General features: G+C 62.4%; 39 protein-coding genes and 1 pseudogene (1 of these 40 cut by a window edge). 20 read left to right on the top strand and 20 right to left on the bottom strand.

The features are described 5' to 3' along the window. Positions 1-2055 precede the first annotated feature (2055 nt). The gene (locus D3227_RS41770; RefSeq protein WP_167480845.1) at positions 2056-2220 is read left to right on the top strand and encodes a hypothetical protein; all 165 of its coding nucleotides are present in this window, start codon (positions 2056-2058) and stop codon (positions 2218-2220) included. An 82-nt stretch (positions 2221-2302) separates the two neighbouring features. Here the strand turns inward: D3227_RS41770 and D3227_RS43840 are convergent, their stop codons facing one another. The 4 genes from D3227_RS43840 to D3227_RS26100 all read right to left on the bottom strand — a co-directional run bounded on the left by D3227_RS43840 (position 2303) and on the right by D3227_RS26100 (position 4473). Next, entirely contained in the window at positions 2303-2425 is a 123-nt protein-coding gene (locus D3227_RS43840) for a hypothetical protein (protein ID WP_281034954.1), read from the bottom strand. A 217-nt stretch (positions 2426-2642) separates the two neighbouring features. Continuing rightward, the gene (locus D3227_RS44795) at positions 2643-2819 is read right to left on the bottom strand and encodes a hypothetical protein (RefSeq protein WP_245451884.1); all 177 of its coding nucleotides are present in this window, start codon (positions 2817-2819) and stop codon (positions 2643-2645) included. A gap of 136 nt (positions 2820-2955) precedes the next feature. After that, the gene (locus tag D3227_RS44790; protein WP_245451887.1) at positions 2956-3372 is read right to left on the bottom strand and encodes an ATP-dependent DNA ligase; all 417 of its coding nucleotides are present in this window, start codon (positions 3370-3372) and stop codon (positions 2956-2958) included. A gap of 120 nt (positions 3373-3492) precedes the next feature. Further along, a complete protein-coding gene (locus D3227_RS26100) occupies positions 3493-4473 on the bottom strand; it encodes a recombinase family protein (protein WP_245451883.1) in 981 nt (326 codons plus the stop codon). A gap of 397 nt (positions 4474-4870) precedes the next feature. Between D3227_RS26100 and D3227_RS26095 the strand changes: the two genes are divergently transcribed. The 3 genes from D3227_RS26095 to D3227_RS26085 all read left to right on the top strand — a co-directional run bounded on the left by D3227_RS26095 (position 4871) and on the right by D3227_RS26085 (position 6004). Beyond that, entirely contained in the window at positions 4871-5170 is a 300-nt protein-coding gene (locus D3227_RS26095) for a hypothetical protein (RefSeq protein ID WP_120017150.1), read from the top strand. Continuing rightward, positions 5170-5601 carry a type II toxin-antitoxin system VapC family toxin gene (locus tag D3227_RS26090; RefSeq protein WP_208646432.1) on the top strand — a complete coding sequence of 144 codons (432 nt, stop codon included), beginning with the start codon at positions 5170-5172 and terminating at the stop codon, positions 5599-5601. The genes D3227_RS26095 and D3227_RS26090 overlap by 1 nt, the downstream gene beginning before the upstream one ends. Before the next feature lie 115 nt (positions 5602-5716). Further along, the gene (locus tag D3227_RS26085) at positions 5717-6004 is read left to right on the top strand and encodes a CBS domain-containing protein (RefSeq protein ID WP_120017148.1); all 288 of its coding nucleotides are present in this window, start codon (positions 5717-5719) and stop codon (positions 6002-6004) included. Positions 6005-6415: 411 nt separating this feature from the next. Here D3227_RS26085 and metH read toward each other — a convergent pair whose 3' ends face one another. Further along, a complete protein-coding gene (metH, locus tag D3227_RS26080; protein ID WP_120017147.1) occupies positions 6416-10225 on the bottom strand; it encodes a methionine synthase in 3810 nt (1269 codons plus the stop codon). 273 nt (positions 10226-10498) lie between these two features. Between metH and D3227_RS26075 the strand changes: the two genes are divergently transcribed. After that, positions 10499-10687, top strand: coding sequence for a hypothetical protein (locus tag D3227_RS26075; protein ID WP_120017146.1), 189 nt, complete (start codon positions 10499-10501; stop codon positions 10685-10687). 40 nt (positions 10688-10727) lie between these two features. Here D3227_RS26075 and D3227_RS26070 read toward each other — a convergent pair whose 3' ends face one another. The 5 genes from D3227_RS26070 to D3227_RS26050 form a co-directional block, all read right to left on the bottom strand. Beyond that, positions 10728-12035 (bottom strand): MFS transporter, encoded by a 1308-nt coding sequence (locus D3227_RS26070; RefSeq protein ID WP_245451882.1) that lies wholly within the window; start codon positions 12033-12035, stop codon positions 10728-10730. A 141-nt stretch (positions 12036-12176) separates the two neighbouring features. Beyond that, complete coding sequence (locus D3227_RS26065; protein ID WP_120017145.1) at positions 12177-13505, bottom strand: cation diffusion facilitator family transporter; 1329 nt, start codon at positions 13503-13505, stop codon at positions 12177-12179. A gap of 10 nt (positions 13506-13515) precedes the next feature. Next, on the bottom strand, positions 13516-13797 hold the full coding sequence (locus D3227_RS26060) for a metal-sensing transcriptional repressor (RefSeq protein ID WP_120017144.1): 282 nt from the start codon (positions 13795-13797) through the stop codon (positions 13516-13518). 317 nt (positions 13798-14114) lie between these two features. Beyond that, positions 14115-17450: an AAA family ATPase gene (locus tag D3227_RS26055; protein WP_120017143.1), complete on the bottom strand. Its 3336-nt coding sequence runs from the start codon at positions 17448-17450 to the stop codon at positions 14115-14117. Positions 17451-17877: 427 nt separating this feature from the next. After that, entirely contained in the window at positions 17878-18108 is a 231-nt protein-coding gene (locus tag D3227_RS26050) for a type IV toxin-antitoxin system AbiEi family antitoxin domain-containing protein (RefSeq protein ID WP_120017142.1), read from the bottom strand. A gap of 250 nt (positions 18109-18358) precedes the next feature. Between D3227_RS26050 and D3227_RS26045 the strand changes: the two genes are divergently transcribed. Together D3227_RS26045 and D3227_RS26040 are read left to right on the top strand one after the other, a co-directional pair. Beyond that, positions 18359-18889 (top strand): hypothetical protein, encoded by a 531-nt coding sequence (locus D3227_RS26045; RefSeq protein ID WP_245451881.1) that lies wholly within the window; start codon positions 18359-18361, stop codon positions 18887-18889. Between the two features lie 421 nt (positions 18890-19310). After that, on the top strand, positions 19311-19742 hold the full coding sequence (locus D3227_RS26040; RefSeq protein ID WP_120017141.1) for a cupin domain-containing protein: 432 nt from the start codon (positions 19311-19313) through the stop codon (positions 19740-19742). Between the two features lie 106 nt (positions 19743-19848). Here D3227_RS26040 and D3227_RS26035 read toward each other — a convergent pair whose 3' ends face one another. Beyond that, on the bottom strand, positions 19849-20304 hold the full coding sequence (locus tag D3227_RS26035; RefSeq protein WP_120017140.1) for a carboxymuconolactone decarboxylase family protein: 456 nt from the start codon (positions 20302-20304) through the stop codon (positions 19849-19851). Positions 20305-20531: 227 nt separating this feature from the next. Here D3227_RS26035 and D3227_RS26030 point away from each other — a divergent pair, with 227 nt between their 5' ends. The 3 genes from D3227_RS26030 (at position 20532) to D3227_RS26020 (ending at position 22353) form a co-directional block, all read left to right on the top strand. Next, a complete protein-coding gene (locus D3227_RS26030; protein WP_120017139.1) occupies positions 20532-21290 on the top strand; it encodes a copper homeostasis protein CutC in 759 nt (252 codons plus the stop codon). Between the two features lie 2 nt (positions 21291-21292). After that, complete coding sequence (locus D3227_RS26025; RefSeq protein WP_120017138.1) at positions 21293-21787, top strand: GNAT family N-acetyltransferase; 495 nt, start codon at positions 21293-21295, stop codon at positions 21785-21787. Between the two features lie 77 nt (positions 21788-21864). Further along, the gene (locus D3227_RS26020; protein ID WP_120017137.1) at positions 21865-22353 is read left to right on the top strand and encodes an SRPBCC family protein; all 489 of its coding nucleotides are present in this window, start codon (positions 21865-21867) and stop codon (positions 22351-22353) included. Between the two features lie 52 nt (positions 22354-22405). On the opposite strand, the gene D3227_RS26015 is transcribed toward D3227_RS26020, so the two are convergent. The 3 genes from D3227_RS26015 to D3227_RS26005 form a co-directional block, all read right to left on the bottom strand. Further along, positions 22406-23203 carry an FAD binding domain-containing protein gene (locus D3227_RS26015; RefSeq protein WP_120017136.1) on the bottom strand — a complete coding sequence of 266 codons (798 nt, stop codon included), beginning with the start codon at positions 23201-23203 and terminating at the stop codon, positions 22406-22408. A gap of 12 nt (positions 23204-23215) precedes the next feature. After that, positions 23216-25567: a xanthine dehydrogenase family protein molybdopterin-binding subunit gene (locus D3227_RS26010; RefSeq protein WP_120017135.1), complete on the bottom strand. Its 2352-nt coding sequence runs from the start codon at positions 25565-25567 to the stop codon at positions 23216-23218. 107 nt (positions 25568-25674) lie between these two features. Next, positions 25675-26175: a (2Fe-2S)-binding protein gene (locus D3227_RS26005; RefSeq protein ID WP_120017134.1), complete on the bottom strand. Its 501-nt coding sequence runs from the start codon at positions 26173-26175 to the stop codon at positions 25675-25677. Here D3227_RS26005 and D3227_RS26000 point away from each other — a divergent pair. The 3 genes from D3227_RS26000 (at position 26174) to D3227_RS25990 (ending at position 29444) form a co-directional block, all read left to right on the top strand. Further along, entirely contained in the window at positions 26174-27631 is a 1458-nt protein-coding gene (locus D3227_RS26000) for an FIST N-terminal domain-containing protein (protein ID WP_342634013.1), read from the top strand. The genes D3227_RS26005 and D3227_RS26000 overlap by 2 nt on opposite strands. A gap of 12 nt (positions 27632-27643) precedes the next feature. Continuing rightward, positions 27644-28987, top strand: a complete 1344-nt coding sequence (locus tag D3227_RS25995) for an ATP-binding response regulator (RefSeq protein ID WP_120017133.1) — start codon at positions 27644-27646, stop codon at positions 28985-28987. Between the two features lie 169 nt (positions 28988-29156). After that, the gene (locus tag D3227_RS25990) at positions 29157-29444 is read left to right on the top strand and encodes a DUF4279 domain-containing protein (RefSeq protein ID WP_120017132.1); all 288 of its coding nucleotides are present in this window, start codon (positions 29157-29159) and stop codon (positions 29442-29444) included. Between the two features lie 633 nt (positions 29445-30077). On the opposite strand, the gene D3227_RS25985 is transcribed toward D3227_RS25990, so the two are convergent. Then, complete coding sequence (locus D3227_RS25985) at positions 30078-30761, bottom strand: response regulator (RefSeq protein ID WP_120017131.1); 684 nt, start codon at positions 30759-30761, stop codon at positions 30078-30080. A gap of 158 nt (positions 30762-30919) precedes the next feature. Between D3227_RS25985 and D3227_RS25980 the strand changes: the two are divergent. From D3227_RS25980 to D3227_RS25965, 4 genes and pseudogenes are all read left to right on the top strand, one after another. Then, positions 30920-31619 (top strand): annotated as a pseudogene (locus tag D3227_RS25980) (fumarylacetoacetate hydrolase family protein). 4 nt (positions 31620-31623) lie between these two features. Further along, positions 31624-32274 carry a maleylacetoacetate isomerase gene (gene maiA, locus D3227_RS25975; protein ID WP_120017130.1) on the top strand — a complete coding sequence of 217 codons (651 nt, stop codon included), beginning with the start codon at positions 31624-31626 and terminating at the stop codon, positions 32272-32274. Further along, positions 32264-32740, top strand: coding sequence for a DUF4262 domain-containing protein (locus tag D3227_RS25970; RefSeq protein ID WP_120017129.1), 477 nt, complete (start codon positions 32264-32266; stop codon positions 32738-32740). The genes maiA and D3227_RS25970 overlap by 11 nt, the downstream gene beginning before the upstream one ends. 32 nt (positions 32741-32772) lie before the next feature. Next, positions 32773-33813 carry a zinc-dependent alcohol dehydrogenase family protein gene (locus tag D3227_RS25965; RefSeq protein WP_120017128.1) on the top strand — a complete coding sequence of 347 codons (1041 nt, stop codon included), beginning with the start codon at positions 32773-32775 and terminating at the stop codon, positions 33811-33813. 15 nt (positions 33814-33828) lie between these two features. On the opposite strand, the gene D3227_RS25960 is transcribed toward D3227_RS25965, so the two are convergent. Beyond that, positions 33829-34722, bottom strand: a complete 894-nt coding sequence (locus D3227_RS25960; protein WP_120017156.1) for a DMT family transporter — start codon at positions 34720-34722, stop codon at positions 33829-33831. Positions 34723-34824: 102 nt separating this feature from the next. Between D3227_RS25960 and D3227_RS25955 the strand changes: the two genes are divergently transcribed. After that, the gene (locus D3227_RS25955; protein WP_120017127.1) at positions 34825-36228 is read left to right on the top strand and encodes an aminotransferase-like domain-containing protein; all 1404 of its coding nucleotides are present in this window, start codon (positions 34825-34827) and stop codon (positions 36226-36228) included. Between the two features lie 15 nt (positions 36229-36243). On the opposite strand, the gene D3227_RS25950 is transcribed toward D3227_RS25955, so the two are convergent. Then, complete coding sequence (locus D3227_RS25950) at positions 36244-37137, bottom strand: LysR family transcriptional regulator (RefSeq protein WP_120017126.1); 894 nt, start codon at positions 37135-37137, stop codon at positions 36244-36246. Positions 37138-37268: 131 nt separating this feature from the next. On the opposite strand from D3227_RS25950, the gene D3227_RS25945 reads away from it, so the two are divergent. Next, positions 37269-38711, top strand: coding sequence for an MFS transporter (locus tag D3227_RS25945; RefSeq protein ID WP_120017125.1), 1443 nt, complete (start codon positions 37269-37271; stop codon positions 38709-38711). Positions 38712-38714: 3 nt separating this feature from the next. On the opposite strand, the gene D3227_RS25940 is transcribed toward D3227_RS25945, so the two are convergent. The 3 genes from D3227_RS25940 to D3227_RS25930 form a co-directional block, all read right to left on the bottom strand. Then, the gene (locus tag D3227_RS25940) at positions 38715-39212 is read right to left on the bottom strand and encodes a MaoC family dehydratase (protein ID WP_120017124.1); all 498 of its coding nucleotides are present in this window, start codon (positions 39210-39212) and stop codon (positions 38715-38717) included. Positions 39213-39445: 233 nt separating this feature from the next. After that, entirely contained in the window at positions 39446-39871 is a 426-nt protein-coding gene (locus tag D3227_RS25935; RefSeq protein WP_120017123.1) for a phasin family protein, read from the bottom strand. 68 nt (positions 39872-39939) lie between these two features. Next, entirely contained in the window at positions 39940-41244 is a 1305-nt protein-coding gene (locus D3227_RS25930) for a DUF445 domain-containing protein (protein ID WP_120017122.1), read from the bottom strand. A 203-nt stretch (positions 41245-41447) separates the two neighbouring features. On the opposite strand from D3227_RS25930, the gene rirA reads away from it, so the two are divergent. Further along, a protein-coding gene (rirA, locus tag D3227_RS25925) for an iron-responsive transcriptional regulator RirA (RefSeq protein ID WP_120017121.1) crosses the window boundary here: on the top strand, positions 41448-41728 show its 5' portion. Its footprint extends 181 nt past the window's final position; the window shows 281 of its 462 coding nt (coding positions 1-281); the start codon lies at positions 41448-41450; the stop codon falls past the right edge of the window.

Below are 41728 nucleotides of genomic sequence, written 5' to 3'. Positions count from 1 at the left end.
ATAGAAATCTCTGAGCGGGGGATCGGATACCCAGCCCGCGCGAAGCCCCCCGTACCCCCCACGGTTCCACCACACCCCAGTCTCAGGAAATCCAGAGAGCTTCGCCTAATCCGGCGGCCTTTGGGTTGCCGTTCCGGCCAGCTACCACCTCGGCTCGGGCTGATAGGCCATTTGTGAGACCACTTTCGTCGCGTCGCCGCGCCGTCCGTACTTCCCAATCAAGGCTTTCTCGTCGTCCTCCGAGACCGAACTAACCGGTAGAGGTTCCACATTTTGTCCTTCGTTGGCGAAAGGCGGTATGTCCTGCCATTGGCCCGGCAAAACCAATGAGGAGATTTCTGGAGCTGGGTCCACGTGCAGTCAGCGCCTGACAGGAGCCGCTGTTCGCGAGCCATCCGGTCCTCTTCACGCGATCTCTTATACCGTTCCTCCTGCTCAACCCGAAGCCGCTCCTCCTCCCGCACCACGTGGTCCCTGAGCAAGCCGATGATGGCCGGAAGCTCGGTACCGTCGGCTCTTTCCTTCTCGTAAAGCGCGAGGCACCCAGGGCGAAGCTCCTCTTTTGGGTACGAGAAGTCTTCCTCGTCCTCGAACGCTCTCAGGCGCTGGGGCAAATGGGCTTTGTTATTATTGTCTTAGGTGTGCTGGAGATGCTGGCGGGCTTTGTAACACTTGGTGTAGCCAAGACCGTAATTCACGAGATCCTTTCCGTCTGTGCGTTCGGGTTCGGCTCAATCACACTCGCTCTTGGGGTGATAATCAGACAGCTAGGCTCTCGCGCGTTGTGACGCGGCTTTGGCAGTAGCTCTCTACGTCGCCATCATCGCCGCCACGATGCTTGCCGGCGCCGTCTGGCGCTACAGGCAGCGGGACATGATCGGAATGGCCGCTTGCCTGCTTGCTTATGGCCGGCCTGGGCGCCTACGTCCTGATTCGCTAGCGCTTCTCGAAAGTCGGTAGCGCCCGACCAGATCCGACTCCGGCTCATCCGATTTGAGAGGCAGAGGAGCCATCCCTTTGGTTTTACTAAATTAGAAAAGGCGTTATATTCGGCTATGCCGACAAAATCCCCTCTCATGTCGGCTAGGCCCGGCGGCCGAAACACCGCACCCACCGCCCTCGACCGCCGGACCGCTGGGTGTGCCTTTTTAGCACTCCCTAACGTAAGAACGTCTCTTGTACGGTTCGGGAACGGAAGCAGGCCCGGCCAGCCGGCACCCCCTATTCGCTCAACGAAAAACCCGCCACGGGAGGGACCACGCGGCGGGCTCAATCGGAGCGGCTACATTCCTGAGAAATCGACCGCTACTGCCATAAATGCACGATGGACGGGACGATTCCAGACAACTTTAACGATGGGTTTGTTATATTAGTGATCTCTTGATTAAGCGGTCGGCCGCGCGCGTCAACAACCTTTGAAAAGGCCGGTGCAGCGCCCTAGCCAAGCCCCAACTGCACCGGCCCTGCGAGACTAGCAACACTCGCTCTGAAACGCATGTTATCGCATATTAGCAATCTCTCAATTGAGACTGAGGGCCCAAGATCACTGGGCACAAAGACGCAAGGCGAGCCAGACTACCCAGCCGTAGGGACGAAACTAAAAGGCCCCGGCGCTTGGATCTGCGCCGGGGCCTTTGGCACACCAGCATGTCCGCTTATAAACGTGCGCTAACATGGTGAAGGAAAGGTGAAGCGCCTCTTCGGCAGCCGCGCCCGCGCCCTCAAAGGCTAGCGGGGCGCGGGCCGATTGGGTCACCCCCAACATGCAGCACCGGTTAGAGGCGATGCTGCTATGTGAACAGTTGTTGATCCGCGCAATAAGTTCAACCGAGCCTGGGCTCATCCGATTTGAGGCGAACCGAACACCTCCGTTTTGCCAAGTTGGCATCGACGCAAGCCGGGCCTATAACCTCGCCGGCCGGCGAACCTACCCCGTTTTCCGGCTAGGCCCGGTGGCCGAACCCCAGCCCCCCGCCCGGCCGCCGGGCCGCTGAGTAAGAGCCAACGGAACCATTGTCTCTGGCACCCGTTCGGTCACGGAAGGACATCCCACAAATGGTTGACGAGCAAGGAAGGCCATCGGCGACGGACGGCCTTGTTCGTCGTTTGGTTAACGAGGCCGGCATTACCGAAGAGCAAGCTCGCGAACTCATTACCTTCTTGGGATACGACTGGGCATCGCTCATCCGCGAAGCCCGTTTTCTAGTTGGAAAACTCTAGACATCCGGCCAGCGTGGCTACTGCCGCACAATCCAGTCCAGCAGGTCGGGATCAACCGCCTTTGCGCCGGTGAAATCGCGGATCATTGCACCGCGTGGTCCCGCCATCGATCTTCAGGGATTTCATCTTCGATGACCGATTTTCTGAAGGCGCTGCGCAGGATATCGCAGTCGATAGCCGATACCGAAACACCCAGCTTATCCATGGTGCAACCTCCCATCCAAGGGCCGGAAACAGAATGGTGACGAGGGGATTCTTAATGCGTCCGATGGCGTGTTCAATAAAAAATGACGGTACGTTTTTTACCAAACGGGGCGGGTGCGTTGTCCGCGTTTTAGGGAGCGCTAATGTTTAAGTTTGCCGGGGGGAGCGACCGACGCGGCAAATGTTCTAAATCCGGTAGCCGCGTCGGAAGCCCCGCGCTACTCCTTCTCATCCCGAAAATCCTGTAGCGACGCATGCCGCAAGTCTTCCTCGCCGCGCAGATGCTTCACACGCCCGATAAGCCCCGGCTTGACCCATTGCGTCGCCGGCCGCTTCATGCCCTTCGGCGCCGTGCCAGCGTGCTCCTGGACGCGCTCCCAGAGGCGTTCGCGCATCTCCCGGTTCAAGGTGATGAAAGCTGAGCCGACATAGCGCCGGTGCCTCGGTCGGCCATCAGCGCGAAAGCGGGTTTGCCGGCCTCGCGCTTGACGCCGAGCAGTTCATATTCGTCGATCGTGAAAGCCTTCGTCTTTAGCCAAGCCGTCGAGTTGCCGCTTCGGTATTGCTATCTTTGCGCTTCGACACCATGCCCTCGAGCCCGGCCTGGTCGACGAGATGGAAGATCGCCTTTGCATCGCCCGGGAGCGCCTGGCTGAACTGGATTCGTCCGCCTTCCGGGATCATCTCGGCCAGGATCTCGCGTCGGTCTTCTAAGGGCATGTCCCGCAAGTCGTGGCCGTTTAGGTGGAGAAGGTCGAAGGCGACGAAGTAGAGGTCGTGCTGACGCCGGGTGATTGCCTTGCGCAACTCGCCGAAGTCGGACAGGCCGGCATCGTTCAGCACGATAATCTCGCCGTCGATGATGGCACTTTCGACCTCGAGCAAGGCGGCAGCCTTGGCAAGGTCACGATATTTCGACGTCCAATCGAGCCCGCGGCGGGTGAAGATGCGTACCCGAGGTACGCAGGGTCATCGCCCTACCACAGTCGGCGCAGAAGCAGACGCCACCTAGCAACGTGCCCCCGCTCACGAATCGGGGCGCTTTCAACTGCGGACTTCGGGACCGCATCATTGGACCTCGGCAAACTCCTCCGGGTCGACGATCGGCTCGACGATCACTTCAACCACCTGGTCGTCTGGGTTCTGTTGTTTCTTGCGCCAACTGGAGACGTTGAAGCGGTGGCGCCCAATGTACGTCTCGCGCGTGAAAATCTGATGCACCGCGCCAACACCCCACCGTCCACCGGTCTGGGTCCGAATGCCGCGAATGTTCAAGAAGTCAGCGATCTGCCGCGCCCCCATGGGGCCATTGTCCGCCCCGACGCGCGCAAGGCGGAACATCAGTCGGACAGTATCGACTCGCGCGGGATCTGGCTCGATCTTCTTCTTCGTCCGCGAGCCGCGCTGCCCGGCAGCGACGATCCTGTAGCCAAAGGGCGCCCGGGATCCGTTCCAATAGCCCTGCCGGGCATTCTCTGGCATCGCTCGGAGCGTGTGTTTGGCGTTTTCTTTCGACTGATATTCGTCGAAGAGCGCCATAATCTGGCGCATCATCACACTCATCGGATCGTCGCCGAGATCCTGCGTGGTGGATGTAAGCCGAATGCCGTTCTTGGCCAGCCGACGCACGTAGAACTCAAGCTGAAATTGGTCGCGGAAGAAGCGCGAGAACGAATGGACGATAATAAACTTGAACGGCGCGGGCTTCTGCGCCCCAGCGTCCATCATGCGTTGAAACTCGGGCCGGCGGTCGTCTGTTGCCGATGCGCCTGCCTCAACGAACTCCGCAACAACGGAAATCCCCTTCGCATCGCTGAGCAGTTCGTCCAACAACGGCCCGAAATGAACCTCGAACACATCGAGTTCGGCATCAGAGACGGGAATGCGGTCCGGCCAGTCATCGGAGATGCTGAGGTCCCAAGCGCGGTCGATTGCCGTTCGCGCGAGGACCTGCGACGTGGCATGGCGAGGAGCACGCGGCTTGCGGACGTAGTCAAAGAGATCGACTTCGTCCTGGGGTGCAGAAAATGGGGAGCTATTGTCCGGCATCCCGCCATTGTGGCCAAAATCCAAACAAAATTGAACTGTGCCAGTTGGTTACCGATAGATTTTAAAGCGCAGTACCGGACACTCTCGGCCGGATCCAACAATTTTGGCGAGCTGCGTCGTGCCACGGCGTAGCGGAAAAACCAGCAAACGGCGCGCCGACGCGGCACATGACTGGATCTACCCACCGATGGCTTCCTTTCAGTGTCTGATGAGCCTAACACCGCCATCTGGAAATATTACCGGTAACAACTGAGGGGTCAATCGCCATATGCCGATTGTTCAAACAACATGCGGGCGACATCCATCCAAAAGGCCGGAACGACGCCGCAGTCCGATGGCTGCGTCTTGCTGAAACAGGTTTTTCCGGCTATATTTCCGGGCATAGTCGGAGGTTTCAGTGGGCATCTCGCAAAAACGCGCCATCCAAAATTATCGATCTCGCCTTAGTGAGCGTGGCCTGACGCGCTTTGAGGTGCTTGGTCGTGACGTTGATCGCGACCTTATCCGATCATTGGCTCGCCGACTGGCAGAAGAAGGCCCCGATGCCTCGCGCCTTCGCGCGGCTGTCAGCCAGACCATCGCCGGTGAGCCGCCGAAGAAAGGTGGCATCCTTGCCGCGCTGCGCCGATCCCCGCTCGTTGGGGCCGATCTCGACCTTAGCCGTTCTCGCGAAGAAGGACGCAAGGTGGAGATTTGATGCGATATCTGCTTGATACGAACATCATCAGCAACATCACCAAACCAACCCCGTCCGCGCCTCTGCTCGCGTGGATGGCCGACCAAAAGGACGATGATCTGTTCATCGCCTCGCTCACAGTTGCCGAAATTCGCCGCGGTGTGCTTGAGAAGCCATCGGGCAAACGGCGTGACGAGCTCGAAAAATGGTTCGCGGGGCCGGACGGTCCGCAGATGCTTTTTGCAGGCCGGGTCCTATCGTTCGACGAGAAAGCCGGGCTGATTTGGGCGCGGTTGATGGCCGATGGTAGAGCCAAGGGCGGCCCTCGAAGCGCACTCGATACAATCATTGCCGCCGTTGCTGAAGCCAACAACTGCGTCGTCGTGACAGACAACGAAAAAGACTTCTTCGATATCAAGATCGTCAACCCGATCAGGGACGGCGGCGCCTAGCGGGAAATAACTGCCGACACGACGTCGGGTAGATTGTCGACCAACGCTGAGGCATGCGAAGCCGCTACGCCCGGAGCATTCCAGCACACGCCATGAGAACGACCGACTGATCGGAATGGTGACCGACCGCGACATTGTCTGCAAAGGACTGGCGGACGATGGTTTCGACAGCCGCACCGCGACGGCGCGCGATGTCATGACGACCGGCATTCACTGCTGCCGCGAAGACGATGATCTGGCCAAGGCCATGCGGCACATGGAGGAACTGAAAATCCGCAGGTTGCCGGTGATCAACAAGAGCATGCGGATGGTCGGCATCCTCAGCGTCGGCGACGTCGGTCAGTCGGCGCCGAGGGAACTTGTGTCCGAATACGTCAAGAGCGTTTCCGCCCATCACCACTGAAGGGCGGCTCGCCCGGCGGATAGTCGATATCCGTCGGGCTTCGCCCACGCGCTCGATCGAAGGCTCAACCGGGCTTGCGCGAAGCTGGTGAAAAACGCTCTCGGCCTTGCCGGGCCGCTCAAGTCGACGATTTGACTGTCAGCCGGCCGATCGACCATACGCAACCACCCAATTGGATAACTGTGGCGGCGAGCGGTCCCGATCACATAGGGTCGGAATTCGCGGACTTAATCCTGGCGATGGCCGCCTTAGCGGCGTCCGTAATGATGGCGCAGACAGCAGCGAAGGGCCTCGGCCGCCGAGCATCCGAAACATGGCGCAACTGGCGGTCGCCTAGATTCACCGATGCCTGGCTGCCGTTCACAGGAAAGCGACGCTGCCCGAAGCAAAAGACGACAGTGTTTCTCGACTCTATTCCGCCGCCTCGGCATAGAGCGCGGGAACATAGTTGAGGATCGGTCCAAGCCAGCGCTCCACCTCAGCCAATGGCATGTCCTTGCGGCGCGCATAATCCTCGACCTGGTCGCGCTCGACCTTGGCGACGCCGAAATAGTAGCTCTCGGGATGCGATAGATAGATGCCCGACACGGAGGAGCCCGGCCACATCGCATAGCTTTCGGTCAGGCTCACACCCGCATTGCCTTCGCCGTCGAGCAGCCGAAACAACGTCGCCTTCTCGGTATGGTCGGGCTGCGCGGGATAACCGGGCGCCGGGCGGATGCCGCGATAGGGCTCGCCGATCAGCTCGTCCGGTGCAAGAGCTTCGTCAGGGGCATAACCCCAGAACTCCTTGCGCACCTTCTCGTGCATGCGCTCGGCGAAGGCTTCGGCGAAGCGATCAGCCAGCGCCTTGACCATGATCGAGGAATAATCGTCGTTGGCCCGCTCGAAACGCTCGGCGATCGCCACCTCCTCAATGCCGGCGGTGACGATGAAGCCGCCGATATAATCGGGCTTGCCGCTATTCGACGGGGCGACGAAATCCGACAGCGCGACATTGGCTTTGCCATCGCGCTTGGTCAGCTGCTGGCGCAAGGTGAAGAACGTCGCCAATTCGCTGGATCGCGTATCATCCGTGAACAGTTTGATGTCGTCGCCGACGGCATTGGCCGGCCAGAAGCCGATGACGCCGCGCGGCGCGAACCATTTTTCGGCAATTATCTTCTCCAACATCGCCTGCGCGTCCTCGAACAACTGGCGCGCCGCCGGTCCCTGCGCCTCATCCTCGAGGATCCTGGGATAACGGCCCTTTAACTCCCAGGTCTGGAAGAACGGCGACCAGTCGATATAGCGCGCCAGCTCGGCAAGGTCCCAGTTTTCAAAGACCTTGACGCCCGCGAAGGAGGGCTTCGTCGGCTCATAGGCAGACCAGTCGATCCGATGTGCATTGGCCCTCGCCTTCGAGAGCGGCAGCCGCTGCTTGTCGGCCTCGGAGCGGGCATGCGCATCGGCGACCTTCTTGTATTCGGCGCGCACGGTGTCGACATAGCCGCCCCTGGTCTCGTTCGACAGCAGGGACGACACGACGCCGACCGCCCGGCTGGCGTCGGTGACATAGACGGTCTGGCCCCTGGTATAGCGTGGATGGATCTTGACCGCCGTATGCACGCGACTGGTCGTCGCCCCGCCGATCAACAGCGGGATGTCGAAGCCTTCACGCTCCATCTCGGCAGCCATGTGCGCCATCTCGTCGAGCGACGGCGTGATCAGGCCGGACAGACCGATGATGTCGACTTGTCTCTCGCGCGCCGTCTGCAGGATCTTTGCCGCCGGCACCATGACGCCGAGGTCGATGATCTCGTAATTGTTGCAGGCGAGAACCACGCCGACGATGTTTTTGCCGATGTCGTGGACATCGCCCTTCACCGTCGCCATCAGGATCTTGCCGGCCGTCTGGCGCTCGCCATTGTCGATGCCGTTGGCGGCGTTCGCCAGCTTCTCGGCCTCCATGTGCGGCAACAGTCCTGCGACGGCCTGTTTCATCACCCGCGCGGACTTCACCACTTGCGGTAAAAACATCTTGCCGGCGCCGAACAGGTCGCCGACGACATTCATGCCGGCCATCAGCGGGCCTTCGATGACATGCAGCGGGCGCTCGGCCGCCAGCCGCGCCTCCTCAGTGTCGGCGTCGATGAATTCGGTGATGCCATTGACCAGCGCATGGCTGATCCTTTGTTCGACCGGCAGTTCGCGCCAGGCGAGATCGCGCTCCCTGCCCTCCTTGCCGGCCGTGCCCTTGAAGCGTTCGGCGATCTCCAGCATGCGTTCGGTGGCGGTGCCGCTGGTCCTGGGCACGCGGTTGAGCACGACATCCTCGCAGGCCTCGCGCAGCTCCGGCTCGATCGTATCGTAGACGGCAAGCTGGCCGGCATTGACGATGCCCATGTCCATGCCGCGCTGGATGGCATGGTAGAGGAACACGGCGTGCATGGCCTCGCGCACAGGCTCGTTGCCGCGGAACGAGAAGGACAGGTTCGACACACCGCCGGAAATGTGGACATGCGGCAGCGTCGCGGTGACCTCGCCCGTGGCCTCGATGAAGTCGACGCCGTAATTGTCGTGCTCCTCGATGCCGGTGGCGATCGCGAAGACATTGGGATCGAAGACAATGTCTTCGGGCGGAAAGCCGGCCTGTTCCGTCAGAAGCTTGTAGGCGCGGGTGCAGATTTCGACCTTGCGCGCCCTAGTGTCGGCCTGGCCATCTTCGTCAAAGGCCATGACGACCACGGCCGCGCCATAGGCGCGCACGAGTTTCGCGTGGTGCAGGAACGCCTCCTCGCCTTCCTTCATCGAGATGGAGTTGACCAGCGGCTTGCCCTGCACGCATTTCAGCCCGGCCTCGATGATCTCCCATTTCGAACTGTCGACCATCACCGGAACACGCGCGATGTCCGGCTCGGCGGCGATCAGGTTGAGATACTCGACCATCGCCTTCTTCGAATCGATCAGCCCCTCGTCCATGTTGATGTCGATGATCTGGGCGCCGTTGGCGACCTGGTCGCGGGCCACGTCGAGCGCAGCGACATAGTCGCCCGCCGTAATCAGTTTCCGAAACTTGGCCGATCCCGTGACATTGGTCCGCTCGCCGACGTTGACGAAGGGAATCTCGTCGGTCAGCGTGAACGGCTCCAGCCCGGACAAGCGCATCTTCGGCTCGATGTCCGGAATGGCGCGCGGCGGATATTTCCGCATCGCCTCGGCAATGGCGCGGATGTGATCGGGCGTCGAGCCGCAGCAGCCGCCGACGACGTTGACCAGTCCCTCGCGCGCGAAATCCTCAATCTGCGCGGCCATGAATTCCGGGCTCTCGTCATACTGACCGAATTCATTGGGCAGGCCAGCGTTGGGATAGGCGCAGACAAACGTATTGGCGACACCGGAAATCTCCGCCAGATGCTCGCGCATGGCGTTGGCGCCGAGCGCGCAGTTGAGGCCGATGGTGAATGGGCTGGCATGGCGCACCGAGTGCCAGAAGGCCGTCGGCGTCTGCCCGGACAGCGTGCGGCCGGACAGGTCGGTGATGGTGCCGGAGATCATCACCGGCAGGTGCACGCCCTTCTCGATGAAAATCTCGTTGCAGGCGAAGATCGCCGCCTTGGCGTTCAGCGTGTCGAAGATGGTCTCGATCAGGATGATGTCGGCACCGCCGTCGATCAGGCCGCGCAGTTGCTCGCCATAGGCGTGCCGCAGATCGTCGAACGTCACGGCGCGATAGCCGGGATTGTTGACATCCGGCGACATGGAGGCGGTGCGGTTGGTCGGCCCGAGTGCACCGGCGACGAAGCGGCGCTTGCCGTCCGCCTGCAGCGCCCTCTCCGCCGCTCGCCGCACCAGCCGCGCGCCATCGCGGTTCAGCGCGTAGACGGCATCCTCCATGCTGTAATCGGCCTGAGCGATCGAGGTCGAGGAGAAGGTATTGGTCTCGAGAATGTCCGCGCCGGCGATGGCGTAGCGATAGTGGATCTCCTCGATCGCTTTCGGCTGGGTCAGGATCAGCAGATCGTTGTTGCCTTGCTGATGGCAGGCGCAGCCGGCGAACGCTTCGCCGCGGAACTGGCTTTCATCGAACCCCAAACCCTGGATCTGCGTGCCCATGGCGCCGTCGAGGATGAGGATGCGTTCGCGCGCCGCCACGGTCAGCGCCGCAAGCACTTCCGAACCGTCGGGCGTTGCCGCAACGGGGCCGAACAGGTCATCCAGCGATGAGGAGCTTTGCGACATTTTTCATCCTCAAGACGACAGTCGCGCCTAATTACATAAAGACATCTTTATGTCAACATACGCCCACTCGACCTCAGAGTCACGCCGGTTTTCGCCGCATTCACGCTTGCCCTGTCACGGTCGTCTCGCGGGCGAAGCCGCGTCGAATGCGCCTGACACCTGAACTGGTTTCGCGGGTTGTGCGTCATGTCGATGACCCCGGTCCTGTGCCCGGCCGAGTTTACGCTACCGACGCCGACTACGAGGCGACGATACGAACGGATCCGGCGCGCCGTGCGAACCGAACTCGCTGGCAAGCGGACCAGCAAGGCCGGCGTGCCCACCGAATTCTCAGTCCAGTTCAAATCAGGAGCATTTCTTGCCGTACTTGCCTGGTGGATCGCCGAGAGCGCCAGCCTTTTGCCGGCGCAGGTCGACGACTTATTCCAGCAAATGGCCGCCATCGGCATCGGCTCGGTCTGAAGCATCGCGGCGCCGATTCCGACGGAGTTGGCGAACTGTGCTAGCGTTCCTCCGGCGGCCGAATCTTGCGGAACGTCACAAGTAGAAGAATGTCATAGACGATCTTCAGGGCTCCAGCGATGAGCAGTGGCCAGCCGAAGCCGGACACGGAAAGCAGCGAGCCGGCGAGCATTGGACTCGCCGCCGATGCGAGGCTGCGCGGGACGGCGGTGACGCTCGCTGCTGCGGCACGCTCGCCAGGCGCAACCACCGCCATCACGTAAGAGGTGCGGGTCGGGACGTCCATCTGCGACAGTGCGCTCCGGATCAGCAGAAGGACGATCACCGAAGCGAGGCTGTGCATGAACGGAATGAGCAGCAGACAAAGGCTCGACGGCAGGTGGGTGAACACCATCGTATTCACCAGCCCAATCCGCTTGGAAATCTGAACCGCCACCAGGTATGATACGGCCGAAAGCACGCCCGTGCAGAAGAAGATTGCGCCCGCGGTAGCGAGGGACAGGCCAAAGGTTTGATAAAGCCACAATGCCAGGAGGGACTGAACCACGAGCCCGCCCGCAAATGCGTCCAGGCTGAAGAGGGCGGCCAGCGTGAGGACAATGGTTCGAGACTTGCGCAAGGGCTCCGCTGGCGGCGCACTCGGGTCGATCGATTCATCCGGCAACCGCCGATACAGGATTAGCGATCCGACCCCAAGGAAAGCATAGAGTAGGAAGGCGAACTGAAGAGCCTGTTTGATCTCCATACCGACAAGCTGCCGCAGGAGGTCTGGGGTGCCGGCCGCCAAAGCACCAACAGCCCCAATGAGGGCACCGACCAGGCTGTAGCGCGCAAACAGCGCGGTACGGTCGCGATCGGTGACGCTGTGCGCTAGTTCCGCATGTTCGAGCGGCAGAAACACGCTCACGTCGCCGGAGGATGGATTCAAGGTTCCGACGAACGCGACCAGAAGCAGCGGCCAGAAGTCGTGGACGAGCGCGAAGGCAAATCCTGTGAGAATCATCAGAATGGCGGCGGCGACGAGCAGCGAGCGGCGCGAGAAACGGTGCGCGATGGCCCCGACGCCTAGCGTGAGCGCGGCCGATCCCGAAAGCGTTGCCGTGGCAAATATCCCGATCTCGAGAGCATTGAAGCCGAGCGCCGCCAGGTAGGCCGGGAGCAAAAGACTGACAAGTCCGTCGCCAAACGCCCGCAATCCCCTTGATGCGAGCAAATAAGAAGCCGTCGAGCCGGCACCGGAAGGCAGCAGCGCAAATCTCCGCTTCGGCTTGCGGATATCGGTCGATTTCTGGGCAGCAAAGTATGACAACATGGCGTCCACCTCAACAGAGAGCCTGGACGCGAACATTGGGCTGACGCCTCACGGGGTCGTCGCGATTGAACCCCTGCCTGATGCTTGTATTTCCAGCCGCACTTGTCAACAAGCGCCCTTGCCGGCCTCCCGGGATCTTCGCAGTCCGGCTTGTGATGCCGCGCGAGGCGTCCATCGTCAATGATGGTGGCCTTCCGGCTCGACCATCTTGAACTTCAGGACCTGTTCCCTGCCCTTCGCGGTCAGGATCAGCTTTGCCTCGAACTCGTGCGGCTCGGCCGGGGCGACGCTGCTCTTGAGCCGGTGGTGATCGCCGGCGACGGGTCCGAGAGGCAGCGTCTCGGGGCCTTCGGCCCGGTCGATGATCACGGTCGCCCCGAGATCGTCGGCATGGCTGTCGATGGTGAGGCGCATGCGCTCGCCAGCGGGCGTATCGACGATTTCGAGCGTTCCGGTTGCCAGATCACAGGCGACTTTGAACGGGTCGGGCGCGTGATGGGCGTGGCCGGAACTTCCCGCCTCGGGCCTGCCCTCGCCTTCCAGGCGGATGTTCGCCTCCGAGAGCGCCGGCAGGTGATCGAACAACTCTCCCCTCAGGGCATCGGTGAGGCCGACCACGTCCCTGGCGCACGCGGTGTCGGCCACCTTGATGGCGATATCGGCATGCAGGCGATGGCCGATCCAGCGCGCCTGGACTTGGGCGACCCGCTCGATACCCCGAATATGCTCGGCCGCATGGTGGATCTCATCGACGATGCCCGGCTCGACACCGTCGAGCATGCGCGTCAGCACCGCCTTCGACGACTGCCAGACGATGGCGAAGATCGCCACCGTGATGAAAAGGCCGATGATCGGATCGGTGAGCGGAAAGCCGAGCCAGACGCCGATGGCGCCAAGCACCACCGCCAGGCTGGTGAAGCCGTCGGTGCGGGCGTGATAGCCGTCCGCGATCAGCGCGGCGCTGTTGATCTCGCGCCCGACGCGGATCCGGAACACGGCGACCGCCTCGTTGCCGAGGAAGCCGATCAGGCCGGCGGCGGCCACCCAGCCGAGGAAGGTAATGGGTTTTGGGTTGATAAGCCTGTCGATCGCCTCGTAGCCGGCGACGAGGGCGCTGAACAGGATGATCAGCACGATGACGATGCCGGCCAAGTCCTCGACGCGGCCAAGGCCGTAGGTGAAGGTCTTGCTCGGCTTGCGCCTTGCCAGCATGAAGGCGATCCACAGCGGTATGGCGGTGACTGCGTCGCCGACATTGTGGATGGTGTCGGCGAGCAGCGCCACGCTGCCCGAGAGGAACACGATGACCAGCTGAAGCAATGACGTTATGGCCAGCACCACGAACGACCATTTGATTGCCCAGATGCCGCGTGTCGTCGTCGCAATGGTCGGGTCGACCACACCGTGCGTGTGACCGTGGCCGCCCTCGCCATGGTCATGGCCATGCCCGGCAAAGCCTTGGGCTGCCGGGCCGAAGCCGAACCAGTCGCGAACGCTGTCCATCATAACGCGTGTCTCACAGGTATTTGGTGATGTCCTTGAACTCGTCGATCGAGCGGCGCTGCTCGCGCGCAAGCGGTCCGACGACGTCCTCCAGGCAATGGTTGAGGTGATCCTGGATCAGCGTCTTCTTGGCCTGGGAGATGGCCTTCTCGACCGCATGCAGTTGCTGGGCGATGTCGAGACACGGCCGGCCGGCTTCGATCATCTCGATGATGCCGCGCAGATGGCCGTCGGCGCGCTTCAGCCGCTTGATGATGTCGGGATGGGTTTCGTGAATGTGGGAACGTTCGCTCATGCCTTATGCTATCCCCCTGGAGAGGATAGTGTCAATGTCGGACAGCCTCCGCCCCGGCCAGCCTGACCGGATATCCGCAAAACTCAACTAACCCCTTGCACCGCGGGAGCCATCCACAGAAGACATCGCAGCTGACCATGCTCAAGGTCGCGCTCGCGCCGTGTTCGGACCTACGCGGGGACAAGCGTGAACGTCTCATCTCAACCATTCCGTTACATTCCAGTCCAAACGAACGCGCGTCTCGGGTGCGCAATGCGCCAAGCTTGCATCAAATCGACGCAAACTACGTTGTCGGAACCGACGCAGATGGTGCGACCTCAACGGCTCAGGGCGTCCAGCGCCCGTTGTGCCGCGATGAGGTCGACGATTGGATACCTAGTGTTAAATGTGTGGACCACCGCTTGCAGACGCGTCGCGGCCTCATGGACACGACCTTGACGTGCCAGAACTGGTGCTAGTTGCGTTGCGGCGCGAAGCTCGAAGAGTCTCGCTTGCTGCCGACGGGCAGTGGCAATTGCTGTTTCGAATAGGTGCGCTGCACCCGTCAGGTCACTTCGGCCAGCGGCGATTTGGCCACGAAAGCGAATACATTCTGCTAGGTAGCTCGCCTCGTCCGTATCGAAAACGAGGGTATCGACATCATCAAGCATTTGCGATGCGTCTTCGATGCGACCGGCCCGCAGGAGAAGATCACAAAGTTCGCATGCTTTCTCAGGGGTATGAAATACGACGCCCTGCCCACGCCAAAGAACCATACTCTCCCGGACGTCATCGATGCCGGCATCCAGTTCACCTAAATGCGAGCGGGCATGGCCACGCCACCTAATGGCGCTACTTCGACGCGCCGTGTAGCCATGCCGTTCGCAAATCTCGACGATCTTCGTAGCGTTCTCAAGGAGTTCCTCGTATTGACCGACTAGCGCACACAAATCGCACTGAGCGAGAAGACGCCAGGCGAAGTCGAAGGGCTTGTCGAATTGGTCAACATTTCGAACCAAGCGCTCGTTCTCTTCGACTGCAGCATCGATGAAGCCCAAAATGATCAGCGAACCGCTAAGATAGTCCTGGGTAGAGACACGTTGATCCGCACCGGCGAACAAAATACGGCGACTTGGGTCAACACGATCAATCAGATCTAAGGCATTCCGCAAAGCCTCCGCTGCCTGCGGTTGTTCTCCCCGGTTGAAATGAGCAATCCCCTTGGTTGCCCAAAGACCACTCAGATAGGCCGTTGGAAGGAGATCGGCACAGTTTGCGAGCTGCTCTTCGGCCAGGGTCAGGTAATCGTGATTGCGCCCAGTGGCATAAAAAAATGGGGCGAGTGAAAGCGCAACGTCACATTGCAATTCGACCAATGCAGTGTTCGCGGCGGCAAGACGTGCATCTTCAAGCGTCTTCCCAAGGCGCTCAGAACGATACCCTTCAGCCTGCATCAAGGCATTGGCCATCGCAAGGTGGAGACGTGTCATCCGTTCGGCGCCGCCGGACACATCGCCAAGTCTCCTGCTGCAGTCAATAGCACTGGCAAAGTGCGACACGGCTTCCCGAGTGGCAGCTCTGGCCACGGCGGCCCTTCCCGCCTTTTGCCAGTGATCGAGCGCGCCCGCCCAATCCCCAGCTTCCTGAAGGTGGTGCGCGAGGAGCTCGGGTTGCGCTTCAGTGATTTCGATACACTTTTCCTCCAACACATCTGCGACACGCTTATGTAGCTCCTGGCGCTTAGCGCGCAGCAGCGTGCCATACGCTGCGTCCTGAACGAGCGCATGCTTGAAGAGGTAAGTGGCCAGTGGCCACGTCCCGCGGCAGAACACCAGACCGGCGCCGACGAGTTGATCCAGTGCGCCATTTAGCTCAGCGGCATTTCGCTGTGCGACCGCTGCCAGCAATTCGTAGGAGAACTCCCGACCAAGAACCGCGCCGACCTGTGCGACCTCCTTAACGGTTGAGCCGAGGCGATCGAGCCGCGCCATCAAAGAGGCATGCAGCGTGGCGGGGACGCTCAACGCCGTCGCAGCAGCTCTTGAGAGCACTGTCCTGGCGTTGCCGCCCTCCAACACCGCCTTGGTCAGCTCCTCGACGAACAGTGGCACCCCATCCGTGCGCTCGATGATCTCCGCGACAACGTCGCTCGGCAGCTCTCCGGTGCCGACGACCCGCTGGACCAGCGCGGCGCCTTCACGACGGTCGAGCCGATTGAGGACAAGTACCGTGACGTGCGCCTGCCCGGTCCATGGCGGTTGAAACTCGGGGCGGAACGTGAGGAAAAGCAGCACTGGCAGGCGCGGCACCCGCTCGACTACAAGGTCGAGCAGCTCGCGCGAGCTGGGGTCGATCCAGTGCACATCCTCGAAGAGCATCAGCACCGGACCTTGTCGCGCCAGGTCTTCGAGCTGCCGGAGCAACGCATCGAAGGTCTTCTCTTTCTTCCGCTGGGGCGTCAGTTGGAGAGGCGGGAAGCGACCTTCGGTCGGCAACGACAGCAGCTCGGCCAGCAGCGCCACGTCCTCCGGCGAGGCCGGGGCAAGCAGAGCCGCAAGCTTATCCAGCTTCCTCTCAGGTGGGTCGTCGCGCTCCAACCCGGCGGCACGTTCTAGCTGCGCAATGGTCGGGTGGAGCGCGCTGTCTTGACGGTGCGGCGAACAGAAATAGCGCAAGCGGGTGTGTGGCTCATTCTGGATCCGCTCCTGCAAGGTGACGGTGAGGCGCGACTTTCCGATCCCGGGCTCGCCTGAGAGCAGCACCACACGACCTTCACCACTTTTCGCGCGATGCCAGTGGCGTTGCAGCAGGTCAACCTCCTCCCCACGCCCGACCAGCGGCGTCGGCGTCGTCCCATGCAGCGCCTCGAACCGGCTTTCGACAGCGCTCTCACGAAACACTTGATAGGGATGGATCGGCTCCAGAAAGCCTTTCACCTCGACGGCGCCAAGATCGCGATATTCGAAAAGATCGCCGACCAGCTGCCGCGTTTGCGGCCCGATCACGACCGCGTCGGGTTCGGCAAGAGCTTGCAGGCGGGCGGCGAGGTTCGGCGTCTCGCCCACGACGCCGCGCTCTTGCCCTTCGCCGGCGGTGATCAGATCGCCAACGACGACCTGTCCGGTGCCGATGCCGATACGAACCCGCAATGGCTCGGGCTCTGGGAGTCGCCTAACGGCATTGACGAGAGCAAGGCCAGCGCGCACCGCCTGCTCGGCGGCGTTCTCGTGCGCCTGCGGGTAGCCGAAATACACCAAAACTCCGTCGCCCATATACTTGGCGACAAAGCCGCCGAAGTGGGCGACCGTATCGGCGACACAGCGGTGATACGCTCCGATGGTCTCACGCAGGTCCTCGGGATCCAGACGCGTTGCCAGCGCCGTCGAGCCGACGAGATCCACGAACATGACGGTCAGCTGTCGACGCTCCGCGCTTAGCTCCCGGGTGCGGCTCTGAGCCACGATGTCATCGGTGCTCGCGTCGGGATGGCTTGACGACGGCCCCAGCCCCACTACCGCTTTGCGGAATCGCTTGCGATGACCGAGGAGCATACCGAGCTTCTCAAGGTCGGCATCGGTCAGCTCCGGCAGGACTTCCGCGTCGATCGCGTTGTCGCGAAATGCCTGCTCGTATTGCTGGAGGCCGAGGCCTCGCAACCAAGCGGCAACATCCACATAGCTCTCCCAAGGCTGAATTCGGGTCCCTCAGCCGCAATATTAACTCAGATGCCAGGGAAATGCTCTAGACCCGGATTTCTGTCGAAGCTGGAGGTCCCTCTCGAAGAATTGGGGGCTTGGAGTCCGACATGGTTACCGCGGCGGTGAAAGCTTTTGGCAAAGCGGACGATACGCTCCTAGTGATCAAGCGTCCGCATCGGGTCAGGTGAGTACAGAGCCTGCGCCGAGCTGCCAGCCAGCTTTCGGCCCAAACGCGACGGGTCAAGCGGCCTTCGGAAGGACAGCACGATAGCGGCCGTAACCCGCCTTCACGAGCAGTCCTCGCCTCGGCGGCCTGCGTCCGATCGACGCCCTCCGCGAAGGCCGGATTGGCGGGGTCATCGAAGTGGCGCGATCCTATGGCGCACTCGGCACGGCCTGAAGGTCAGGCCGCCTTCAACGCACCGGCTCGATACCACCCATAGCCGACCTTCACGAGCAGCCCTTCCTCGCACATCCGGGAGAGATAGCGCCGTGGGATGCCGATGTCGGTGAGATCGCGGGTCCGCACCTCGCCGCGCTCTTGCGCCAGAGCAACGGCGCGATCCCGGAGCGATGGCGGCCGCCCACCTGCAAGGCGTAGTGCTTCTGCGCGGTCACGATCACGTTTTCGCATTTGATGCGGCTGTGGCGCGTCTCGGCGTAGCGCTATGGCGAATTCGTATTTCGCCGCTTCGTCGATCCCTTGGAGCCAACAATTTCAAAGACTTAAGAGGCTTGACTAACCGATGACCATTCGGTCGCGTACGGCATATGCACGATAGTGCCTTTGCCTGGCCGGACATAAGCAATCCTTGATTCCTGGCGGTTTCCTGCAACTATTGCCCGAAATCCATGTCAAATGGATGCAATGGGGGCATTGGACCATGGCGAGGAATCGGTTTGCAGGGCACGCCCTGGCTCTCTTGGCTGCTCACGCCTTCATCTCCGATGGTCGCGCCAGTGACGCGACGAAGCCGGTCGAGGCAGGCGCGCCGGTGTCTCACCTGCTTGACCGATCCGACATGGCACGAGCCTATTCAGGCGAATCGGATCTTGTGACCGCCTACACCACGGGAATGGCGCGCAACCGTCTCAATCTCACGGCGCGTGGCGGCGAAACCAACCTTGCGGTGCCTCTCGAGCCGAGGCTCCTGCGCGCGGAATTCCGTGCGCGAACGTGGCGCGCGGCGGACGGCAGCCTGTTGCAGGGTTTTGTCGGTACGGGCGGCTTCCGGCTGACGACTGGAAATTGCCTTGCCCGCATCTGCGCCGCCAGCGAATGCAGCGATGACGGTTGGCCGGTCTACAAATGCAGCGACGGCCGCAAACGCAAGATGTCGGTCACCGACTTCGTGACGGCAGTCTTCGACGGCGTCCCCTACCGGCGATTGAGTGCCCCTCCTCCCAAGGAGTAGCGCTGCAAATTCAAGGGCGACAATGCCGGGCGCGGGCGAAGGGGTCGAGGCCTGATGCGCCGCGCACACAAAAACGAGCAATGGATTTGAGCGACACACCATCGCGCTGCGCAAGGGCCGAAGGGCCGGCTTACGCGATCGCGCAATAATCAATCCGGCGGACTTTGCTATGCTTGGCTCAGCGGCGGACTTGACGCCGCGTGGCCGGCGCCATCAGGCAACCCCAATCTCCCCGCCCCCTGCGGCGCCGGCCATCCTCGAAAAGCGGCGATCAATCGATCGGACCGATTTCAGATTCCGTATCCGCCATTGCGCCCGACGGTGGGTTTGCGACCCAAATCCTGTTCGGTTCTGCCTGCGAGAGACGCTTGCACGCGCATGCCCGCCGGGCGATGGTGCAACAGTGTCTTTGGGAGGAACCATGCGAAACATCCTGGCATCGGCGCTGCTGCTTTGCGCCGCGCTTTTTGCAAATACGGCCGAGGCGCTGGACAGCAGTGGAACGCCAGTTGTCGTGACACCGCTTGCCGATCGCACGCAGACGGCCTCGGGCCAGCCGATCACGCTGCCGCAGAAAAACGTCCAGGTCCTGGTTTCGACCTTTGACATTGCGGTGGGCGCGACCTTGCCGGTCCACAAGCACCCGTTTCCCCGCTACGCCTATGTGCAGGCCGGAACGCTTCAGGTGACGAATGTCGAGACCGGCAAGAGCAACACCTACAAGACCGGTGATTTCATCATCGAGATGATCGGCCAGTGGCACCAGGCCACCAATGTCGGCGACGGCCCGGTCAAGCTTTTGGTCATCGACCAGGTCGAGCAAGGCGCCAAGAACACAGTGCTGCGCCAGTAGCTCTTAGAGCGGTTCAGCTTTTGATGGAACCGGCGAACCGCTCTAAGGGGTTTGTTTCCACGCAGTTCCGGACGGAAAGCCGCTGCGCACTTTTCCTGGAACTGCTTTAGTCCCAGGCGCCGACGGGCTGTCTGGTGGCGGCGTTGAGCCGGTTGAACGCATTGATCAGCGCGATCTGGACCACCAATGCGGCCAGCCCCTTTTCGTCATAGTGCCGGGCGGCTTCGTTCCAGACATCGTCGGGGACCGCATCCGAACGGTCGCTCAACCGGGTCGTGGCCTCAGTCAGCGCCAGGGCGGCGCGTTCGGCATCGTTGAAGTAAGGCGTTTCGCGCCAGGCGGAGACGGCAAAGATACGCTCGTCCTTTTCGCCGGCCTTCTTCAGCTCACGCGCATGCATGTCGACGCAGACGCTGCAGCCGTTGATCTGGCTGGCACGCAGGTGCACCAGCTTGCGCGTCACATAGGGTACCTCGGCGGCTTCGGTCGATTTGTCCAGCGCCAGCAGTGCCTGCAGGGCGCCGGGAATGAGCATCACCGGGTTCTTCAGTCGTGCTTGCATGATTGGTCTCCTTCAAATCGATTTTCGTCAGGGCGGTCGTCGGTGGCGCCGCCATTCAATAACCCGATGGTTATAAGTTGATACATAACTGACGAGTTATGGGTATGTCAAGCGGGCATGGATGCTAGAAGGCCATCGCCAGCCGCGCATTGGACCGATCATTGCCGCTTTCAAGGCGACAAACCCGATGCTAGGGCTGTCCGCGAAAATCACGGACGGACCGCACTTTGACTAAAAATCCTCGACTGCCCCTGATCGAACTGTGCGTGGAAGGCATTGACGGGCTGCTTGCAGCGCAGGCCGCCGGCGCCGACCGGGTCGAACTCTGCGCCAGCCTGGTCGAAGGCGGCATCACGCCGAGTCTCGGCACGGTGCGCGCAGCACTCGAGCTTGCGACCATTCCGTTCCACGTCATCGTGCGGCCGCGCGGCGGTGACTTTCTCTACAGCGAGACCGAATACCGCTCGATGCTGGCCGATGTAAGCGCGCTCCGCGATCTCGGCGCCGCCGGTGTCGTCGTCGGCTGCCTCAACGCGGACGGCACCATCGACGAAGAGCGCATGAGCGCGCTGGTGCAGGCGGCCGGTTCGCTCAACGTCACCTGCCACCGCGCTTTCGACATGACCCGCGATGCCGCCGAGGCGCTCGAGGCTCTCATACGCTGCAAGGTTGGCCGCGTGCTGACCAGCGGCCAGCGCGACACGGCGCTGGAAGGGGCGGACCTGCTGGCCGATCTTGTCCGCCAGGCCGGCGACCGTATCATGATCCTCGGCTGCGGCGCGCTCGCCCCCGACAACATCGCCGAGGTGCTCAGGAAAACCGGGCTGAGCGAAGTGCATTTCGCCGCGCTCACCGACGTGCCGAGCGTAATGCGCTACCGCAATCCGCATGTCGGCATGGGCGGCACCGACATCGACCGCGAATACCGCACCACCGTCACCGACCAGACACTGGTGGCGGCGACTATCGCGGCTGCCAGGGCTTGACCATGAATGCACCTTTGCCGATAGACCGGGTCTTGCCCGAGGACGAAACTGCCATACTGACGCTCAACAACGAGCATGCGGCCGAACTGTCGTGGCTCGAGCCCGAGCGGCTGTCCTTCCTGGTTGGCGAGGCGTTTTACACGCGCCGCATCGGCGCGCTCGAAGCCTTCATCATGACCTTCGACCAGGATGCCCAATACGACAGTCCGAACTTCCTCTGGTTCCGCGAGCGCTATTTGCGCTTCGTCTATGTCGACCGGGTGGTGGTCGCGGCGCAAGCGCGCGGCCGTGGCCATGCGCGCCGGCTCTACGAGGATCTGTTCGACCAGGTTTCGCGCGCCGGCCACAGCATCGTCACCTGCGAGGTGAATGCCGATCCGCCCAATCCGGCTTCGGATGCCTTCCATGCCGCGCTCGGCTTTGCCGAGGTCGGCGACGCGGTGATCCATGGCGGCAGGAAGGCGGTGCGTTACTACGCGAGGCAGATCGGCGGCTAACCTCCAGCGAACTTCACCGGCGCAGTGAACAAGCCAAGACCAATGTAGTTGCTTCCGCCAGCCCGGGGCGAAACACCATGCCGAGCAACGTCTTCCGCTTCGACGAAAGCTGGGACATTCCCGAAGGCACGCCACAAGAGGTGTGGGAGGTGCTCTCCGACGCCGAACTGCTGCCGCTCTGGTGGGGCGCGGTCTACAAGGAGGTCGTGCCGCTCGACAAGAAAGGCAAGGGCGTCGTCGGCTCGCGCGCCAAGGCCCGGGCGCGCGGTGCCCTGCCCTACGAGTTGAACTTCATCGTCGAGGCGGCCGAACTCGAGCCAGGCCGGCTGGTAGTGGTCAAGACTTTTGGCGATTTCGACGGGCTGTGGCGTGCGGAACTGTCGCCATCTGGGACCGGCACCCATGTCAAGCTGATCTGGCAGGTGACGGTGCTGAGACCGATCCTGAAATTGCTGGCGCCGCTGCTGCGGCCGGCCTTTGCCTGGAACCATCGCTGGACCACGCCACGCGGCGAAGCCGGCCTGCGCCGCTATCTGGCGGCGCGAGAAAACAGCAAGGCGGCCTGATCCAGCAAAAGGGGCCGCAAGGCCCCTTTTCCATTCATCGCATCACGAGCGATCAGACGTTGGCTGCAGCCACCGCGCGCTTGGCCATCACCGCGATCAGATTGGCGCGGTATTCGGCCGAGGCATGGATGTCGGTCATCAGATTCTTCGCCGGCACCTTCACGCCGTCGAGCGCCGATGCGGCGAAATTCTTCACCAGCGCCGCCTCGATCTCCTTGGAGCGGAAGACGCCGTCGTCGCCTGCACCGGTGACGGCGACGCTGACGCCGTCCTTGCCCTTGGCCACGAACACGCCGACGATCGCGTAACGCGAGGCCGGATTGCGGAACTTTTCATAGGCAGCCTTGGCCGGCGCGCTGAAGCTCACCGCGGTGATGATCTCGCCATCCTTCAGCGCCGTCTCGAACAGACCCTTGAAGAACTTGTCAGCGCCAATCTCACGCTTGTTGGTGACGATCGTTGCCCCCAGCGCCAGTAGGGCAGCCGGATAGTCGGCGGCCGGATCGTTGTTGGCGATCGAGCCGCCGATCGTGCCCCTGTGGCGCACCGCCGGGTCACCGATGAGCGACGCCATGTGGGCAAGCGCCGGACAGGCCTTTTTCAGCTTCTCGTCATTGGCGACATCGTAGTGGGTCGTGGCGGCACCAATGGTGACGGTCTTGCCCGACACCTTGACGCCCTGCAACTCCTTGATCCGCGAAAGATCGACAAGGTCGGAGGGCGCGGCGAGCCGCGTCTTCATCGCCGGGATCAGCGTCATGCCGCCCGACAACAGCTTGGCGTCGCCTGACTTGACCAGCTTGGCGGCATCGGCGACCGAGGTGGCGCGGTGGTAGTTGACCGAATACATGCTTCGTCCTCCTCAGTGCTTCGTCGCTGCGCGGATCGCTGCCCAGACCGTGGACGGCGATGCCGGCATGGCAATGTCGGTGATGCCGATGGCGTCGGTGATGGCGTTGATGACCGCCGGCGGCGATCCGATGGCGCCGGCCTCGCCGCATCCCTTGATGCCGAGCGGATTGCTCGGGCACGGCGTGTTCGAGGTCGAGACCTTGAACGACGGCAGGTCGTCGGCACGCGGCATGGTGTAGTCCATGTAGCTCGCCGTCAGCAATTGTCCGCTGGCGTCATAGTGGGCGCCTTCGAGTAGCGCCTGGCCGATGCCCTGGGCGATGCCGCCATGCACCTGTCCCTCGACGATCATCGGGTTGATGATGTTGCCGAAATCATCCGCCGCAACGAACTGGACGATCTCGGTTGTGCCGGTTTCCGGATCGATCTCGACCTCGCAGATGTAGCAGCCGGCCGGGAAGGTGAAGTTCGACGGATCGTAGAACGCCGTCTCCTTCAGGCCGGGTTCCATGCCGCCCGGCAGATTGTGGGCGGTGTAGGCCGCGAGCGCCATCTGGAACCACGGTATGTTCTTGTCGGTGCCGGCAACCTTCAGCGCGCCGTTCTCGATGACGATATCGCCCTCGTCGGCTTCGAGCAGGTGGGCGGCGATCTTCTTGGCCTTGGCCTCGACCTTGTCCAACGCCTTGACGATGGCCGACATGCCGACAGCGCCCGAGCGCGAGCCGTAGGTGCCCATGCCCATCTGCACCTTGTCGGTGTCGCCATGGACGATCGAGACGCTGTCGATGGGCACGCCGAAGCGCTCATTGACCAGTTGCGCGAACGTCGTCTCGTGGCCCTGGCCATGGCTGTGCGAACCGGTCAGCACCTCGATCGTGCCGACGGCGTTGACCCTCACCTCGGCCGATTCCCACAGGCCGACACCGGCGCCGAGCGAGCCGACCGCCGCCGACGGCGCGATGCCGCAGGCCTCGATGTAGCAGCTCATGCCGATGCCGCGCAGCAGCCCCTTCTTGGCGGCCGCTGCCTTGCGCTTGGCAAAGCCGGCATAGTCGGACGCCTTCGTCGCCGCGTCGAGCGAGGCGGCATAGTCGCCGGCGTCGTAGTTCATGATCACCGGCGTCTGGTGTGGGAAGGAGGTGATAAAGTTCGTGCGCCGCAGCTCCGCTGGCGACACGCCGAGTTCGCGCGCCGCCGCCTCCATCGTGCGCTCGAGCAGATAGGTGGCTTCCGGCCGGCCTGCCCCGCGATAGGCGTCGACGGGCGCGGTGTTGGTGTAGACGGTGCGCACATTGGCGTGGATCGCCGGGATGTCGTACTGGCCCGACAGCAGCGTCGCATAGAGATAGGTCGGCACGCAGGACGAGAACAGCGACATGTAGGCGCCGAGATTGGCGATGGTGTCGACTTTCAGACCGGTTATCCGGTTGTTCTTGTCGAAGGCCATCTCCACCGTCGAGACATGGTCGCGGCCATGCGCGTCCGACAGAAAACTTTCGGTGCGGTCGGCGACCCATTTGACGGGAACGCCGGTCTTCTTCGAAGCCCACAGGCAGACGATCTCTTCCGGGTAGATGTAGATCTTCGAGCCGAAGCCACCGCCGACATCCGGCGCAATGACGCGCAATTTGTTTTCCGGCGCGATGTTGTAGAAGGCACTCATCACCAGCCGTGCGACATGCGGGTTCTGCGACGTCGTCCAGCAGGTATAGTGGTCCTCCGCCTTGTCGTAATGGCCAAGGGCTGCCCGCGGCTCCATGGCGTTGGGCACCAGCCGGTTGTTGACGATCTTCATGCGGGTGACGTGGGCGGCGGCCTTGATCGCCGCGTCGGTCGCCTTGGCGTCGCCGATCTCCCAGTCGAAGATCAGATTGCTCTCGGCCTCCGGATGGAGCTGCGGCGCGCCCTTTTCGAGCGCCTTCGTCGCATCGACGACGGCTTTCAGCTCCTTGTAGGTGATCTCGACCGCCTCGGCCGCATCGCGCGCCTGGCCCTTGGTTTCCGCCACCACGATGACGACCGCGTCGCCGACATAGCGGACCTTGTCGACAGCGAGCGGCGACCAGGCGCCCATCTTCATCGGCGAGCCGTCCTTGGAATGGATCATCCAGCCGCAGATGAGGTTACCGATGCCGTCGGCCTTGAGCTCCTTGCCGGTCAGGACGCCGATGACGCCGGGCATGGCTTGAGCCTTCTTGACGTCGATCTTCTTGATCTGCGCATGCGCGTGCGGGCTGCGCACGAAGGCCGCATGCTTCATGCCGGGAACCACCATGTCGTCGACATAGCGGCCGGCGCCGGTGATGAACCTCTTGTCTTCCTTGCGCGCGACCCGAGCGCCAACACCTTCAATGCCCATCAGAAATTCCTCCGAATTTAGGTGAGTAGGCAGTAGGGAAAAGGGCTCTCGGTTCCGTATGGCCGTTTGCCCTACTCCCCTACTGCCTACTCCCTATTCCCTTAGCCTTATGCAGCTTGTTTCGCCTTGCCCTTGACTCCCTTGGCCATCGTCTTCGATGCGGCGAGGATCGCCTTGACGATGTTGTGGTAGCCGGTGCAGCGGCAGATGTTGCCTTCCAGTTCGGCGCGCACGGTCGCCTCGTCCAGGCCTTCCGGATGGCGCGCGATCATGTCGGTTGCGGTCATGATCATGCCAGGGGTGCAGAAGCCGCATTGCAGGCCGTGATGTTCCTTGAACGCCGCCTGCACCGGATGGAGGTCTGCGCCATTCGCCAGCCCTTCGATCGTCACGACGCTCGACCCCGAGGCCTGCACCGCGAGCATCGAGCAGGACTTCACCGCCTTGCCGTCGACATGCACGACACAGGCGCCGCATTGCGAGGTGTCGCAGCCGACATGTGTCCCGGTGAGGCCGAGATTTTCCCGCAAGAAATGAACCAGCAGCGTCCGGTCTTCGGCTGTGCCGCTGACCCGCTTGCCGTTCACCATCAACGATAAGTCCGACATGAAACCTCCCTGGGTAATTTACCTTGGTCGTCCCGGCGCCGGTGTTGTCCGGACGCTGCGGCTATCGGCCTATTCCTATACCGAACAAGGCAGGGGAAAAAGTGCCGTGCGCCCTCCACGACGCGAGAATGCAGTTCGTCCGAAACGCCGCATATTGTACTTTCGGTCACGCCTGACGGGGGCGGCCCATTGCCAAAGCGACCCCCGAAGACAACAATGCCTTGCAACGCCCGCGTGCCGGACACGCACAAGAATAAGCGTTGGAGGACCTGCAGGAGGAAGGCAGCTGGCCAGTTCGAGCACGCGTTACGCATGCGGCCTCTCGGCGCTCACCACGGATGAGCCCGACGCCAATGTTTTCGCCCAGGCCATCGCGGCGGAAGCGGCAGCCATCGACGCCGGCTTCGCGCTGCTGTTCTTCTCCCAGAGCCTGGTCGACGCGACGGCCCTGTCCCAGGCGCTAAAGGCGCATGCGCCGTTGCTTGCCTATGCCGGCTGCTCGACCGCCGGCGAGATCACGCCGCAAGGTCTGGAGGAAGGCCACATCCTTGCTTTGCTGCTGCCTTCGGCGTCGTTTTCGACAGTCAGCATCATGGTCGACAACCTCTCCTCGTCGGGCATGGACAGGATCACCGGTGAAGTCGCCGCGCTGAGGCGCCTGCTGCGCGGCCGCGTTGGTCACGAACTGGCCAAGGGCACCTTCGCGCTGTGCTTGATCGACGGGCTGTCCTATGCCGAGGAAGCGGTGACATCGGCCATCCATTGGGGGCTGGACGACATTCCGCTGATCGGCGGCTCGGCCGGCGACGATCTGAAGTTCGAGACGACGCGGCTGATCTCCAATGGCAAGGTCGCCTCCGACAGCGCCATCATCATGCTGATCACCACGGAAATTCCGTTCCACGTCTTCAAGACCGATAACTTCATCCCCACCGACGAGAAGCTGGTGGTGACCGCGTCCGATCCCGATCACCGCATCGTGCGCGAATTCAACGCCATCAATGCCGCCGAGGAATATGCCGCTTCGGTCGGCATCATCCCGCAGACGCTGACGCCGCTCAGTTTCGCCTCGCATCCGGTTGTGGTGAAGGTCGGTGGCGAATATTATTGCCGCTCGATCCAGAGGATGCATGCCGACGGCTCGCTGTCGTTCTTCTGCGCCATCGACGACGGCGTCGTGCTCTCCATCGCCCAGCCGAAGAACATGGTGGAAGCAACGCGCGCCGCCCTTAAGGACGTCGAGGAAAAGCTCGGCGGCATCGATATGATCCTCGGTTTCGACTGCGTGCTGCGAAGGCTCGACGCCCGCAACCGCCAGGTCTTTCGCGACATTTCGGAGCTCTACCGGGTCAACAACGTCATCGGCTTCGGCACCTATGGTGAACAGTACCGGTCGATGCATCTTAACCAGACCTTTACTGGCATCGCCTTCGGCGAGCGCCAGGCGGCAGAATAGGATCTTTTCTCTATGCCGCTGAGAGACATCAACGACCTGGAGAAGCTGAAGAAGATCAACGCAGCCCTCGTCAGCCGCGTCGAGCGCTCGATGGACCAGCAGGGCAATGCCTTCTCGCTGTTCCAGACCGCGATCTCACTCGAAAACCGGGTGCGCACGCGCACCGAGGAACTGCATTCGACCTTGCGCCGGCTCGAACAGTCGAACATCGACCTCAGCGCCGCCAAGGAAACCGCAGAACTGGCGAACCTCTCCAAGACCCGGTTCCTGGCCGCCGCCAGCCATGACGTGCTGCAGCCGCTGAACGCCGCCCACCTTTCCATCTCGGCGCTGGCCGAATTGCAGACCAGCGACGAAGGCAAGAAGTTGGTGCGGCAGGTCGAGCGTTCGCTGGAGACGATGGAAGACTTGCTTCGTACGCTGCTCGACATTTCCAAGCTCGACGCCGGCGTCGTGCAGCCCGACATCGGCGACGTCAGCCTGGAGACTCTGTTTTCCTCGCTGCGCTCGGATTTCCTGCCCGTCGCCGAGATGAAGGGCCTGACGCTGAAATTCCGGCCGGTCAACGCTGTCGTGCGTTCCGACCGCACGCTGCTGCGCCGCATCCTGCAGAACATCCTGTCTAACGCACTGCGCTACACCCGCTCCGGTGGCGTGCTGGTCGGCACAAGGCATCGTGGCGACACCATCCGCATCGATGTCGCCGATACTGGCTGCGGCATCCCCGACGACCAGCGCGAGGCGGTGTTCGAGGAATTCCACCGCGGCGGCACCGCACTCGCCGATACCGGGCTTTCCGGCGGCGGGCTGGGACTGGGTCTCGCCATCGTGCGCCGCATGGCGGCCGCCCTTGGCCATCCCGTGACGTTTTCATCGAAGGTCGGCCGCGGCACCATTTTTCACATCGACGTGCCGGTCGGCATTGGTGCTTCGGCCGACGCCATCCCCGGCACCACCGACATGGAACGGCCGCGCGGCTACGGCCTGTTCGGCACCAAGGTGCTGCTGGTCGAGAACGACGCCGACGTACTGCAGGCGATGACGTCCCTGCTCGAGCGCTGGCAATGCGTGGTGCGTGCGGCGACCTCAACCGACGATGCGCTGGACATGCTCGGCGATACCGACTGGGTGCCGGACATCGTCATAGCCGACCAGCATCTCGACGGCGGCGACCTCGGCACCGCCACCATCGCCGAGGTCCGTGACTATCTCGGCCGCCCGGTTCCGGCGCTGATCGTCACCGCCGACGCTTCCGAAATTGTCGCCAAGGCCTCCCGCGCCGACGGCATCGAGCTGATGCGCAAGCCGCTGAAGCCGGCGCAACTGCGGGCGCTATTGGCGCATTTGCTGGCTTGATCCCTTCTCCTCAAGACACGCACGGAAGACCGCGAGCGCCAACCTCGAAAAATGGAAGAAGCAGTGACAAGAGTTACATCGTTCCTTTCGATTACATCCAAAAGTCTGTCTCCTAGCGACATGGCAGAGTTGCTGGGGATGAAGCCGGACCGGCCAGTGGTAAAGCAGCCTGAGGACGCCTCCCCGGACGACGCCGGCAAAGCATGGGTGGAACATAAGCTGTCGGTTTGAAAGTTGCGTTGATCTCGATGTGGCGATCAAGGAACTCATGTCGAGATTGGACGGAAATGTTAGAAACTCAATTCGGCTATCTCGCCAGGACCATGCGACCGATGTCTGGGTAAAAATCGCCATAGCTCCTGAAACAGAGCTTGTTCCCATGTTTTTCTCGGCAGAAACAATAGAGCTATTGAGCGATATCGGTGCCACTTTCGATATTGAATATTTTCCTGAATAACGTCTTGTCCGGGCCTGGCGAGCGAGAATTATGGTGACAGTGCACTTTCAACATGTCTGCCGGCTACGGCAAATCACCCGGTCTAAAGAACCACAATGATAGTACAATTCTATGATATCACCTTCGACCTACCTTCCGGATGGGAAGACATAACTGACGGCCTTCCCACAGGGTCACCACCTACCTTGGCTGAAGCATCAGGTGTCGGAGTTGTTCAATTCTCTATCGCGAAATATCATAGTGGCGAAAACCCGAACGTGAATTTTTCGATGAACTTAGATCTTTTATGATCGAGTTTTGCCAAAACAACTCCATCGATGCCGAAAATATTTCTTTTCGGAAATACAACAACATAAAGTGCGTTGTGGCGTTTTAAAGAACACCAGATAAGTTATTGTCTGCGTGGTATCTATCAAATGGGAATGACGTCGTATTTGTGACATACGTCGTCTCAGGCGAAGACAATAGCCGTTCAAATCTAGGATTAGGCGAAGTGAGAGCAATAGTTTCATCTATATCGTTTTAGCGTCCCAATAGAGGTCAGCAAACCACGCACCTTTGTCGCTAAAATTGTGCTTCACACTCTATGGACGGCGCACTTCTGCCATGTTCGCCCGACCAGCGACGCCCTACTCAAAACCCAGCCTGATCGCGAAACAACTCCGCATTGTCCAGCTTCGACACCTCGATGACCGCCTGCGTGCGGCTGTAGACATTGAGCTTGCGCAGGATTTCGGAGACATGCGCCTTCACCGTGGTCTCGCCAACCTGCAACTCATAGGCGATCTGTTTGTTGAGCATGCCCTGGCGCAGCATTTGCAGCACCCTGAGTTGCTGTGGCGTCAACCTCGCCAGGCGCTGCAGCATGTCGGCGCGGTCGGCGCTGTCGGCATCCGGCGGCTGGCCCTCGTAGGTTTCGGGCACATAGATGGCGCCGTCCATCACCGAACGGATGGCTGCGGCGAGATCGCTCTTGCGCGCCGATTTCGGGATGAAGCCGGCAGCGCCATAGGATAGCGCCTCGGAAATGATCCTCGGTTCCTCATGGCCCGAGACGATGACCACCGGCAGGCGCGGATGGCGGGTCCTGAGCTGCAGCAGCCCGTCGAAGCCGTGCACGTCGGGCATGCTGAGGTCGAGCAGCGCAAGGTCGAACGGCTTCGCGCCGGCCAAGAGATCGAGCGCCTCGGCGATCGAGCGCGCCTCGACCGTGTCGACATCCGGATAGGCCATCTGCACGGCGCTGTGCAGCGCCTCGCGAAACAGCGGATGGTCGTCGATGATCAGAAACCGGGCGCGATCGTTGACTGCGGTCATGGTGAGGTCGCTTCACTTCGCTCAGAATAGGATAATCCGGTGACCATGGCCAGATTATTGCAAGATAGTACATCGCCATATTTGGCCGGCGCTTGCCCGGCCGTCCAAATCGGTCGAATGTGCCGGCCAACAAGATCACAGTTTGGCAGAGACCGTGTATGACAGAATTCGTCCTCCCCTTGCCCGCAACCCCTTCGGTCGCCGTCGCGGGCTCTGAGGCACGTTTTGCGGTGCGCCGCATCTTCTGCGTCGGCCGCAACTACGCGGCGCATGCGCGCGAACTCGGCAATGACGAGCGCGACCCGCCCTTCTTCTTCACCAAGCCAGCCGACGAGGTGGTCGATTCGGGCATGACGATCGCCTACCCGCCGCTGACCAGAAACCTGCACCACGAGATCGATCTGGTCGCTGCGATCGGCAAAGCGGGCTTCCGCATTCCTCGCGCGCGGGCCCTCGACCATGTCTGGGGCTATGGCGTCGGCATCGACCTCACCCGCCGCGACCTGCAGGACGATGCCAAGAAGGCGGCGCGTCCCTGGGACTGGTCGAAGGCGTTCGACCGCTCAGCGCCTTGCGGCCCGCTGGTCCGGGCACAGACCTCAGGCCACCCCGAGAAAGGCCGCATCTGGCTGGCCGTCGATGGCGCGGTCCGGCAGGACGGCGACCTTGCCGAATTGATCTGGCCGATCGCCGACATCGTCTCAATCTGCAGCGAAGCGGTGGAACTGGAACCAGGCGACCTCATCTTCACCGGCACGCCGGACCGGTGTCGGCGCGGTCGGGCCGGGCCAGACGATCACCGGCGGCGTCGACGGCATTGGCACGATCGAACTGACCATCGGCCAGCCGACAGAATGATCCGATGAGCGACCTCGTCCTTCACAATTACTACCGCTCCTCCACCTCCTACCGGGTCCGGATCGCGATGGAGATGAAGGGCCTGACCTACGACTACGTGCCGCATCATCTGCGCCATGGCGAACATCTGGAGCCGGCCTATCTCGCGGTCAATCCGCAAGGGCTGGTGCCAGCACTGATCCTGGGCGAGGGCACGCTTTTGACGCAGTCGCTGGCGATCATCGAATATCTGGACGAGACCGTGCCCCAGCCGCCGTTTTTGCCAAAGGATGCGCTCGGCCGGGCACGCGTCAGGATGCTGGCGCAGATGATCGCCTGCGACATCCATCCGGTGAACAATCTACGCGTGCTGACCTCGCTGCGCACCCTGTTCGGCGCCGGTGACCAGGACGTCGTCAACTGGTTCCGCCACTGGGTGAACGAAGGTTTCCAGCCGCTTGAGAAGATTCTCGCTTCATCGCCCGAGACAGGCACATTCTGCCATGGCGACACACCGGGGCTGGCCGACATCTGCCTGGTCGCCCAGGTCACCAACAATGCCCGCTTCGGCGTCGACATGACGCCGTACCCCACTATCTCGCGCATTCATTCCGCTTGCATGGCGCTGCCAGCCTTCCGGAAGGCGGCGCCGGAGAATCAGATAGATGCCGAGTAGCGAGGCCACCGACCCATACGAGGCCAAGGCGCTGGCCGACATCGAAACCTACGGCTGTCACATCCTGCATGTGCTTGAGGAGGATGACGATCCTCCCTTCAGCTATTCGGTAGGCTTAGAGCATAGATTCGGCGCTCCGGAGCTGATCGTCGTCGGCCTGAAGCAGGAAATCTCCCAGTTCATCATAAACGAGTACTGCGGCCGGATACGCTCTGGCGAGATTTTTCAGTTGGGACAGCGATACTCAGGCTTAATAGAAGGGTTCGACTGCCAGTTCGGTTCAGTGCACATCGCGCACTATCCTGAGCACTTCGGCTGGGACATCTGGTTCTACCAAGGCCTGAATTTCCGGGTCATACAGCTTGTGTATCCCACGCTGGACGGAATCTGGCCTTGGGACGCCGAAGCCGATGAGTGGTTTCGGCGATGGCAGCCGCTTCTTGAGGCGGCGCCTGCGTCGCAGTAAGCACTGGATCGGGACACTATGAGGAATTGCCGATGAAAGCCGTCGTCTTCGAAAAATTCGGCGAGGCGCCGACGATCCAGACCGTGCCCGATCCGAAGCCGGCGCCGGAAGGCGTCATCATCAAGGTCGAGGCGACAGGGCTATGCCGCAGCGACTGGCATGGCTGGATGGGTCATGATGACGGCATCACCCTGCCGCATGTGCCGGGCCACGAGCTGGCCGGTGTCGTCGTGGCCGCCGGCAAGCGGGTGACCCGCTGGAAGGCCGGCGAGCGCGTCACCGTGCCGTTCGCGGTCGGCTGTGGCCGCTGCTTTGAATGCAATTCGGGCAACCACCAGGTCTGCGAGCACCAGACGCAGCCGGGCTTCACCTCCTGGGGCTCGTTCGCCGAATATGTTGCCATCGACCATGCAGACACCAACCTCGTTCGCCTGCCGGACGAGATGGACTTCGCCACCGCCGCCAGCCTCGGCTGCCGCTTCGTCACCTCGTTCCGCGCCATCGTCGACCAGGGCCGGGTGAAGCCCGGCGAATGGGTGGCCGTGCATGGCTGCGGCGGCGTCGGCCTGTCGGCGATCATGATCGCCAGTTCGATGGGTGCCAATGTCATCGCCATCGACCTCACCGACGAGAAGCTGGATTTCGCCAAGAAAATCGGCGCGGTGGCGACGATCAATGCCGCGAAGACGCCGAATGTGGTCAAGGCGGTCAAGCAGATCACCAATGGCGGCGCGCATATGTCGATGGACGCGCTCGGTCACCCGACGACCTCGTTCAACTCGATCGCCAATCTGCGCCGCCGCGGCCGTCACGTGCAGGTCGGCCTGATGCTCGCCGAGCACGCCAGGCCGCAGGTGCCGATGGACAAGGTGATCGCCTTCGAACTCGAGATCCTCGGCAGCCACGGCATGCAGGCCTACCGCTATCCGGCGATGATGGAGATGATCCGCACCGGCAAGCTCAAGCCCGAACTGCTGGTCGGCAAGAAGATCAGCCTCGACGAAGCGCCGGCAGCGCTGATGGCGATGGGCGGCTTCGAAGGCATCGGCATCGGCGTGGTGACGAAATTTTAGCTGCGGCCGGCACTATCACCCAACAGTCGCGGGTCGCGGCGCTTCCTGCTTGGCGAATTTCTTGGCGCCGACGACGCAAAGCACCACGCCAAGCGTGACGACAATCATCAGCGAGCTCACCTGTTCTTGCAGCAGCGTTGCCGCCAGCGCGAGGCCGAAGAAGGGCTGCAGCAACTGCAACTGCCCGACCGCTGCAATGCCGCCTTGCGCCAAGCCGCGATACCAGAACACGAAGCCGATCAGCATGCTGAACAGCGAGACATAGGCCAGGCCAATCCACGCGCCGGAGCCGACGTCGGCAAAGGATGGCGGCATCGTCGCAAAGGTCAGCACCAGCATGATCGGCAGCGACAGCACCAGCGCCCAGCAGATCACCTGCCAGCCGCCGAGCTTGCGCGACAGCGCCGCGCCCTCGGCGTAGCCCAGCCCGCAAGCGATGATTGCCGACAGCATCAGGAGATCCCCGATCGGTGAGGCGGACACGCCTTGGCTCAGGGCAAAGCCGACAACAAGCACGCTGCCGAGGCAGGAGAACAGCCAGAACGCCGGCCTTGGCCGATCGCCACCGCGCAGCACGCCGAAGATCGCGGTCGCCAGCGGCAGCAGCCCGACGAAGATGATAGAGTGGGCCGTGGTGACGTGCTTGAGCGCCAGAGCGGTCAGCAAGGGAAAGCCGACGACCACGCCCAGCGCGACGATTCCCAGCGACAGCAGATCCCCGCGCTCCGGACGTTTCTGCCGGAACACGAGCAGCATTGCCAGACCAAGCAGTCCGGCAATCGCCGCTCTGGCCGACGTCAGGAATGTCGGATCGAAATCCATCACCGCCACGCGCGTCGCCGGCAGCGAGCCGCTGAAGATCAGCACGCCGATGAAGCCGTTCACCCAGCCGTTCAAACTCTTGTCCATGATCTGCTCCGTTTGCCCTTCCGTACAGGTTCGGGCTATGGCGCCGCCAGAGACAATGCGGTACAGTTTGGCAAAACTGTTATGGCTCATCGAGAAGTACAGATGGATACGCCTGCTCCAAAAACCGGTGGCGAAGGAACGCTTGTCGAAGCGGTCATGGCAGCGATCAGACAGCGGATCGCCGCGCGCACCCTGACGCCGGGGGCGCGGCTGCCGTCGATCCGGGCCTTCGCCGGAACGATGCAGGTGTCAAAGTCGACAGTGGTCGAGGCCTATGAACGGCTCGCCGCCGAAGGCACGATCCGCTCGAGGCCGGGCTCCGGCTTCTACGCCGCCGGCCCGCTGGCGCCGCTGTCGCTGGCCGAGATCGGTCCGCGGCTCGACCGTGCTGTCGATCCGCTCTGGGTCTCGCGCCAGTCGCTCGAAGCCGGCGACGAGACCCTGAAACCCGGCTGCGGCTGGCTGCCGGCCTCATGGATGCCGCAGGCGGGATTGCGCCGGGCGCTGCGCACAGTGGCGCGGGCCGACGATGTGACGCTGGCAGACTACGGCACGCCGCTCGGTTTGCCGGCTCTGCGCCATCTGCTCGCGCGACGCATGGCCGGGCACGGCATCGAGGCGTCGCCAGAGCAGATCATGCTGACGGAATCGGGCACGCAGGCCATCGATCTCCTCTGCCGCTTCCTGCTCGAACCCGGCGACACGGTGCTGGTCGACGATCCCTGCTATTTCAATTTCCATGCCTTGTTGCGCGCCCACCGGGCCAAGGTCGTCAGCGTTCCCTATACGCCGTCAGGGCCGGATATCGAGCTGTTCGCCCAGGCGCTGGCCGAGCACCGGCCGCGCCTCTACATCACCAATTCCGCCATCCACAATCCGACCGGCGCGATCCTGTCGCCGGTGACCGCGCATCGGCTGCTGAAGCTCGCCGACCAATCGGATCTGACCATCATCGAGGACGACATCTTCCCCGATTTCGAACACACCCCTGCCCCGAGGCTCGCGGCGTTCGATGGTCTCAGCCGCGTCGTCCATATCGGCAGCTTCTCCAAGACGCTTTCGGCGTCGGTACGCTGCGGCTTCATCGCCGCACCCCTCGACTGGATCGAACAGCTGACCGACCTCAAGATCGCCACAACCTTCGGCGGCGGCCGGCTCGCGGCCGAGTTGGTGCTGACGCTGCTCAAGGACGGCAGCTATCGCAAGCACATGGAATTGCTGCGGGCGCAGCTTTCGCGCGCCATGGGCGAAACGAGCGGCCGCCTGAAGGCGATCGGCATCACGCCCTGGATCGAGCAGCCGGCCGGCCTGTTCCTGTGGTGCAGCCTGCCGGATGGGGTGGATGCGACAGAAGTGGCCCGCCGCGCTTTGGCCACCAAGATCGTGCTGGCGCCCGGCAATGCGTTCAGCCTGTCGCAGACCGCCAGCCGTTTCCTGCGCTTCAACGTTGCCCAATGCGGAGACGAGCGGATTTTCACAACGCTCAAAGCGGCGATGTCGTGTTGACGTCGTAATCGCCAATCAGCGGGAAGACCCGCAAACCTCCCGAACGCAATCCCGCAGCCAGCGCTGCGCCAGATCGGCATCGAGGCGCGGATGCCAGAGCATGGAGATGGTGACCTCTGCGATAGTGACCGGCAAGGGAAAGCTGAACATGCCGGCACGTGCCCCTTGCGAATGCCGCTCGGGGACGCTGGCAATCAGATCGGAAGCGCGCGCCATGGCAAGTGCAGCCGAGAAGCCTGAAACCATGCACACCACAGTCCGCTGCAGCCCGAGCTGGCTCAAGGCCTCATCGATCGGCCCCCTTTCGCGGCCGCGCCGGGAAACGCTGATGTGGCGGCTGGCCGCATAACGCTCGGCGGTGACGATACCCTCGCTGAGAGGGTGGCCTTTTCGTACCGCACCGATGAAGCGGTCGCGGAACAGCGCCTGGATACGCACTTCTGGTGCGGTTTCGCCGGCAACGCCGATCTCAAGGTCAACAGCCGCTTCGCGCAGCGAGGCGACATCCTTGTCGGACTTTGGTGCAAAACGCAGCCGCACCTCGCCCGCATCCGCTTCGATGCGGGCGACAAGACGGGGCCCGAACTCCTCGACGAAGCCTTCATTGGTACGCAGCGTGAACGTTCGGTCCAGTCTTGAAAGGTCAAGCAGCATGGCCGGCCGCAACAGCGCCTCCGCGTCCTGAACGACACGCCCGGTCTGCTGGCGCAATTCAAGTGCCCGCGGCGTCGGTACGAGGCCGCGGCCGGCGCGGACCAGCAAGGGATCGCCCGTTGCCTCGCGCAGGCGCGCCAGCGTGCGGCTCATTGCCGAGGGGCTGAGGCGCAGCCGCTGGGCGGCGCGCGCCACGCTGCCTTCGGTCAACAGAGTGTCGAGAGCGAAGAGCAAATTGAGATCGGGCAATGCCATCGGCGGACCATAACACCTGACATGGCGTTCTGTGCATGAATAAGATGCAAATGCTGCGCCTTCCGCCATATCACTGGCAAGACTAGATCTCCGGCAGCTCCGGTTCTGGAGCCGATGGAAAGGAGATCGCCTTGGCAATCGCTGAGCAAAACGAGCGCGTAGCAGCGCCGCAACAGACCCAATCCGCTAGCTGGGCGCTGGCAAGCCTTTCGCTCGCCACGCTGCTATCGTCGCTCGGAACTAGCGTCGCCAGCGTCGGCCTGCCGTCGCTGATGCAGACGTTCGGAGCTTCGTTCCAGTCGGTGCAATGGGTTGTTCTCGCCTACCTGCTCGCCATCACCACATTGATCGTCAGCGCCGGCCGGCTGGCCGACATGTTCGGTCGCCGGCCGTTGCTGCTTGGCGGCATCGCGCTGTTCACGCTCGCCTCGGTGCTGTGCGGCATGGCGCCGACCCTTTGGCTGCTGATTGCCGCGCGGGCCATGCAGGGGCTTGGCGCAGCGCTGATGATGGCCCTAACGCTGGCCTTTGTCGCCGAAACGGTGACCAAAGCCAGGACCGGCAGCGCCATGGGCCTGCTCGGCGCCATGTCGGCGATCGGAACGACACTCGGCCCCTCGCTAGGCGGCTTGTTGATCGCCGGCTTCGGCTGGCGGGCGATTTTCCTCGTCAATGTCCCCTTGGGAGTCCTGACCTTCGCCCTGGCCTGGCGTGCCCTGCCGGCCCACGGTAAGACCGCGCAAGCCAATCGAGGCGAATTCGATGCGATAGGCACCGCCCTGCTGGCCCTGACGCTGGCCGCTTATGCGCTGGCCATGACCCTCGGCAGAGGCAATTTCGGCCCACTCAACATCGGCCTGCTGGCTGCCGCCGGCATCGGCGTCATTCTGTTCGCCCGAGCACAAACGAATGTGAAAAGCCCGTTGATCCAGCTCGCCAGCTTTCGTGACCTCGAACTGAGCACCAGCCTCACCACAAGCCTCATCGTTGCCACCGTGATGATGGCGACCCTGGTGGTTGCGCCGTTCTACCTGTCTCGTGGGCTCGGGCTGGATGCCGCAATGGTCGGCCTCGTACTGTCGACCGGGCCGCTGATCTCGACCCTGTCGGCGCTGGTGGCCGGACGCCTTGCCGATCGCTTCGGAGCCCACAGGATGATGGTTGCCGGCCTGCTCGGCCTCGCCACGGGCACTTTCCTACTGTCGCTGGCCATGACGAAACTCGGCATTGCCAGCTATGTCGTTCCGATCACCGTCACATGCATCGGCTACGCACTGTTCCAGACGTCCAACAATGCAGCCGTCATGGCGGGTGTGGATACTGGCGAGCGCGGCGTCGTTTCCGGCCTGCTCAACCTGTCGCGCAGTCTCGGCTTGATCACCGGTGCATCTTTGATGGGCGCCATCTTCGCCGCAGCGTCGGCTGGCGGCACGGACCAGGCGATGTTGGGCTCTGCGGCAGCTGCCCGGGGCATGCAGGTCACCTTCCAGGTGGCCACCGTGCTTGCGTTGGTCGCGCTCGGTCTCGCGGTGTTTTCCTGGCGCATTGGCGCCAAACGCAAGACCGGGGCGTAGGAATCAGGCACCTGCCCGCTTGCGGCGCTCGTAGAGCATGACCAGCGTCTCGGCGGTCAAGGCCGGCTTCTGCTCGCCTTCGATCTCGACCGTGTTGGCGGCCTTCATCAGATATTGGCCCGGCCCTTTGTCCTCCATCGACAGCAGCGTGGTGCGCAGCCTGATGCGCGCGCCGACCCGGACCGGCGCCAGGAAGCGCACCTTATCGAAGCCGTAATTGAAGGCAGCCTGCGTGTTTTCGGGCACGATGCCCATGCCGAGCGCCAGCGCGCCGATGATCGACAGCGTCAGATAGCCATGCGCGATCGTGGTGCGGAACGGGCTTTGCCGTTTCGCTCTTTCAGGGTCGACATGGATCCACTGATGATCGCCTGTGCATTCGGCGAACTGGTCGATGCGGTGCTGGTCGACCGTCGTCCACTCCGATACGCCAAGCTCCTGCCCGGCCATCGTCCTCAGCTGCTCGAAGGTCGGCGGCGTCCTCGACCCTGTTTCCGTCATTCCTGCATTCCCGATCGCTCTGCCCGTCTCCCGACCACGAACCGGCAGCCTCTGTCAATTCGCACTGCGCGATTCCACGGCACCGGGCAAATGTTTGCAACGCCGGGTGGCGGCCCATCCACACTAGCATGGAAGACGACGCGGCCTGCCGCGTCACCCGAAGGTGGCAGGCTGCGAGCGCTACTCTCGGCTGCACCACGAGCCAGGCCGATTGGAGCAGTTCCGGAAACCCGTCACTTCTCGTAGCCGGAGCGGATTTCCGCCATCGCTTCCTTGATGCGCTCGCGCAGGATCTCGACGGATTCGGTGCCGGATTTCCGGACCAGCTCGGACACCTCGCCGGCATTCTTGAGCGCGGTTTCGAAGGATTTCCGCGCGAACTCCGCCTGCTTTGCCATCAGCTCTTGCGGATTGCCCGGCGCCCGGTAGTTCTGCGCCATGTCGGCGACTTCGCGCAGCGTGTCCTGCAGCATTTCGCGCTGCCTGGAGAACAGCGAGGTCGCTCCGGCAGCGCCGGCTCTCGCCGACTTCTCCAGCGCTTCGAGATTCTTGCGATGGTGGCTGAGGATCGCCTCGACATCGACAGTCGGCACCTTCAGGTCACGGCCGAATCTGCTGAACATGTCCAGGAACGAGTCGGAGTCCGGTTGTTTTGCCATAGTCGTTTGCTCCCCAGTCTGCCGCGAATACTAACCCTCATGGAAGAATAGAGCATGACGCGCTCGCGTCAATTGACGAGGAACAATCGCTCCGCCGTATAAAGCGTTATGCCGGCAAGTCCGCCGATGACCATGCCGTTGAAGCGGATGTATTGCAGGTCCCGGCCGATGTTCATTTCGATCAACCGGGTGAGCTGGGCAAGGTCCCAACGCCTGACCTGGTCGGCGATGAATTTCGACACGCCGCTCTTCTGGTTTTCGACGAAGGACGACAGCGCCACGACGAACCCCTGGTTCATATCGGCCCTGATCTGCGCATCGCTGGCCAAATGGCGGCCGACCTCGACGAACATGGCCGCGAGATGGGCGCGGATCATCGAATTCGGCGCCTTGGCGTCTTGCTCGATGAACAGGGTGAGGCTCTCCCACATGTCGCCGGCCAGTGCCTTCACCTCCGGCCGGGCCAGGAAATTGCGCTTCAGCTGCTCGGCACGCCTGGCATATTGCTTGGACGTCCTCAGCCGCTCGATGAAGGTCCGCGCGAAACGGTCGAATTCGGCGCGCATCGGATGATCGGGATCGGCCCGCACCTCGTCGAGCAGCGAGCCGGCGGACGCGACGATCTTCTTCAAAAGATAGGCGTCGGCGCGAAACAGGTTGAACAGCGACGGCAGTTCCTCGCGGATCTTCTCGCGCATGGTTGCCAGCGCCTCCTCGTCGTTGAGGAAGCGGCCGATCACCCTGGTGAATTCGTCGAACAGTTTCTGGTGGCGGCGGTCGTCGGTCAGCGCCGACAGCAACTCGGCCGCCAGCGGCGCCAGCGGCACCTTGTCGATCTGCTCCAGCATGCGGCTGGTGACGAAACCGCGCAGGCCGGATTGCTCAACCGCCGTGAGCGTCTGCGGCACCAGCCTGGCGACGAAGCGCGACAGGCCGGCCGCGCGCTCGGAATCAGCCAGCCAATCGGCCACCAGCGCGGAAAAATCCACTTCGGCCAGTTTTTCGCGCACCGGCTCAGGCGCCAGGAAATTGACCTCGATGAAGCGGCCAAGATTGTCGGCGATGCGGTTCTGGTTCTCCGGGATGATGGCGGTATGCGGGATCGGCAGGCCGAGCGGCCGCTTGAACAGCGCCACCACCGCGTACCAGTCGGCCAGCCCGCCGATGGTCGCCGCCTCGGCGAAGGCGGCGACAAATCCAAGCCATGGATGGGTGCTCTCGAGCGACTTGGCCAGGGCAAAGACGAGGACGCAGAGCACGAGCGCCGCGGTAGCCGCGAACTTGGTGCGCCTGAGCGCTGACAGCTTCGCTTCGGCATCGATGTCGATGCGAATGGGGGCAACCGTCGCAAGAACCTGGACTGGTGGTGACATGGTCGAGCCGCTCCTGATCGGTGTTGCGATCTTATTTGGGATCGGTCCCGGCCAAATGCCCGCGACACGCCATCCGGGTCACAAATCCGCGCGGTCATGCAGATAAAGTTGACGAGGTCATTCATCTATTATGCGCCGCCAGTCTGGAATTGTTCCAAGGTATAGGCCATATTCAGCTCAAGCTACTGCTTCGTGAGGATAAAATGCGGCTTACGCGCCAGACCAATTACGCCATGCGCATCCTGATGTATTGCGCCGCCAACAACGATCGGCTGAGCCGCATCCCCGAGATCGCAGCCGCCTATTCCGTGTCGGAGCTTTTCCTGTTCAAGATCCTGCAGCCGCTGGTCGAGAATGGCCTGGTCGAGACGGTGCGCGGCAGGAATGGCGGCGTCAGGCTTGGCCGCGCCGCCGAACAGATCAGCCTGTTCGACGTCGTGCGGGTGACGGAAGAGAGCTTCGCCATGGCCGAGTGCTTCGAGAA

Origin of the sequence: Mesorhizobium waimense (assembly GCF_003601975.1) — a bacterium.
Taxonomy (GTDB): Bacteria; Pseudomonadota; Alphaproteobacteria; order Rhizobiales; family Rhizobiaceae; genus Mesorhizobium; species Mesorhizobium waimense.
The sequence above is the reverse complement of the archived record's forward strand: the minus strand, read 5'-3'. Positions and strand labels throughout refer to the sequence as shown.

What these genes read in the sequence shown, in the direction of transcription:
- D3227_RS41770 (WP_167480845.1), top strand. Translation starts at nt 2,056, where the DNA reads ATGGTTGACGAGCAAGGAAGGCCATCGGCGACGGACGGCCTTGTTCGT.
- D3227_RS43840 (WP_281034954.1), bottom strand. Translation starts at nt 2,425, where the DNA reads ATGGATAAGCTGGGTGTTTCGGTATCGGCTATCGACTGCGATATCCTG.
- D3227_RS44795 (WP_245451884.1), bottom strand. Translation starts at nt 2,819, where the DNA reads ATGCGCGAACGCCTCTGGGAGCGCGTCCAGGAGCACGCTGGCACGGCG.
- D3227_RS26100 (WP_245451883.1), bottom strand. Translation starts at nt 4,473, where the DNA reads ATGCCGGACAATAGCTCCCCATTTTCTGCACCCCAGGACGAAGTCGAT.
- D3227_RS26090 (WP_208646432.1), top strand. Translation starts at nt 5,170, where the DNA reads ATGCGATATCTGCTTGATACGAACATCATCAGCAACATCACCAAACCA.
- D3227_RS26085 (WP_120017148.1), top strand. Translation starts at nt 5,717, where the DNA reads ATGGTGACCGACCGCGACATTGTCTGCAAAGGACTGGCGGACGATGGT.
- metH (WP_120017147.1), bottom strand. Translation starts at nt 10,225, where the DNA reads ATGTCGCAAAGCTCCTCATCGCTGGATGACCTGTTCGGCCCCGTTGCG.
- D3227_RS26070 (WP_245451882.1), bottom strand. Translation starts at nt 12,035, where the DNA reads ATGTTCGCGTCCAGGCTCTCTGTTGAGGTGGACGCCATGTTGTCATAC.
- D3227_RS26065 (WP_120017145.1), bottom strand. Translation starts at nt 13,505, where the DNA reads ATGATGGACAGCGTTCGCGACTGGTTCGGCTTCGGCCCGGCAGCCCAA.
- D3227_RS26060 (WP_120017144.1), bottom strand. Translation starts at nt 13,797, where the DNA reads ATGAGCGAACGTTCCCACATTCACGAAACCCATCCCGACATCATCAAG.
- D3227_RS26050 (WP_120017142.1), bottom strand. Translation starts at nt 18,108, where the DNA reads ATGCGAAAACGTGATCGTGACCGCGCAGAAGCACTACGCCTTGCAGGT.
- D3227_RS26045 (WP_245451881.1), top strand. Translation starts at nt 18,359, where the DNA reads ATGGCGAGGAATCGGTTTGCAGGGCACGCCCTGGCTCTCTTGGCTGCT.
- D3227_RS26040 (WP_120017141.1), top strand. Translation starts at nt 19,311, where the DNA reads ATGCGAAACATCCTGGCATCGGCGCTGCTGCTTTGCGCCGCGCTTTTT.
- D3227_RS26035 (WP_120017140.1), bottom strand. Translation starts at nt 20,304, where the DNA reads ATGCAAGCACGACTGAAGAACCCGGTGATGCTCATTCCCGGCGCCCTG.
- D3227_RS26025 (WP_120017138.1), top strand. Translation starts at nt 21,293, where the DNA reads ATGAATGCACCTTTGCCGATAGACCGGGTCTTGCCCGAGGACGAAACT.
- D3227_RS26020 (WP_120017137.1), top strand. Translation starts at nt 21,865, where the DNA reads ATGCCGAGCAACGTCTTCCGCTTCGACGAAAGCTGGGACATTCCCGAA.
- D3227_RS26015 (WP_120017136.1), bottom strand. Translation starts at nt 23,203, where the DNA reads ATGTATTCGGTCAACTACCACCGCGCCACCTCGGTCGCCGATGCCGCC.
- D3227_RS26010 (WP_120017135.1), bottom strand. Translation starts at nt 25,567, where the DNA reads ATGGGCATTGAAGGTGTTGGCGCTCGGGTCGCGCGCAAGGAAGACAAG.
- D3227_RS26000 (WP_342634013.1), top strand. Translation starts at nt 26,174, where the DNA reads ATGAAACCTCCCTGGGTAATTTACCTTGGTCGTCCCGGCGCCGGTGTT.
- D3227_RS26005 (WP_120017134.1), bottom strand. Translation starts at nt 26,175, where the DNA reads ATGTCGGACTTATCGTTGATGGTGAACGGCAAGCGGGTCAGCGGCACA.
- D3227_RS25995 (WP_120017133.1), top strand. Translation starts at nt 27,644, where the DNA reads ATGCCGCTGAGAGACATCAACGACCTGGAGAAGCTGAAGAAGATCAAC.
- D3227_RS25985 (WP_120017131.1), bottom strand. Translation starts at nt 30,761, where the DNA reads ATGACCGCAGTCAACGATCGCGCCCGGTTTCTGATCATCGACGACCAT.
- maiA (WP_120017130.1), top strand. Translation starts at nt 31,624, where the DNA reads ATGAGCGACCTCGTCCTTCACAATTACTACCGCTCCTCCACCTCCTAC.
- D3227_RS25970 (WP_120017129.1), top strand. Translation starts at nt 32,264, where the DNA reads ATGCCGAGTAGCGAGGCCACCGACCCATACGAGGCCAAGGCGCTGGCC.
- D3227_RS25965 (WP_120017128.1), top strand. Translation starts at nt 32,773, where the DNA reads ATGAAAGCCGTCGTCTTCGAAAAATTCGGCGAGGCGCCGACGATCCAG.
- D3227_RS25960 (WP_120017156.1), bottom strand. Translation starts at nt 34,722, where the DNA reads ATGGACAAGAGTTTGAACGGCTGGGTGAACGGCTTCATCGGCGTGCTG.
- D3227_RS25955 (WP_120017127.1), top strand. Translation starts at nt 34,825, where the DNA reads ATGGATACGCCTGCTCCAAAAACCGGTGGCGAAGGAACGCTTGTCGAA.
- D3227_RS25950 (WP_120017126.1), bottom strand. Translation starts at nt 37,137, where the DNA reads ATGGCATTGCCCGATCTCAATTTGCTCTTCGCTCTCGACACTCTGTTG.
- D3227_RS25940 (WP_120017124.1), bottom strand. Translation starts at nt 39,212, where the DNA reads ATGACGGAAACAGGGTCGAGGACGCCGCCGACCTTCGAGCAGCTGAGG.
- D3227_RS25935 (WP_120017123.1), bottom strand. Translation starts at nt 39,871, where the DNA reads ATGGCAAAACAACCGGACTCCGACTCGTTCCTGGACATGTTCAGCAGA.
- D3227_RS25930 (WP_120017122.1), bottom strand. Translation starts at nt 41,244, where the DNA reads ATGTCACCACCAGTCCAGGTTCTTGCGACGGTTGCCCCCATTCGCATC.